This window comes from Olsenella porci (genome assembly GCF_009695875.1).
Taxonomy (GTDB): Bacteria; Actinomycetota; Coriobacteriia; order Coriobacteriales; family Atopobiaceae; genus Olsenella_H; species Olsenella_H porci.
The window spans coordinates 1-57,671 of record NZ_VUNC01000006.1 but is presented as its reverse complement, the minus strand read 5'-3'; the positions used below and the strand labels follow the sequence as shown (position 1 = coordinate 57,671).

47 protein-coding genes are annotated in these 57,671 nt (G+C 66.0%); 26 read left to right on the top strand and 21 right to left on the bottom strand.

What is annotated here, in order from left to right:
• Window positions 1–256 precede the first annotated feature (256 nt).
• The 6 genes from sufC to FYJ68_RS07870 all read left to right on the top strand — a co-directional run bounded on the left by sufC (window position 257) and on the right by FYJ68_RS07870 (window position 5,964).
• The gene (sufC, locus tag FYJ68_RS07895) at window positions 257–1,036 is read left to right on the top strand and encodes a Fe-S cluster assembly ATPase SufC (RefSeq protein WP_154435673.1); all 780 of its coding nucleotides are present in this window, start codon (window positions 257–259) and stop codon (window positions 1,034–1,036) included.
• Between the two features lie 40 nt (window positions 1,037–1,076).
• Window positions 1,077–2,495, top strand: coding sequence for a Fe-S cluster assembly protein SufB (sufB, locus tag FYJ68_RS07890; protein ID WP_326832287.1), 1,419 nt, complete (start codon window positions 1,077–1,079; stop codon window positions 2,493–2,495).
• Window positions 2,495–3,661, top strand: a complete 1,167-nt coding sequence (locus FYJ68_RS07885) for a SufD family Fe-S cluster assembly protein (protein ID WP_154435672.1) — start codon at window positions 2,495–2,497, stop codon at window positions 3,659–3,661. Before sufB ends, FYJ68_RS07885 begins: the two co-directional genes overlap by 1 nt.
• On the top strand, window positions 3,661–4,923 hold the full coding sequence (locus FYJ68_RS07880; protein ID WP_154435671.1) for an aminotransferase class V-fold PLP-dependent enzyme: 1,263 nt from the start codon (window positions 3,661–3,663) through the stop codon (window positions 4,921–4,923). Before FYJ68_RS07885 ends, FYJ68_RS07880 begins: the two co-directional genes overlap by 1 nt.
• Window positions 4,913–5,410, top strand: coding sequence for a Fe-S cluster assembly sulfur transfer protein SufU (sufU, locus tag FYJ68_RS07875; protein ID WP_154435670.1), 498 nt, complete (start codon window positions 4,913–4,915; stop codon window positions 5,408–5,410). The genes FYJ68_RS07880 and sufU overlap by 11 nt, the downstream gene beginning before the upstream one ends.
• Window positions 5,411–5,478: 68 nt before the next feature.
• The gene (locus FYJ68_RS07870) at window positions 5,479–5,964 is read left to right on the top strand and encodes an RrF2 family transcriptional regulator (RefSeq protein WP_154435669.1); all 486 of its coding nucleotides are present in this window, start codon (window positions 5,479–5,481) and stop codon (window positions 5,962–5,964) included.
• Between the two features lie 89 nt (window positions 5,965–6,053).
• Here FYJ68_RS07870 and FYJ68_RS07865 read toward each other — a convergent pair whose 3' ends face one another.
• Both FYJ68_RS07865 and fba read right to left on the bottom strand, forming a co-directional pair.
• The gene (locus FYJ68_RS07865) at window positions 6,054–7,298 is read right to left on the bottom strand and encodes a C40 family peptidase (RefSeq protein WP_154435668.1); all 1,245 of its coding nucleotides are present in this window, start codon (window positions 7,296–7,298) and stop codon (window positions 6,054–6,056) included.
• Between the two features lie 173 nt (window positions 7,299–7,471).
• Window positions 7,472–8,344, bottom strand: a complete 873-nt coding sequence (gene fba, locus FYJ68_RS07860) for a class II fructose-1,6-bisphosphate aldolase (protein WP_154435667.1) — start codon at window positions 8,342–8,344, stop codon at window positions 7,472–7,474.
• A gap of 314 nt (window positions 8,345–8,658) precedes the next feature.
• Here fba and FYJ68_RS07855 point away from each other — a divergent pair, with 314 nt between their 5' ends.
• The 3 genes from FYJ68_RS07855 to FYJ68_RS07845 all read left to right on the top strand — a co-directional run bounded on the left by FYJ68_RS07855 (window position 8,659) and on the right by FYJ68_RS07845 (window position 13,528).
• Window positions 8,659–9,792, top strand: a complete 1,134-nt coding sequence (locus FYJ68_RS07855; protein WP_154435666.1) for a hypothetical protein — start codon at window positions 8,659–8,661, stop codon at window positions 9,790–9,792.
• An 815-nt stretch (window positions 9,793–10,607) separates the two neighbouring features.
• Window positions 10,608–11,966 carry a glycosyltransferase gene (locus tag FYJ68_RS07850; protein ID WP_195837766.1) on the top strand — a complete coding sequence of 453 codons (1,359 nt, stop codon included), beginning with the start codon at window positions 10,608–10,610 and terminating at the stop codon, window positions 11,964–11,966.
• Between the two features lie 140 nt (window positions 11,967–12,106).
• Complete coding sequence (locus tag FYJ68_RS07845; protein ID WP_195837765.1) at window positions 12,107–13,528, top strand: L,D-transpeptidase family protein; 1,422 nt, start codon at window positions 12,107–12,109, stop codon at window positions 13,526–13,528.
• Here the strand turns inward: FYJ68_RS07845 and FYJ68_RS07840 are convergent.
• Together FYJ68_RS07840 and FYJ68_RS07835 are read right to left on the bottom strand one after the other, a co-directional pair.
• Window positions 13,525–13,947 (bottom strand): hypothetical protein, encoded by a 423-nt coding sequence (locus FYJ68_RS07840; RefSeq protein WP_154435663.1) that lies wholly within the window; start codon window positions 13,945–13,947, stop codon window positions 13,525–13,527. The two genes, FYJ68_RS07845 and FYJ68_RS07840, sit on opposite strands and share 4 nt — an antisense overlap.
• A gap of 96 nt (window positions 13,948–14,043) precedes the next feature.
• The gene (locus tag FYJ68_RS07835; RefSeq protein ID WP_154435662.1) at window positions 14,044–14,820 is read right to left on the bottom strand and encodes a radical SAM protein; all 777 of its coding nucleotides are present in this window, start codon (window positions 14,818–14,820) and stop codon (window positions 14,044–14,046) included.
• A gap of 233 nt (window positions 14,821–15,053) precedes the next feature.
• Between FYJ68_RS07835 and FYJ68_RS07830 the strand changes: the two genes are divergently transcribed.
• The gene (locus tag FYJ68_RS07830; RefSeq protein ID WP_154435661.1) at window positions 15,054–16,088 is read left to right on the top strand and encodes a glycosyltransferase family 2 protein; all 1,035 of its coding nucleotides are present in this window, start codon (window positions 15,054–15,056) and stop codon (window positions 16,086–16,088) included.
• A 99-nt stretch (window positions 16,089–16,187) separates the two neighbouring features.
• On the opposite strand, the gene FYJ68_RS07825 is transcribed toward FYJ68_RS07830, so the two are convergent.
• From FYJ68_RS07825 to cysK, 3 genes are all read right to left on the bottom strand, one after another.
• Window positions 16,188–17,222, bottom strand: coding sequence for a CPBP family intramembrane glutamic endopeptidase (locus FYJ68_RS07825; RefSeq protein WP_154435660.1), 1,035 nt, complete (start codon window positions 17,220–17,222; stop codon window positions 16,188–16,190).
• 477 nt (window positions 17,223–17,699) lie between these two features.
• Window positions 17,700–18,368 (bottom strand): serine O-acetyltransferase, encoded by a 669-nt coding sequence (gene cysE / locus FYJ68_RS07820; protein ID WP_229772134.1) that lies wholly within the window; start codon window positions 18,366–18,368, stop codon window positions 17,700–17,702.
• Between the two features lie 9 nt (window positions 18,369–18,377).
• The gene (cysK, locus tag FYJ68_RS07815; protein WP_154435659.1) at window positions 18,378–19,289 is read right to left on the bottom strand and encodes a cysteine synthase A; all 912 of its coding nucleotides are present in this window, start codon (window positions 19,287–19,289) and stop codon (window positions 18,378–18,380) included.
• Window positions 19,290–19,541: 252 nt separating this feature from the next.
• On the opposite strand from cysK, the gene FYJ68_RS07810 reads away from it, so the two are divergent.
• The 3 genes from FYJ68_RS07810 (at window position 19,542) to FYJ68_RS07800 (ending at window position 24,229) form a co-directional block, all read left to right on the top strand.
• Window positions 19,542–21,050 (top strand): alpha-amylase, encoded by a 1,509-nt coding sequence (locus FYJ68_RS07810; RefSeq protein ID WP_154435658.1) that lies wholly within the window; start codon window positions 19,542–19,544, stop codon window positions 21,048–21,050.
• A gap of 1,007 nt (window positions 21,051–22,057) precedes the next feature.
• A complete protein-coding gene (locus FYJ68_RS07805) occupies window positions 22,058–23,137 on the top strand; it encodes a 6-phosphofructokinase (RefSeq protein WP_154435657.1) in 1,080 nt (359 codons plus the stop codon).
• 276 nt (window positions 23,138–23,413) lie between these two features.
• Window positions 23,414–24,229 (top strand): class II glutamine amidotransferase, encoded by an 816-nt coding sequence (locus FYJ68_RS07800; RefSeq protein ID WP_154435656.1) that lies wholly within the window; start codon window positions 23,414–23,416, stop codon window positions 24,227–24,229.
• Between the two features lie 127 nt (window positions 24,230–24,356).
• On the opposite strand, the gene FYJ68_RS07795 is transcribed toward FYJ68_RS07800, so the two are convergent.
• Window positions 24,357–25,688 carry a M18 family aminopeptidase gene (locus FYJ68_RS07795; protein WP_229772133.1) on the bottom strand — a complete coding sequence of 444 codons (1,332 nt, stop codon included), beginning with the start codon at window positions 25,686–25,688 and terminating at the stop codon, window positions 24,357–24,359.
• Window positions 25,689–26,732: 1,044 nt separating this feature from the next.
• Complete coding sequence (feoB, locus tag FYJ68_RS07790; RefSeq protein WP_154435655.1) at window positions 26,733–29,135, bottom strand: ferrous iron transport protein B; 2,403 nt, start codon at window positions 29,133–29,135, stop codon at window positions 26,733–26,735.
• A gap of 298 nt (window positions 29,136–29,433) precedes the next feature.
• Here feoB and FYJ68_RS07785 point away from each other — a divergent pair, with 298 nt between their 5' ends.
• From FYJ68_RS07785 to FYJ68_RS07775, 3 genes are all read left to right on the top strand, one after another.
• Complete coding sequence (locus FYJ68_RS07785; protein WP_154435654.1) at window positions 29,434–30,408, top strand: 3'-5' exonuclease; 975 nt, start codon at window positions 29,434–29,436, stop codon at window positions 30,406–30,408.
• Window positions 30,409–30,510: 102 nt separating this feature from the next.
• On the top strand, window positions 30,511–31,143 hold the full coding sequence (locus tag FYJ68_RS07780) for an RNA polymerase sigma factor (protein WP_154435653.1): 633 nt from the start codon (window positions 30,511–30,513) through the stop codon (window positions 31,141–31,143).
• Window positions 31,028–32,107, top strand: coding sequence for a DUF4179 domain-containing protein (locus tag FYJ68_RS07775; protein WP_154435652.1), 1,080 nt, complete (start codon window positions 31,028–31,030; stop codon window positions 32,105–32,107). The genes FYJ68_RS07780 and FYJ68_RS07775 overlap by 116 nt, the downstream gene beginning before the upstream one ends.
• Before the next feature lie 83 nt (window positions 32,108–32,190).
• On the opposite strand, the gene FYJ68_RS07770 is transcribed toward FYJ68_RS07775, so the two are convergent.
• Window positions 32,191–33,114, bottom strand: coding sequence for a DMT family transporter (locus FYJ68_RS07770; RefSeq protein WP_326832276.1), 924 nt, complete (start codon window positions 33,112–33,114; stop codon window positions 32,191–32,193).
• A gap of 117 nt (window positions 33,115–33,231) precedes the next feature.
• On the opposite strand from FYJ68_RS07770, the gene FYJ68_RS07765 reads away from it, so the two are divergent.
• The gene (locus tag FYJ68_RS07765; RefSeq protein ID WP_326832275.1) at window positions 33,232–34,128 is read left to right on the top strand and encodes a LysR family transcriptional regulator; all 897 of its coding nucleotides are present in this window, start codon (window positions 33,232–33,234) and stop codon (window positions 34,126–34,128) included.
• Window positions 34,125–35,207 carry a YdcF family protein gene (locus tag FYJ68_RS07760; protein WP_154435651.1) on the top strand — a complete coding sequence of 361 codons (1,083 nt, stop codon included), beginning with the start codon at window positions 34,125–34,127 and terminating at the stop codon, window positions 35,205–35,207. Before FYJ68_RS07765 ends, FYJ68_RS07760 begins: the two co-directional genes overlap by 4 nt.
• 89 nt (window positions 35,208–35,296) lie before the next feature.
• On the opposite strand, the gene htpG is transcribed toward FYJ68_RS07760, so the two are convergent.
• The 3 genes from htpG to FYJ68_RS07745 all read right to left on the bottom strand — a co-directional run bounded on the left by htpG (window position 35,297) and on the right by FYJ68_RS07745 (window position 38,849).
• The gene (gene htpG, locus FYJ68_RS07755) at window positions 35,297–37,267 is read right to left on the bottom strand and encodes a molecular chaperone HtpG (RefSeq protein ID WP_154435650.1); all 1,971 of its coding nucleotides are present in this window, start codon (window positions 37,265–37,267) and stop codon (window positions 35,297–35,299) included.
• Window positions 37,268–37,358: 91 nt separating this feature from the next.
• Complete coding sequence (locus FYJ68_RS07750) at window positions 37,359–38,183, bottom strand: TMEM164 family acyltransferase (RefSeq protein ID WP_154435649.1); 825 nt, start codon at window positions 38,181–38,183, stop codon at window positions 37,359–37,361.
• A complete protein-coding gene (locus FYJ68_RS07745) occupies window positions 38,184–38,849 on the bottom strand; it encodes a class I SAM-dependent methyltransferase (protein WP_154435648.1) in 666 nt (221 codons plus the stop codon). It lies immediately after the preceding gene.
• A 197-nt stretch (window positions 38,850–39,046) separates the two neighbouring features.
• On the opposite strand from FYJ68_RS07745, the gene FYJ68_RS07740 reads away from it, so the two are divergent.
• Window positions 39,047–39,961 (top strand): SHOCT domain-containing protein, encoded by a 915-nt coding sequence (locus FYJ68_RS07740; protein WP_195837764.1) that lies wholly within the window; start codon window positions 39,047–39,049, stop codon window positions 39,959–39,961.
• 8 nt (window positions 39,962–39,969) lie between these two features.
• A complete protein-coding gene (locus FYJ68_RS07735) occupies window positions 39,970–40,593 on the top strand; it encodes a tRNA (cytidine(34)-2'-O)-methyltransferase (protein WP_154435646.1) in 624 nt (207 codons plus the stop codon).
• Between the two features lie 1,380 nt (window positions 40,594–41,973).
• On the opposite strand, the gene FYJ68_RS07730 is transcribed toward FYJ68_RS07735, so the two are convergent.
• The 3 genes from FYJ68_RS07730 to FYJ68_RS07720 all read right to left on the bottom strand — a co-directional run bounded on the left by FYJ68_RS07730 (window position 41,974) and on the right by FYJ68_RS07720 (window position 44,567).
• Entirely contained in the window at window positions 41,974–43,137 is a 1,164-nt protein-coding gene (locus FYJ68_RS07730; protein WP_154435645.1) for a pyridoxal phosphate-dependent aminotransferase, read from the bottom strand.
• A 274-nt stretch (window positions 43,138–43,411) separates the two neighbouring features.
• Window positions 43,412–43,726 (bottom strand): AzlD domain-containing protein, encoded by a 315-nt coding sequence (locus FYJ68_RS07725; protein WP_154435644.1) that lies wholly within the window; start codon window positions 43,724–43,726, stop codon window positions 43,412–43,414.
• 1 nt (window position 43,727) lies between these two features.
• Window positions 43,728–44,567 carry an AzlC family ABC transporter permease gene (locus tag FYJ68_RS07720; RefSeq protein WP_154435754.1) on the bottom strand — a complete coding sequence of 280 codons (840 nt, stop codon included), beginning with the start codon at window positions 44,565–44,567 and terminating at the stop codon, window positions 43,728–43,730.
• A gap of 152 nt (window positions 44,568–44,719) precedes the next feature.
• On the opposite strand from FYJ68_RS07720, the gene FYJ68_RS07715 reads away from it, so the two are divergent.
• Window positions 44,720–45,598 (top strand): LysR family transcriptional regulator, encoded by an 879-nt coding sequence (locus FYJ68_RS07715; RefSeq protein WP_154435643.1) that lies wholly within the window; start codon window positions 44,720–44,722, stop codon window positions 45,596–45,598.
• On the opposite strand, the gene sdaAA is transcribed toward FYJ68_RS07715, so the two are convergent.
• From sdaAA to FYJ68_RS10500, 3 genes are all read right to left on the bottom strand, one after another.
• Complete coding sequence (gene sdaAA / locus FYJ68_RS07710; protein WP_154435642.1) at window positions 45,595–47,217, bottom strand: L-serine ammonia-lyase, iron-sulfur-dependent, subunit alpha; 1,623 nt, start codon at window positions 47,215–47,217, stop codon at window positions 45,595–45,597. The two genes, FYJ68_RS07715 and sdaAA, sit on opposite strands and share 4 nt — an antisense overlap.
• 105 nt (window positions 47,218–47,322) lie before the next feature.
• The gene (locus FYJ68_RS07705; RefSeq protein WP_154435641.1) at window positions 47,323–48,288 is read right to left on the bottom strand and encodes a patatin-like phospholipase family protein; all 966 of its coding nucleotides are present in this window, start codon (window positions 48,286–48,288) and stop codon (window positions 47,323–47,325) included.
• Between the two features lie 1,229 nt (window positions 48,289–49,517).
• A complete protein-coding gene (locus FYJ68_RS10500) occupies window positions 49,518–50,819 on the bottom strand; it encodes a chloride channel protein (protein ID WP_154435640.1) in 1,302 nt (433 codons plus the stop codon).
• Window positions 50,820–51,030: 211 nt separating this feature from the next.
• Between FYJ68_RS10500 and FYJ68_RS07695 the strand changes: the two genes are divergently transcribed.
• From FYJ68_RS07695 to FYJ68_RS07685, 3 genes are all read left to right on the top strand, one after another.
• Complete coding sequence (locus FYJ68_RS07695; protein ID WP_229772132.1) at window positions 51,031–52,089, top strand: ABC transporter substrate-binding protein; 1,059 nt, start codon at window positions 51,031–51,033, stop codon at window positions 52,087–52,089.
• Between the two features lie 114 nt (window positions 52,090–52,203).
• A complete protein-coding gene (locus FYJ68_RS07690) occupies window positions 52,204–53,121 on the top strand; it encodes an ABC transporter permease (protein ID WP_154435638.1) in 918 nt (305 codons plus the stop codon).
• Window positions 53,121–53,915, top strand: a complete 795-nt coding sequence (locus FYJ68_RS07685; protein WP_154435637.1) for an ABC transporter ATP-binding protein — start codon at window positions 53,121–53,123, stop codon at window positions 53,913–53,915. Before FYJ68_RS07690 ends, FYJ68_RS07685 begins: the two co-directional genes overlap by 1 nt.
• A 76-nt stretch (window positions 53,916–53,991) precedes the next feature.
• On the opposite strand, the gene FYJ68_RS07680 is transcribed toward FYJ68_RS07685, so the two are convergent.
• Window positions 53,992–54,858 (bottom strand): HAD family hydrolase, encoded by an 867-nt coding sequence (locus FYJ68_RS07680; RefSeq protein ID WP_154435636.1) that lies wholly within the window; start codon window positions 54,856–54,858, stop codon window positions 53,992–53,994.
• Window positions 54,859–55,123: 265 nt separating this feature from the next.
• Between FYJ68_RS07680 and FYJ68_RS07675 the strand changes: the two genes are divergently transcribed.
• Both FYJ68_RS07675 and FYJ68_RS07670 read left to right on the top strand, forming a co-directional pair.
• Window positions 55,124–55,663 (top strand): helix-turn-helix domain-containing protein, encoded by a 540-nt coding sequence (locus FYJ68_RS07675; protein ID WP_154435635.1) that lies wholly within the window; start codon window positions 55,124–55,126, stop codon window positions 55,661–55,663.
• 314 nt (window positions 55,664–55,977) lie between these two features.
• Window positions 55,978–56,598 (top strand): histidine phosphatase family protein, encoded by a 621-nt coding sequence (locus tag FYJ68_RS07670; RefSeq protein WP_195837763.1) that lies wholly within the window; start codon window positions 55,978–55,980, stop codon window positions 56,596–56,598.
• 409 nt (window positions 56,599–57,007) lie between these two features.
• Here FYJ68_RS07670 and FYJ68_RS10495 read toward each other — a convergent pair whose 3' ends face one another.
• Entirely contained in the window at window positions 57,008–57,610 is a 603-nt protein-coding gene (locus FYJ68_RS10495; protein ID WP_154435633.1) for a sugar O-acetyltransferase, read from the bottom strand.
• Window positions 57,611–57,671: the final 61 nt, after the last annotated feature.

Sequence of the window (57,671 nt, the reverse complement as noted above, 5' to 3'; positions counted from 1 at the left end):
GAAGCCGGCATGGGCAGGCGAGGCTCAGTCGATCCAAACCCGCAGCCTCCCGAAAACGCGCGCGACCCGGACGACGCGCTTCGACGCCGCTCGCACGGCCCTCTCACCTGGCTTCCACATGACTTCACAAATCTGCCAAGTGCATTGATTGGCATGGCGGCTGTGGGTAAAATACCCCCCAGTCGGTAGGATATGTTGCGGGAGCCTGGCCCCCGCCGCTAAGCAAGCGCATCCGCGCAGACAAGAAAGAGGCACCATGGCAAGCGAGCTTCTCACCATTTCGGGGCTCTCGGCGGGAACCGAGGACAAGCCCATCCTCCACGACATCGACCTCTCCGTGGGCGCGGGCGAGACCCACGTCCTCATGGGCCCCAACGGCGCGGGCAAATCCACGCTCGGCCACGTCATCATGGGCGACCCGGTCTACAAGGTCAGCTCGGGCACCGTCACCTTCGATGGCCAGGACGTGACCGACCTCGCGCCCGACAGGCGCTCACTGGCGGGCATCTTCCTCTCCTACCAGGCGCCAGTCGAGGTCCCCGGCGTGCCTCTGTACAGCTTCCTTCGCACCATCTGCCAGATGAGGCCCGAGCTCAAGACCACCGCACGCAAGTTCCGCCAGCGCGTGGGGCAGATCATGGCAGAGCTCGACATGGACGAGTCGTTCCTCACCCGCGAGCTCAACGTTGGCTTCTCCGGCGGCGAGAAGAAGAAGGTGGAGATGCTCCAGCTCCTCCTGCTCCGCCCCAAGCTGGCGATCCTGGACGAGACGGACTCCGGCCTGGACGTCGACGCCCTCTCCATCGTGAGCAAGGGCATCGAGGCCTATCGCCGCGACTGCGACGGCGCGCTCCTCATGATCACGCACAACACGCGCATCCTGGAGCGCCTCAACGTCGACCGCACACACGTGATGGTGAGGGGTCACCTCGTGGCAGAGGGCCCCGCGTCCATGATCGACGACATCGACCGCAACGGCTTCGGCGCCTACGAGGACGGCCTCGCCGCCAGCCAGGGCGAGAAGGTCGAGGCATAAGGTGGCAGACGAAAAGGACAGGACGAACGCGCGCCCGGAGGTGGACGAGAGAGGCAGGTCGAAGGTCCAGGACGTCGACCGCTCGCTGTACGACTTCGTGAAGAGCGAGGAGGGCTACGAGCGCTACGCCGACGGGCTCACACCCGACATCGTGCGCTCCATCTCGGCCAAGAAGGACGAGCCCGACTGGATGCTCAAGATGCGCCTCGAGGCGCTCGAGCGCTTCCACGACATCGACATGGCGCCAAACTGGGGCCCGGACACATCCGGCCTCAACATGGACGACATCTCGACCTACGTCTCGCCCAAGACCAAGCAGGCGCGCGACTGGAACGACGTCCCGGCGGACATCAAGGACACCTTCGAGCGCCTGGGCATCCCGCAGGCGGAGCGCGACTCGCTCGCGGGCGTGGGCGCCCAGTACGACTCCGAGATCGTCTACCACAACATGCGCGAGGAGGTCGCCAAGCAGGGGGTGGTCTACACCACCATCGAGGACGCCATCCACGACCCCCAGTGGGAGCCTGTGGTGCGCAAGTACTTTGGCACCCTCATTCCCATGACCGACCACAAGTTTGCCGCGCTCCACTACGCTGTGTGGTCCGGCGGCTCCTTTGTGTACGTTCCCGAGGGCGTCTCGCTCGACTACCCGCTCCAGAGCTACTTCCGCCTCAACGCGAGCGGCGCGGGACAGTTTGAGCACACGCTCATCGTGGTCGAGCCCGGCGCAAACCTCCACTTCATCGAGGGCTGCTCCGCGCCCAAGTACTACGAGGCCAACCTCCACGCCGGCGCGGTGGAGCTCTTTGTGGGCGACGGCGCGAGGCTGCGCTACTCCACGATCGAGAACTGGTCCAAGAACATGTACAACCTCAACACCAAGCGCGCGAGGGTCGGGGCGGATGCGACGATGGAGTGGGTTTCCGGCTCGTTCGGCAGTCACGTGTCGTACCTCTACCCCACCACGATCCTGCAGGGCGACCGCTCGGTGTGCGAGTACACCGGCATCACCTTCTCCGGCGCAAACCAGGACCTTGACACCGGGTGCAAGGTCATCCTCAACGGGCGAGACACCCGTGCGTCCATGAGCGCCAAGTCCATCTCAAAGGACGGCGGGGTCAACACCTTCCGCAGCTCCGTGGTCGTGGGGCGCCATGCGGACAACGCCCGCTGCACCGTCTCGTGCCAGTCCCTCATGCTCGACGACATCAGCCGCTCGGACACCATCCCCGCGATGGACGTGCGCAACCGCACCGCCTCCGTTGGCCACGAGGCAACGATCGGGCGCATCTCGGACGACACGATCCTGTACCTCATGAGCCGCGGGTGCTCCGAGGAGGAGGCCCGCACCATGGTGGTCAACGGCTTCGCCAACCCGGTCTCGAAGGAGCTGCCGCTCGAGTACGCCGTCGAGATGAACAACCTCATCAAGCTCGAGATGGAAGGGGCGATCGGCTAATGGCCTCAACCTCAACTTGCCTGGAGGGAACCACCAAGGCGATGACCCTCGCCCACGTCAACGTTCCCCCCGCGCAGACCTGGAACTACCTCAAGATCGACCAGATAGCCCTCTCGGTGCCCGTCCCCACGAGCGCCGGCACCGTCCCAACGAGGCTCCCACGGCTCTTCTCCCGCATCGGCGCGGGCGTGGGCACCGAGGCCGTGTCATGGGTCGAGGCCACCACGGGCGACTCCCGCTACGTGGAGGTGCCGCGCGGCACCGTTCGGGAGGAGCCCATCGTCCTCTCCTGCGACGCCGACGCCGGCGAGGTGCGCGACAGCGGCGTCATGGTCCGGGGCGGCGCCACGGCGACCATCGTCCTCGTGAGCCACGGTTCGGGCGACGCCGAGGGTGACGCGCCCCTCTCCCCCACCCCCGCCGCGACCTCAGCAAACCTCGTGCGCGTGTATGCCGAGAAGGGCGCGACCGTGCACCTGGTGGAGGTCGTCGCCATGGGAGACGAGCGCCAGCACCTGGAGGGCATCGGCCTCGTCGCCGAGGATGGCGCCAGGGTCGACGCCCGCCAGTACCTCCTGGGCGGCGGTCGCGTGGCCGTGGGCTTCGAGGCCGACCTCGCGGGCGACGCCGCGACGCTGGACCTGGACTCCCGCTACATCGTGCGGCACCACGAGGTTCTCGACGTCAACCACGCCGTGCTCCAGCGTGGCGAGCGCACGCGCTGTGACATCCAGACGTCCGGCATCCTCGCAGACGCCGGGCAGAAGACAATGCGCGAGACGATCGACCTACGCCACGGCGGGCACGGCTCAAAGGGCAACGAGCGCGAGACCGTGCTCGTGACCGGCGACGACATCGTCAACAGGACCCTTCCGGTCATCCTGTGCGACGAGGACGACGTCGCGGGCAACCACGGCGCCTCCATCGGCTCCGTGAGCTCCGAGCAGATGACCTACCTCGCCGACAGGGGCCTCTCGGACGCCGAGGCGGAGGCGCTGTTCGCCCGCGCCCTGTTCGACGACGCCGTGATCCACGCTCCCGAGCAGCAGTCCCTCTCCGCCGCACTCGACCGCGCGGCGAACGTCGTGGGGGACGACATGGCACACGACCTCGCGTCCGGCCTGGGCATCGAGCCCGCCAGCGCGGATGATCCCAAGGAGGAGTAATGCTCGATTCGTCCCAGCTGGCAGCCATCACGGCAAGCCCCTACAAGAAGGACTTCCCGCTACTCGCCAACAACCCCGACCTCACGTTCCTCGACAGCGCCGCAACCTCGCAGCGCCCTAGGGCAGTCCTCGACGCCCAGCGGCGCTTCTACGAGACCATGAACGCCAACCCGCTCCGTGGCCTCTACAGCCTCTCCGTCGAGGCGACGCAGGCAATCGAGGACGCCCGCAACCACATCGCGAGCTTCATCGGCGCGGTCGACGAGGCGGGCAACCCCCAGGGCAACGAGGTCGTGTTCACGCGCAACACCTCCGAGTCGCTCAACCTGGTTGCCCGCACCCTCGGCGCGAGCATCCTCAAGCCCGGGGACGAGGTGGTCATCTCAATCATGGAGCACCACAGCAACCTCATCCCCTGGCAGCAGGTCTGCCGCCAGACGGGCGCACACCTCGTCTACCTGCGCGCGAATGACGACTTCCGCATCACGCAAGACGAGATCGAAGAGAAGATCGGCCCTCGCGCAAAGATCGTCTCGGTGACCCAGGTGTCCAACGTGCTGGGAGTGGAGAACCCCATTCGCCAGATCGCCGACCGGGCCCACCAAATGGGCGCATACATGGTCGTGGACGGTGCGCAGAGCGTGCCACACCTCAAGGTGGACGTCCACGACCTGGGCGCCGACCTCCTCGCGTTCAGCGCCCACAAGCTGGGCGGCCCCATGGGCATCGGCGTGCTGTGGGGCAAGGCGGACATCCTGAACGCCATGCCTCCGTTCCTCACGGGCGGCGAGATGATCGACTCCGTCACCGAGACCGACGCGGTGTGGGCGCCGGTGCCGCAGAAGTTCGAGGCGGGCACCCAGGACGCGGCAGGCAGCTACGCCTTCGACGCCGACCTCACCTACCTCGAGAGCATCGGCCTCGACACCGTGGAGCGGCGCGAGCGGCTGCTTGCCTCCTACCTCACCCAGAGCCTGGCGGCGCTCGACTTTGTCGACGTGATCGGTCCCCTGGAGGGCGAGCGCCACGTAGGTGCCGTCGCGTTCAATGTGCGAGGCGTGCACCCGCACGACGTCGCGAGCATCCTCGACGGCTCCAAGGTGTGCATCCGCGCCGGCCACCACTGTGCGCAGCCCCTGCTCGCCTGGCTCGGCCAGAGCAGCACCTGCCGCGCGAGCGTGGCGTTCTACAACGACAAGGAGGACATCGACCGCCTGGTCGAGGGCCTCAAGACGGTTTGGCAGGTGTTCAATGGCAACTAGCACAGGTGTCGCGAGCCTCTACAACGCGCAGTTCATGGACCACGTCTCGCACCCCGACTACAAGTACGTTATGGACGACCCCACGATGACCCACGAGGGCGTGAACCCCTCGTGCGGCGACGAGCTCACCTTCTCGGTCAGGATTGGTGAGGACGGCAGGATCGAGGAGGCCTCCTACCAGGGGCACGGCTGTGCCATTAGCCAGGCGTCCGCCGACATGATGAGCGACCTCATGGTGGACAAGACCCCCCAGGAGGCCATCGAGCTCTGCAAGCTGTTCGGCCGCATGGTGCGCGGCGAGGAGACCGACCCCGAGAAGATCGAGCAGCTGGACGAGGCCGCCATGCTCAAGGACATCAGCCACATGCCGGCGCGCGTGAAGTGCGCGGAGCTCGCGTGGCGCACCCTCGAGGAGATGCTCGAGCAGGGCGAGACGAGCGGGACGGTCTCGATCCCCGCCCACGACCACTGCGACTGCGGGGACTAGCACCTCTCCCCAACCTCATTGGCGCCCGCGGAAGCGGGCTGGAGTGAACGCCGGAAGGAGGCCCAAGCATGGCTGGCATGTTCTCCACGAAGGGAAAATATGCGCTTCGAGCGATGGCAGACCTGGCGACGCACGACGGATGGGTGTCCCTCGGCGACGTCTCGAAGCGTCAGAACATCTCGCGCAAGTACCTTGAGCAGGTCATCTCGCTCATGCACAAGGCGGGGTACGTCGAAAGCTGCCGTGGCAAGGGGGGTGGCTACCGTCTGACCCGCAAGCCCGAGGAATACACCCTGGGCCAGATCCTCCGCGCGGCGGAGGGTTCTCTCGCTCCCGTTGCCTGCCTGGACTGCACCAATGGAGAGATCTGCCCCATCATTGACTCGTGCCCCACGGTGACGGTGTGGCGCGACCTGGGCAAGGTCACCGCGCAGTACCTGGACAGCAAGACGCTCGCGGACATCGTGAGCGACAAGACGCGGACCTCGGGGGTCACAGACTGGCATCCCAAGGACAGCCGAGTGAGAAGGCCGAGCGGAAACACCGCCTGCTGAAGTCTTTTTCCGTCGGCAGATAACGCCTAACAAGAGGGGGCCATCCGAACTCCGGACGGTCCCCTTCTCGTCTTACCGTTGTGGACGGGCTATGCGTTGGGCGTGCCGCCCGTGGTGTAGCTGCTGCTGAGCGTGGAGACGGTCACGAGCGTACCGTTGGCATGGATAATCTTGTTGTTGCCAAGGTAGATCGCAACGTGGTTGCCAGACCCGCTGGCGACGCCGCCAATCCAGAAAACGAGGTCACCCGGCAGCCACTCGGACTTGCTCTTGTGCGACGACATGCCGTACTGGCCCGCAGCGCTGTGGGGGATCGAGATCCCGGCGCAGGCGTAGGCGTACTGTGTGAGGCCGGAGCAGTCGAGCCCGACCCCCGGGGTCGACCCCGCCCACACGTAGGGGACGCCGAGCTGGGAGTAGGCCGCGCTGATGATCGTGGAGCGCTGGCTGGCGGTGAGCCCCCCACCCCCGCTCACGTTGGTGTTGGAGCCCGAGCTGGAGCCGGAGTTAGAGCTGGAGCCGGAGTTCGACTTGGAACCGGAGTTTGACTTTGAGCTGGAGCTGGAGTTCGAGCTTGAGTTAGACGATGAGCTGGAACTGGAAGAGCTGGACGTCGCCTTGGCGGCCGCCTCTGCCTGTGCCTTTGCGGCTGCCTGCTGCGCGGCCGCCTCCGCCTTCTGCTTGGCGATCTCCTCCTCCTGCTGCTTCTTGATGGCCGCCTGCAGCTCGGAACTCAGCGAGTTGACGTAGTCCTGCTGCTCGGACTGCTTTGCCTTGAGGTCGCTGACCTGCTGCTCCTGCTGCGACTGGAGCTGCTCCTGCTCCTGCTGGTCCTTCTCGAGCGAGGCCTTCTTCTCCTCGAGCGAGCTCTGGAGGTCGTTGACCTCCTTGATCGCGGCGGCATCCGACTCGCTGACCTTGTCGGCATAGTAGACCCTGCTGAGAAAGTCGTCCCAGTTGGAGGCGTTGAGGATGATGCTGAGGAACGATGTCTTCCCCGCCTTGTAGTCGGCGCTCACACGCTTCGAGAGCGTCTCACGCGCCTCGGAGAGCTTCTGCTCGTTCTCCTGGATCTGCGACTTGGTGTCCTCGATCTGCTGCTCCGTCTGCTGGAGCTGGTACTTGGTGTCGTTCAGGCTCTCGCCGGCACTCGCAACCTGGGTGCTCAGCTCGTCGAGCTTCTCGTTCGCCGCGTCAAGCTGGCTCTGGAGGCTGCTCGTCGAGCTGGACGAGGTCGTCGTGTCCTCCGCGAGGGCCGGAACGGCCGGAGCGACGAAAACGCCCGACCCCCCTACCGCCAGAGCGAGGGCAATGGCGACTGTTCTGCGTCTCATGTGCATCTCCATTGTCTGGGCGCTTGGCCCTTCGCTGACTTCAGACCTCACAAGGATAGTCCAAGTTGGCAGCGTTCCCGCAATCTACGCTACCACTGCACGACTCGGCGCTAACAAGAAAGGGAGCCGACCATCGGTCGGCTCCCTGAAAAGTGCCACGTACTGTGACTGATCTAGTTCCAGCCCTTGCCCTCGGAGCCAAACTCCTTGATGAGCTCCTCGGTACGGGTGACGATGGCCTCGCGGCCCGGCTTCAGGAGCTTGCGCGGGTCATAGCCCTTGCCCTCCTTGTCGGCGCCGGACTCGATGTACTTGCGAGTTGCCTCGGCGAAGACCAGCTGGAGGTCGGTGTTAACGTTGATCTTGCAGATGCCAAGCGAGATGGCCTTCTGGATCTGGTCAACGGGGATGCCGGTGCCGCCGTGGAGGACGAGGGGCAGGTCGCCCGTCTTGGCCTTGATCTGCTGCAGGCGCTCGAAGGAGAGGCCCTGCCAGTCGGCGGGATAGATGCCGTGGATGTTGCCGATGCCGCAAGCGAGGAAGTCGACGCCCAGGTCCGCGATGGCGGCGCACTGCTCGGGGTCGGCGAGCTCGCCGGCGGAGGTCACGCCGTCCTCGGTGCCACCGATGCCGCCGACCTCGGCCTCGACGGAGATGCCCTTGTTGTGGGCTGCCTTGACGACCTCGGCGGTGCGCTTGAGGTTGGTCTCGAAGTCGGGCTCGTGCGAGCCGTCGTACATGACGGAGGTGAAGCCGGCCTCGATGCACTCGAAGGCGGCCTCGTAGGAGCCGTGGTCGAGGTGCAGGGCAACGGGGACGGTGATGTTCTTGGCCTCGACGAGGTCATGCACGATGTCGGAGACGACCTTGAACGAGATCTGCCACTTGGCGGCGCCGCTCGTGCACTGGATGATGACGGGGGACTGGAGCGCCTCGGCGGCGTCGAGGATGGAGGAGGCCCACTCGAGGTTGTTGGTGTTGAACGCACCGATTCCGTAGTGGCCCTTCTCGGCACTCTGAAGCATTGCAGTGGCGTTGACTAGCATCTGGTACCTCCATCTTGTTGGTGGAAACGCAAACGCACGTACAAGGTGATGATACCGCGTCCAGCTCCGATTATGTCCCGTCCAGCCATAATTAACTGGTATTTGGGCCCGGATATGCAAGACTTCGAAAGTTTGCACCCCGATTGCTGGACATTGTCCGCGAATCCCCGCCCGCTTCGGACAGGATGCCCCTCGTGTCAGCCAAACGAGGGTCTTGTCCAGTCTTCGTGAAATGCCGCCCTCGCAGCATCTCGTCGCTATAGTCACGGGGTACCTCATCTGAAAACGACTGAACTGACGGGAGATGATCGCGAGTGCAGAACGAGCGACAGACCGGGGATGACACCTCGAGGGACAATCCCTACGGCGCCTATCGCACCCAAGCCTTCCCAAGCTACCAAAACAACGCCACGCCGGTCTCGCCCACAGGCACCCCCTCAAATCAAGCCGAGGACGAGGATGACGAGAAGGGCGGGATCCTGAGCGACTTCTCCATGTCCGCCGTGATCGCCAGCGCCCTTGCCGCCGCAACGTCGTTCGCCCTCTCGTCGAAGATCGGCATGGCAGGCTCCGTCATCGGCGTCGGGGTCGCGGCAGCAGCCTCCGCAATAGCCACCCAGGTGTACAAGGGCATGCTGTCCGCATCCGCCAAGAAGATCAAGAACCTTGCCAACAGCTCGGACGACGACCTCACGCAGCCCATGTCCGGCCAGGTGGACCGTTCTGATGCCGGCACCACCACCGTACGCCCCGCCGCCACCGAGCTCACCCGCGACCTCACGCAGCCCCTCTCCCAGGCAGGCGTAGCCGAGACGGGCACCCCCATCGCCCCCGAGTCTCTAAGGGAGCGCGCGAGCAAGCGGCACAGCAAGAAGGTCGCAAGGGGCACGGTCGCCGTACTCGCCGCGGTCTCAATCGTGGCCGTTCTCGTCTATGCCGCGATCGTCTCGGTCGCAACGCAGGGCAAGGGCATCGGCACCACGACCACCCAGACCGCCACGGTCACCGACGAGGATGCCACCGACCAGGCGACAGGGGACCAGGGCAACGACGCTCCCTCGAAGCCCGATGACACCAAGGCTAAGCAGGACGAGAAGGGCTCGGGGTCCTCGACCACCAACAACGGCAGCTCGAGCGGCAACTCCGGGTCGTCCTCGACCGACAACTCGGGCTCGTCCTCGACCACGACCGACAACTCAGGCTCCGGAAACTCCAGCTCAACGACCACGACCGACAACAGTGGTTCGAGCGGCAACTCCGGGTCGTCCTCGACCGACAACTCGGGCTCGTCCTCGACCACGACCGACAACTCAGGCTCCGGAAACTCCAGCTCAACGACCACGGACAACGGCAACGGTAGCTCAACGAACAGCTCCGGCTCGTCTTCCGGCACGTCCGGGAGCACCGGTTCCACTTCCACCACCACAAGCACTACGAGCGGTAACTAGGACTCGTCCCCTCATGGAGTCAAGAGCGCCCGCCACGACATCGCCGCCGTGACGGGTTCTCCTGGTTTTGGACCCACAATGTGCCCATTCGGCAGGTGTGCCTTCGCGAGTAGTCACCCTCCCCCGGATGGAGAAGCCCATCAAGGGGAGGTGTCCTCCGAAGGCCAGCCCCGTGATGGGTCGGGCACTTTTATGCTTAGCACTCCTAGCCCCACGTGAATTTGGTGGGCACGTGCTTAACGCCCCTAGGCCACGTGCGGATTTCAGCACTCCCGACCACATGGGGAGCTAGCGGGACTAAGCATTTGGCAGAGAAATCGACACGAGCGCTAGCGGGGCTAGGCATCCAGTGGCAATACCTGCACGGGGCCTAGTGGGATTAAGCAGACGAGCAGCCCATTCGTGCGGGGCTGGGGAAAGTTAAGCGGTGGCACTTCACCGCGCGTGGGAGAGAACGTGCCTTCTCGGGTTGCGTCGCTCCTCAACCCCTTCTTTACCGCCCTTTCCCCGCCGCATCTGGCGTGGGCCGACACCTCGCCGACGGGGCGCGCCACCAGCCGAGACGCGGGAGAAGGCTGCGCCGGGACCCAGCGCACCTTGCTCGTTGACCCCTTCTTTGACCTTCTCTCCCAACTCGCAAGTGACGACCAGGCGGACGGAGTCTTGGGTCAAGACGGGATTGATGCCGGCGGGAGGGTCCGTCGAGCCGGTGTCGGACGCTCCTCTCCCCCGCCCTTGAATCGTCCCGACCCCCGGGCGCGCGTTACACTGGTTTGGTCATCCCGGGGATGGCCCCGGACGTCGTGGGAGGCGGCATGCCAAAGGTCAGCATCATCGTCCCGGTCTATAACGCGGAGGGCACCCTCAGGCGCTGCGTCGACAGCATCCTCAGGCAGGACTTCACGGACTTTGAGCTGCTATTGGTGGACGACGGTAGCTCCGACTCGTCTCCTGCCATCCTCGACTCGTACGCCGAGGAGGACCACCGCGTCAGGGCGATACACCGCGATAACAGCGGCGTCTCGGAGACCAGGAACGCCGCGATGGACCTCGCGCGGGGAACCTACCTGCAGTTTCTCGACGCCGACGACTGGATCGCCCCCGATGCCACGAGGCTCCTGGTGCGCGCCATGGAGGACAACGACGCAGACATGGTGATCTGCGACTTCTATCGCGTGGTTGGGTCCCGCACCGCCCGCAAGGGCGACATCGACGTGGACCGCCCCGTCACGCGCGAGGAGTACGCCGACCTCATGATGGAGGCCCCGAGCGACTTCTACTACGGGGTGGTGTGGAACAAGCTATTCAAGAGGCAGATCGTGGAGGAGTTCCACATCAGGATGGACCCCAGCATCAGCTGGTGCGAGGACTTCATCTTCAACATGGAGTACGTGCTGCACACCAAGCGCATCTACCCCCTGCAGGTCCCCCTTTATTACTACGTGAAGACCGAGGGTTCGCTTGTCGCAACGAGCGCGAGCATCCCCGGCACCGTGCGCATGAAGCTCGCGGTGATCGAGTACTACAAGAAGTTCTACCAGGCGATCTACGACGAGCGGGACTACCAGCGTCGCAGGCTCGACATCTACCGCTTCTTCCTCACCTCCGCCGGCGACGGGGCGGTGCTCCCGGGGCCGGGTTCGACCAAGCTGGGGAGGGAGCGCACGAGGGCCTACGTGGACCCGCAGATGCGACCCAACCCTCTGGGGAGGCTGTATCTGGAGCAGAAGCTCCTGGACCGCTACCTGGACAACGTCGCGTCGCAGTACGACCTAGACGTGAAGGACGTGCGCCTGCTGGTGTACCTCATGTACTGCGAGACGGCCGGCTCCACCAGGGAGATGGCCGACTACGTGGGGTCGAGCCCGATGTCGGTGTCGGCATCCCTGGCAAAGCTGCGTTCGCGCGGCTATGTGAGCACAAACGCCCCCACGCCCGACGACGAGGAGGACGACGCCACCGCGGACGACGGATACCTTCCAACGGGAAAGCCCCGCAAGGTCACCGGCGCCACGCTCGCCCCGGACTCGGGCGGCATCCTCAAGGCTATCTCCGACGCACTCGATGACTTTGACGCCGCACGCACGCGCGACATGGACCAGGACGAGACGGACTCCCTCGAGGGGCTTGAGGCAAAGGTCTTCGATGCCACGTCCTCGGCGCTCCTCAGGTAGGCCACAGGCCGGAGGGCCACACATTGTGTCCGGCCCATGCGCTACACTCTGCAGCTGTGCGCACCCGGGCCCTCTCACCTTTGCTATGCCGATGGGCAACGGGGCGCGTAATGTCCCATCCCACCCCTGTGAGGTGCACCTTGCCAAAGCACGCTGACCCGGACCCCAGCAAGCAGCCCGAGAAGGAACCGAAGAGGGGCAGGCGGCGCGGCATCGCCGCGCTCTGCGCCGTTGTCGGAGCCGTCGTTGTAGCCTACGCAGTTGGCTTCGCGTTCTTCTCCACCCACTTTGTCCCCGGAACAACCGTGAACGGCACGGACGTCTCCGGAATGGACCAGGCTGCACTCGAGCGGCTGGTCAACCAGGGCATCTCCGGCTGGGAGGAGAAGGCCCAGGGCCCCAACGGCTTCTCCCTCACCCTCAAGGCGTCGGACGTCTCGCTCAAGGCGGACGCGTCTGCGTACGCCCGCGGGGCGATGGACCAGAACCACCCGGAGCGCTGGCCGCTCGGCCTGTTCGAGAAGACGCAGGTCCACGTGACGGAGGCCACGAGCTACGACGAGACGGCGCTCAAGGCTGCCGTCGCATCGGCGGTCGAGACGTACAACGCCAGCGCCACGCAACCCACCAACGCGGGAATCGAGTACAACTCTGACCAGAAGGCATTCGTCGCGACCGACGAGGCCGTGGGGACGGCGCTCGATGCGGACGCGGTTGAGAAGGCCGTCGCCTCTGGGGTCGCGTCCCTTTCCACCGACGTCAGGCTGGACGACTCGGTCCTGGCACAGCCCTCGCTGGGAAAGGACGACGCCACCCTGAAGGAAACCCTCAAGCGCGCCAACCAGATTCTCGCCCTCAAGATCCCCCTCTCGCTGGACGGTAAGACGCTCGCCACGGTGGGCTCCGACCAGCTCTCGGGCTGGGTGAGCGTGAGCAACGGGACGCAGATCGACGTGAGCCGCGATGCCATTGCCAGTTGGGTGAGCGACCAGCTTTCAGACCAGGTCGCGTCGTCAGACGAGGAGCACGACTGGGCGCTGGACAGCGACTCGCTCGCGGGCAGCATCTTCGACGCCGTGTGCAACGCGAGCTCGGATGCCATCGAGATCCCCCGCACGCTCGTGGGGACGCGCCCGGCGGAGTCGGAGGGAGCCCGCGAGCAGGGACGCCACATCGACGTTAACCTGACCACCCAGTACGCGCGGTTCTACGACTCGGACGGCACGGTCATCTGGCGCTCGTACTTTGTCTCGGGTGACACCAGCGAGGGCCGCGCGACCCCCACGGGGACCTTCCACATCAACAACAAGATGACCGACCAGACCCTCGTCGGCGCGGACGAGGACAAGGACGGCGAGCCTGATTACAGGAGCAAGGTCAGCTACTGGATGCCGTTCCAGGGCAACTCCGTGGGACTGCACGACGCCCCGTGGCGCAGCTCCTTTGGCGGGACCATTTACCAGTGGAACGGCAGCCACGGCTGCATCAACCTGCCGAGCCAGAGCGCGGCGGAGCTCTACTCGCTCGTAAAGGTGGGCGACAAGGTCATCGTGCACACCTAGCGGCACTGCTCCTTCAGCGTCGCCACGATCTCCTCAACGCGCGCCTTGGCAACGTTGACCTGGTCAAGCGCGTCCTGGATGCGCGACTGGACCAGCACGTCCGCAACCGCCCCGTCAAACAGGTAGTCGGCAAGCGAGAGAAACCCGTCTATTTCGATGTCGGGCAGGTTAAGGTTGCGCACGTCCTTGAGCTCGCTGGAGAAGCGAACGAGGTCGCGGCGCGCCTGCTCAATCTGGTCACGGGCGTCGTCGATGCGGGAGTGCTTAATCGCAGTGGTGATGAAGCCACCGCCAAAGATGTCCGCCAGGCCCCAGTTGCTGGCGCTCTTGAGGGTCTTCCGCGCCTCCTCGAGGCTTGCCAGCGCATCCTCCCCGGCAGCTATGGCCTCGTCAAGCTCTCGCGCGTCGCTCTTGTTCATGGCAACCCCTCTCAGCCTGTGCATGTTGGCATTCTCCCCATCGGTGGACGGCGGCAAACAAATGCCACCCAACGACACAGCCAACGGATAGGGGAGCTAGTAGGAAGCGCTGCAGGGGATTCCGAGGGCGCGCACCCTCTGGCATATGCCATCAAGCGTGGCACGAGACGCCTTGCGAAGCCCCGGGTACGGGGTCTCGCGCGCGATGGTGTAGACGGTGACGGCCTGCGGCGCTATACGCTCGAGGGCCCGCAGCCAAGGCGCCACGTACCTCTCGCCCGTGTTGTCGATGGGCCGCCCGTCGACCTCTCCCCCAAGGAAGATGGTCTGCACAATCACGTGGCCGTCAAACGACGCGAGCGTCGAGACAACCTGGTCAACGTCGTAGGGACCCACGGGACGGTCGATGCGACGGATGGCGTCGGGGTCCACGGTGTCGAGCTTGAGGATGTTGTCGTCCACGCGCAGGAGGGCCGCATGCACGCGGGGATCGCCCGCGCGGGTGGCGTTGGAGAGCACGGCGACCTTTGCCGTGGGGCACAGCTCGTCTCGCAGCCGAAGCGCCCCGTTCACCACCTCGGGGAAGTCTGGGTTGAGGGTGGGCTCCCCGTTGCCCGCAAGCGTGACCACGTCGGGCGAGACGCCCTCTGCCGCCATCTGGCGCAGCTTCTGCCCAAGCGCGGCAACGATCCTCTCCCCCGACGGGAAGGGCGCACTTGTCCGCCTCTGGGAGTTGGTCCCGTTCTCGCAGTACACGCAGTCAAAGCTGCAGTGCTTGCCTTCCGTTGGGTTGAGGTTGACCCCCAGCGAGACCCCGAGCCTCCTGCTATGGACCGGCCCATACACCAGGCTGGAATGCAGAAACGTCGACATGCTCCCTCTCCCCCGCATCGCGTTTGGCATGTATGCCCATTCTCTCGCAGCTCGCGGCGTGTGGGCAGGGGAGAAACGCGGCGGACCCAAACCAGGCGGCGTGGCTCGCGGAAGGCTGGCGCAGACTGTCGCGCGGCGACGGACGCGATACCTGCGCAACCGCCAACACGTGCCATAATGGTTTCGCAAGCGCGGCGCAATGCGCCGGCAACACGACCAGGAGGCCGCACACAATGAAGAAGGTCATCACCTTCGCCATCCCCTGCTACAACTCGGCGGAGTACATGGACCACTGCATACAGTCGATCCTCGAGGGGACCTCGTACGCCAAGGACGTGCAGGTCGTAATCGTGGACGACGGATCCCAGAAGGACGACACCCCCGCCAAGGCAGACGAGTGGGAGCAGAGGTACCCGGACATCGTGAAGGCGGTGCACCAGGAGAACGGGGGCCACGGCATCGCGGTGCTCAAGGGCCTCTCCGTTGCCGAGGGAACCTACTTCAAGGTGGTGGACTCGGACGACTGGCTTGACGACGAGGCCCTGCCCAAGCTGATGGACAAGCTCCGCGAGTTCGACCGCCTGGGCGAGCGCGTGGACCTCGTGGTCACCAACTACATCTACGACCATACCCTCGAGGGCAAGCGGCACGCGGTCAACTATCGCCACGCCCTCCCCGTGGGCAGGACCTTCCGTTGGAACGACATGGGGCACTTCATGATGTCGCAGAACCTGCTCATGCATTCGCTCTGCTACCGCACGGACGTCCTGCGCGACGGCGGCGTGCCCATGCCCGCCCACACGTTCTATGTGGACAACATCTATGCCTACGTCCCTCTCCCCCGCTGCAAGGCCATCTACTACCTGGACGTGGACCTGTACCACTACTTCATCGGCCGCGAGGACCAGAGCGTGAACGAGAAGGTCATGGCGGGGCGCATTGACCAGCAGGTTCGCATCACGCGCATCATGATGCACGCCTACCACCTGTACGATGACATCGACAGCTACGCGCTGCGCGCCTACATGGTCAACTACTTCGTGCTGATGATGGCCATCTGCTCGGTTTTCAGCGAGCTCAGCGACCACCCCGACGCCATGGACGAGCTCGGCGACCTGTGGGCCGAGCTCCACGACTACGACCGTCGCATGTGGAGACGTGCACGCCTGGGCATCTGCGGCTTGGCAACGAACCTCCCCGGCAGGGGCGGCAAGCTCGCAACGGTCGCCATCTACCGAACGGTCGCCAAGATCTTCAAGTTCAACTAGCGCCTTCGGGGGAGAGACCCGATCGCACGGCGCCCCGTCCGCCTTCGCTGGCGTGCGGGGCGCCTTCGTCTTGCGACGGCCGCTACCGCGTCACGGCGCTCACTCCTGCCAGTCGACCCAGTCGTCACTGTTTGCGGACGTCTCGGCCTGAAGGCGGGAGGCGTCTCCCGACCACGTTGCCACGGGCGCCTCGCCAGACGAGAGATGCCGCGGGACCTGCGCCCCCAGGTCCATGCCCTGGGGAGGAACGGGGGCGGCGGGGCCGTTCGCTCGGTTGCCCGCACGATAGAAGGAACCACGGCACGGAAGGCCCACGTGCGCCAGCTCGCGGGCGGCACGCCAGACGACGGGCAGGTAGAGAATCGTCACCAGCCCGTAGAAGAACAGGGTGTAGGCGGCATCCGAGCCGCTCGACACGTAGTTGGTGGTATTCGCCTCGCCCAGGAGGCCGTTCGCCACAAACATCACCAGGAAGTCGTCGAGCCCGTGGAAGAGGGCCGCCCCACTGATGGACTCGTCGCGCACGACCGCGACGGCGAGCACGAACCCATAGGTGCCGGTCTGGGCGATCTTGAGCACCGCCTGGCCGGACTGCAGCGGGTCCCCCCAGGCCACGTCGCCAAACGAGATGTGCGCGCAGCCAAACAGAAGCGAGCTCAAGACGCAGGCGACAACGAGGCCGCCGCGCCTCCCCCCAAGGCGCGCCTGCAGTCCGCCCAGCAGGAGGGCGCGGAACATACACTCCTCCTCGATGCCGATGCAGAGGCAGAGCAGCGCCAGGTTGGCGACGTTTGCCACCCAGTGCGGCGAGAGCTGCGACGAGTCCTGCAAAAACGAGTACAGGTCCATGCCTCCCAGGAACGCGCTCACCACGAGGAGCCACCACCCTAGGCGGAAGATGCCGCCCATCCCGCGGCGCGTGGGGCGCAGGAGCCGCCGCCCACCCAGCGCGCACACCAGGACAACGGAGGAGATTGCCCCTCCCAAGGTGAACGCGAGGTTCTCGTCCAGCCCCAGGTCGTAGAAGGCGTACCCAAGGATCGCCTCGCCAATAAAGGCCACGACAAGGGCGAGAAGCGCAAGGAGCATCCTCGCTGTCCCGCGCGGCTTCCTGGCCAACTCCCTCTCGTCCATGCAGGCCTCCCAAGCGAGAGGGACACGCCCCTCTCCCCCATCGACGTCGCCGGTGGCACCCACGCGTCACGCACGCCCCGGGTGCCTCTTCAAACGATGATAGGCGAGACCCGACTTGGAATGGCCCAAGGCGCAAGCCTCGTGCCAGCAAACCCGCAGCGGCCCGGGGACAGGCTCCTCCCCCGTTCAAAGGGGGCCCGTAGAAACCGCTGACGGGAACCCCCTCGCCTGCGATGACCGCAACAGGGAATACCCGCGCGGAGCAAGACGGCGCGGGAACACGAGGGTCTTTTCATATGGACGAGGGCCCCGGACAAAACCACGGAGCCCCCACTTTTTCGGGCTACCGGACCCCGCCGAGGGAAACACCCGCGGCTCTGGGGACCTGCCCTGTGCACGTACTCTTGTATTCCCCTCGTCGGGATCCCTAATCAGGCGAGACGAACCACGTCATTTCTCCATCCCGTCATCCGACGGCTACAGGGCGCAGGACCAGCGCACGTTCTCGTTGTCCAGGTCCTCCGGCTTCACGAGCGTGAGGCGGGCCGCCTCCCAGCAGCGATGCTCCTTCACGATCGTTGCGGGGACGCCGGCGACCGTTACGTTTGCGGGGACGTCCTTCACCACGACGGCGCCGGCACCAACCTTAACGTTGTCGCCCAGGTGGATGTCGCCCAGGATGGTGGCGTTGGCACCCACCATAACGTTGTTGCCGAGCGTGGGATGGCGCTTGCCACCGTGATGCCCGGTCATCCCCAGCGTGACGCCCTGGTACAGCATGCAGTCATCGCCGATGATCGCCGTCCCGCCAATCACGATTCCCATGCCGTGGTCGATGGAGAAGCGGCGCCCGATGGTGGCGGCAGGATGGATCTCGATCCCATAGCGACGGCGGGACCTGCGAGAGAGAAACTGTGCAAGCCCCTTTGCGCCGTGCTCCCACAGCCAATGCTGGCGACGGTACGCCCAAATCGCATGGAGCCCGGTGGAGAAGAGGACCACGTTGGCGTCCGAGGTGGCGCTGGGGTCCCTCCTCCTCATAGCTGCCACGTCCTCGCGCATATGCGAGAGCCAGGAGCCGCGCCTCTCGCGCGACCCCTGGTCTGTCATATGCTCGGAGCGGCTCAAAGAATCCGCCTGAGACATTCCCGCTCCCTACAGGTCCATGGAGAGGTAACGCTCGCCGGTGTCGGGGAGAACGGCGACGATGACCTTCCCCGCGTACTCGTCGCGCTGGGCGAGCTCGACGGCTGCGGCGACGGCAGCGCCGGAGGAAATGCCCACGAGAAGGCCGAACTCGGATGCGAGGCGCTTCTTGGTCTCGATGGCGTCATCGGAGGTAACGGGCACAATCTCGTCGACCACGGAGCGGTCGAAGGTCTTGGGGACGAAGCCCGCGCCAATGCCCTGGATGCGGTGCGCGCCAGCGGGCTTGCCCTCGAGGACGGCGGACTCAGCCGGCTCGACCGCGATGCCCTTGACGGAGGGCTTCTTCTCCTTGAGGTACTTGGCGGTGCCGGAGATGGTTCCGCCGGTGCCTACACCCGCGACGATGGCGTCGACGGCGCCCTCGGTGTCCTTCCAGACCTCGGGGCCGGTGGTCTCATAGTGGGCCTTGGGGTTGGCGGGGTTCACGAACTGGCCGGCGACGATGGAGCCGGGCGTCTGGGCCTTGAGCTCGTCGGCCTTGGCGACCGCACCCTTCATGCCCTCCTTTCCGGGGGTGAGGACGATCTTGGCGCCATAGGACGCGGCGAGCTTGCGACGCTCGACCGACATGGTCTCGGGCATGACCAGGATCATGTGATACCCGCGCGCGGCGGCGAGCATGGCAAGGCCGACGCCCGTGTTACCGCTGGTGGGCTCGATGATGGTGCCGCCCGCCTGGAGGGAGCCATCGGCCTCGGCGGCGTCGATCATCGCCTTGGCGATGCGGTCCTTGATGGACCCGCCGGGGTTGGTGGCCTCGTACTTTCCGTAGATGGTGGCCTTCCCGCCCACGAGGGCGGAGAGGTTCACGAGTGGCGTTGTACCAATCAAGGACTCGACGCGGTTTGCAACCTGCATGGTGGTGCCTCCTAGACTGTGACGCTCTTCACTGGATGCGAGTTGGTCGTGCGGCACGCATGCCGTCGCTCGGCTCGCCACTAGTAGGGTGCCACTAGTATTCCTACCTTGCAAGTAGGTTTTTGGAAAATGCGGCACCCTCCGGAATGTGGCGACCCGGAGGGGGGGTGAAGGGCACCTCTCGCCCTTGGGTATCATCCCCTCTGGGCTTTTTGCCAACGCACGCACGAGGGGACGGACGAGGAGGTCGCCATGGCCATCAACACGAAGAACGGTCTCATGCTCCAGGCATTCTCCTGGTACCTCCCGTCAGACGGTCAGCACTGGCGCCGCCTGGCACAGATGGCACCCCGCCTTCGCGAGGAGGGATTCACCTCGGTGTGGATGCCGCCGGCATACAAGGGCCAGGCTGGCACGGAGGACGTTGGATACGGGGTCTACGACCTGTGGGACCTGGGCGAGTTTGACCAGAAGGGCACCGTCCGCACCAAGTACGGGCTGAGGAGGGAGTACCTCTCCGCCATCAAGGCGATCCAGGCCGAGGGCATCGACGTCCTGGCCGACATCGTGCTCAACCACCGCATGGGGGCGGACGGCGCACAGAAGGTCATGGCCCAGCAGGTGAGCCAGGACGACCGCAACCAGCCGGTGGGCGAGCCCAGGCAGATAGAGGCCTATACGCGCTTCGTCTTCCCCGGTCGCGCCGGCAGGCTCGACGACTTCAAGTGGGACAGCACCTGCTTCACGGGCGTCGACTACGACGAGGCGACGCAGGAGACGGGCGTGTTCCGCCTGCTGGGCAAGGACTGGGCTGGCGACGTGAGCCACGAGATGGGCAACTTCGACTACCTGATGGGGGCCGACGTCGACCTGGGGGACGAGCGGGTGAGGCACCAGCTCGACAAGTGGGGCAAGTGGTACCTCTCGCTCACCGGGGTCGACGGGGTACGCCTGGACGCGGTAAAGCACATGAGCCGCTCCTTCTACCTTGACTGGCTGGGCAGCATGCGCCGGGCGACGGGACGGGAGCTGTTCTGCGTGGGCGAGTACTGGTCCGCCGACCTGGGCGAGCTGTTGGCCTACCTGGGCGACGAGCGCGCGATGAGCCTGTTCGACGTCCCCCTGCACTTCAACTTCTACCGCGCCTCCACCGCAGGCGACGACATCGACCTGGCGCACATCCTGGACGGCAGCCTGGTTGGAGCCGACCCCGTCCACGCGGTGACGTTCGTGGACAACCACGACACGCAACCCGACCAGGCGCTGGAGTCGACCGTGCAGCCGTGGTTCAAGCCCCTCGCCTACGCTCTGATCCTGCTGCGCGAGGAGGGCTACCCCTGCGTGTTCATGAGCGACCTCTTCGGCCTCCCCAACGATGGCATCCCCGCCGTCCCCGAGCTGGAGCTCCTCATGGAGGTGCGCAGGCGCTTCGCCTATGGCGCGCAGCGCGACTGGTTCGACGAGCGCGACCTTGTTGGCTGGACCCGCGAGGGCACGGCACGCCACGGTTCCTCGGGTGCCGCCGTGCTGCTCTCCACCCGCAGGGGCGATGCGGCAAAGCGCATGTGCGTGGGAGAGGGACACGCGGGCGAGACGTGGCGTTGCGTCCTTGGCTGTGACGGTACCGTCACGATCGGCGACGACGGGTGTGCCGACTTTCCTACCGGCGGAGCCCTCCTGACGCTGTACCTCCCCCAGGCGGCTGCCGACAAGCTGGACAACATCCCCATCCTCGTGAGGCCACAGGGAAGCGAGGGCTGACGGCGTCGCGTCGACGGTCGCCTGACGGTTCCCTTGCGGACATGGGAGGAGAGATTCGCGCCGCCATGGCTTGCGCTCGCTCCGATGGCAGCGCGACTCTCCTGGAGTAATGCATGCGAGGAGGCAGCGACTCTCCAGCCGCGAAACCACAGATCGTTGCGTCCAACGAACCCGTTGCCCATGCAAAAGAGGTCAGAGAATGGGCGGGGATGCGGGTCTCGGGCGCTGGCGTGACGCACTGGTACGGTAGAGGCGAGGTAGCTGAGAGTGGTCGCGAACCCACCGCGGTTTGCGGGGAAAGACGTTATCCAGACGGATTCCGCCCTTGATGGCAGAGTGCTTAGAATTCCCGGTGCCCGCGCGGATTTCGGGCGATTGGACCCATGCAAGCCCTGGGAAAGTTAAGCATGTTGCTCCGAAATCCATGCAGCCCCCGGCCAGGTTAAGCACCAAGGACGCACAACCCGTTCGAGTACCGGCAGGGCTAAGCATCACACCGGAGTACCCACCCGATGACGCCCGGCTCTCCCCGACCTCATGGTGGGATAGCCGTTTCACGCCCAAAGCTTCCCGAGCCCACACGGATGCCGCCCCTCCGAGCCCGGCGCACCCGCACGCATGGGGAGAGCCCAGCCATCATGGTCCAACCGAGCTGCTCAGCACGGTCCTCCAGGTACGGAGGGCAGGCATCGCATTCTTTGACTTCTTTTCCAAACCCGTGCGTCCCGCATCCCACCCGGGGCGCCGTCCGCCCCTCGGACGACGACACCCCCATGCGCGACGCCAGTGCGGAAACGCCCGCTGGCCGATCATTTCGTGGGCCCAATTGGTCCAATCCCCCCGCAATGCCGACGGATGGGGTTGCGAGCGGTGTGTATCGCTTCTATCCCCAGTGCTCCCGTAAGCCGCGCGTCATCCGACGGTCAGGGCAGCCAAGTGCAAGCTTGCGGCAAGCCAACTGTGAGAGAATCATCACGTCAGGTGGTTACCTGCGGAGAGGAAGAACCATGCTCAGGATCGGGCTGCTCACGAGCGGCGGGGACTGCCAGGCCCTCAACGCCACGATGCGCGCAATCGTCAAGACCATCATGAACAAGTCCAAGGAGCCGGTGAAGGTGTACGGCTTTGAGGACGGCTACCAGGGGCTCATCTACGGGAGGTACCGCACCATGGCGTGGGCGGACTTCTCGGGCATCCTGACCCAGGGCGGGACCATCCTGGGGACCAGCCGCACCCCCTTCAAGCGCCTGGACATCCCCGAGGCCGATGGCGTCGACAAGGTCGCCGCCATGAAGAAGAACTACGCAAAGCTGCAGCTGGACTGCCTGTTCATGCTGGGTGGCAACGGCTCCACCAAGACCGCGAACCGCCTTGCCCAGGAGGGCCTCAACGTGATCGCCCTCCCCAAGACCATCGACAACGACACCTATGGCACCGACCTCACCTTTGGCTTCACGAGCGCCATCGACGTCGCGACCAGGTACCTGGACGAGATAAAGACCACGGCGAGCTCGCACGGCCGCGTCTTCGTAGTCGAGATCATGGGGCACAAGGTGGGCTGGATCCCGCTCTACGCAGGCGTCGCCGGTGGCGCCGACGTCATCCTGATCCCCGAGATCCCGTACGAGATGGGCAACGTGGTGAAGGCCATCGAGAAGCGCGAGAAGGACGGCGGCCGCTTTGCCATCGTCGCGGTGGCCGAGGGTGCCATCAGCAAGGAGGAGGCGGCCCTCCCCAAGAAGGAGTACAAGGCGCGCGTGGCCGCACGCACCAGCCCGTCGGTCGCCTATGACATCGCCGACCAGATCGCCGCGGCGACCGGGCGCGAGGTCCGCGTGGGCATTCCGGGCCACACGCAGCGCGGCGGCATCCCCGACGCCCAGGACCGCATCTTCGCCACGCAGTGCGGGGTCGAGGCCGCGATGGCCTGCCTCAAGGGCACATTTGGCGTGATGGTCGCGCAGGTTGGCGGCGCCATGACCCTGGTACCCCTCCAGGAGGTCGCCGGCAAGCTCAAGTACGTCGACACCAACAGCGACCTGGTGCGCGAGGCGCGCCAGCTAGGGATCAGCTTCGGCGACAAGTAGCGCGTGACGTCACAACAGGGAGAGACCCTCGCCCCGCCGGGATTGCCACCAGTCCCGGCGGGGCGCTTCTCTCCCCTGCCGATGCCCGCCAACGCGCGGAAATGTTACCAGTTGGTGATGAGAGGGTATTCCTACCTTGCCGGTGGGTGTTTTGCCCTATGATGCCACCAACCACTACGGAAGAGGGAGGTTCGCATGGCACGTCTGGCGATGTGTTGTCGCTGTACGCACGCGTTTGTGTACTAGCCAGACACCATTGAATCGAGGCATGCCATCATGTGCGAACTCTTTGCCGTCAACTCAAAGTCACCCATCAACGTCAACCGCTACTTGGCGGAGTTCTACGACCACAGCCACGGGAACCCCCACGGCTGGGGGCTGACGTACCGCGAGGGAGGCTCCGACGACACCGTGAGGCTCTGGCGCGAACCCGTCGCCGCGTACGAGTCCAAGCTTCTGCCGACCCTGTTGGAGCGCCCGATCGAGGCCAGCCACCTGCAGGCACACATTCGCAACGCGACCTGCGGCACGCTGAGCCCGGAGAACTGCCACCCCTTCCGCGGAAGCGACATCACCGGTCGCGACTGGACCATGATCCACAACGGCATCCTCTTCAACGAGGGCATGCTCTGGGGCTACGACCAGCGCGAGGAGGGGCAGACCGACAGCGAGCGCGCCATGCTCTTCTTCCTCGACGTGGTGGACGAGGCGGCGCTGCGCTCAAACGGGCGCCTGGGCTTTGACCAGACCTTCGACGCACTTGCCGGCGCTGTGTCGCAGCTGGGCAACCAGAACAAGCTCAACGTGATCCTGGACGACGGAACGTACACCTACGTGCACACCAACACGTCCGAGGTGACCCTGTACTTCAGGCACGTGGGCGACGGCCTGGTGTTCAGCACCTATCCCCTGGGCGGGCCTAACGAGGCAGACGCATGGTCCCCCGTCCCCCGCAACCGCCTGATCGCGTATCGCGACGGAAAGCTGGTCAAGACCTCCGCGCCCCACGGCTACGTGTTCTGCGAGGCGATTCTGGACATCCGCCGTGCCCTGGGCGAGACCTACGTGCCGCCAAAGCAGCAGGTCGCCTAGCTGGCTGGGAGGCCCTCACGGGTCCGGGGCAAGCAAGAATGGCGCCGCCGCATCCCCGGGCTGGGGGTACGGCGGCGCTTGCATGCCAGCGGGATGGGCCGCGGGCGGGAGTCATGGCCTCTCTCCCCTACCCCAGGGTCGCGGACTCCGCGCCCTCGATGGCGACGTTGGTGGAGAGGAACGCTCGCAGCGCCCTGATGCCCAGCGCGGTGTCGTGCGAGCCGGTGGTCTCGTAGCTGGAGTGCATGGCAAGCTGCGGGAGCCCCACGTCAACTGCATGCACGCTGACCTGCGTGTTAGAGAGGTTGCCCAGGGTGGAGCCGCCCTGCATGTCGCTGCGGTTTGCAAAGTGCTGCAGCGGCACCCCCGCGTCGTCGCAGACCGCTCGGAACACGGAGCGGCTGAAGGCGTCGGTGGTGTAGAGCTGGTTGGCCGCCTCCTTCACCACCAGGCCGCCGTTGAGCCTGCAGCGGTTGGCGTCGTCCGCGCGCTCCGGGTGGTTGGGGTGCACGGCGTGAGCGTTGTCGCAGCTCACGAGGAACGAGCGCGAGAGCGCCCTGAGGTAGCCCTCCTCGGTCATGCCCAGGGCGAGGGACGAGCGGAGGAGCACGTCGTGCAGGAAGGTCGAGAGGGCCCCCTGCTTGGTGTTGGAGCCCACCTCCTCGTTGTCAAAGCAGCAGTACACGGTGATCGCGGACTCGTTACGAGACGTGAGGAACGCCACGAGCGACGCATACGCACACTGCAGGTCGTCGAGCTTGGGGGACGACACGAACTCGCTCGCGGCGCCCCACACGCAACCCGGCTGGCGGTTGACCAGGAAGAGGTCGCGCCCCAGCACGTCGTGCGGCTCCACGCCCAGCTCGCCCGCGATCAGGCGGTCGACGTCGGCCGCCTTCAGCTCCCCGGCGGAGAAGAGCGGGCACAGGTCGACCTGGCGGTTGGGCGCAAAGCCCTTGTTGACGTCGTGGTCCATGTGGATGGCGAGGCTGGGGATAAGCACCAGGTCGCGGTCGGGCGCGAGGAGGCGGCTGCGCACCGTGCTGCCGTCGCGCACCATCACGCGACCGGCAACGGAGAGCGGGCGGTCAAACCAGGTGTGGTCGATCATGCCGCCATAGGCCTCCACGTTCAGCCGCAGCGTTCCCTCGGGACCCTCCAGCGCGGGGGCGTCCTTGAGCTTGAACGTGGGAGAGTCACCGTGGGCCGCCGTCATCTGAAAGTGGGGCACGTCGATTGCGTCACCCACACGCAGAGCGATCACGCTGGACCCGTTGCGCGTTGCGTAGTAGGTGCCACCGGGCTCCAGGTGCCACTCCTCACCCTCGGGGAGCTGCTCAAAGCCCGCCGCCTCAAGCCTCCCCGCAATCGTCCTGGTGGTGTGGAACATGCTGGGGCAGCTCGCGATGAAGTCGATCAGGTCGCGCGAGACCTCCAGGTCGTCCTCCATGCCGTCCATGTGTCCTCCTTCTCTCGGCACCCGCATCGACCCGTTGGTCGACTCGCAGCGCCATGGAATTGTCGTCTCTCACCCAGCTTAGCGCGAGGACGGGCGAGAGGGGCGTTGCCACACCGCCCGCGCCCCTCCCACCGGCTTCCCGCGCCATGGGGTCTACCCGCAGTCTTTGTCCAAGAAGAGGAGCAGGGAGGTCATCCGGCTGGAAGCCGTTCGCCACTAGGTAGTCCCCGTGGATTGGTATTGGGTCCAATCTCCCCTGGATCGGCAGGGGGGGCTCGCCTAGCTGGGAAGCATTCCTCCCTACGGGTAATTCCTCCAGTGATTTTCGCATTATGGCAACAGGATCCCGATGTGAGCGCTTTTGAGCAGGAGTCCTAGGAGGGGCTCAAACGGATGGTAGCGCTTGCGCAGGCAAGCCAATCATGCGGCTTTCTGCGTCCCGACGGTTGGCAGCAACATCCCTTTATGAGTGCTCACATCGGGAGCTAGCCGCCATCTGAAAGCTCAAGCTGCCGTAATTGGCAACGCGCGCCCGACATGAGCACTCACATCGGGCCCCCTCTGCCATCCGCTGCTAACAGGGATAATCACCGACCCCTCTACCAGCAGGAATGAAGAGGGCACGCAGCCGCCTTGCTCTGACCCACCTGCAGAAACGCTCACATCGGGACTTCCCTGCCATGGTTCGAATCATGATGTCAGCTGATACCAGCAAGCCGGCGGGCTGCCACGCTCCCAGCATCGTTCGTCCAACCGGCGGACCAAATATTGCAGCCCGCCACGTTGTTGCGCGGGCTCCCCCTTCTTTCCGCTCTTTTGAAAGACCAGCCTCGCGTTGGGAAAAGCGACTCCAGAGCTCCACGGAACAGCCGAGGGGCACGTCAGCGAACGTATGGGCACCCACGCGGGCGACATGCCGCTATGATTCGAATCCTGATGCCTTGAGCTCTGGCGATTCTCGGCTGCTGACTCTCCCCGTCAACGCAAAGCTGCCCCACGCGGGAATCCGCGGGGGCAGCTGACGGATCAGAGACCTGCCGAGCCCTACGCAAAGCCGAGCGCGAGCCCGACCAGGCGCACGACGAGGGCGATGACCCAGGCGACCACGCACTGGAACACCACGACCCCGAGCGCGAAGCGACCGCCCTGCTCGCGCCTGATGGCGGCGATTGCGGCGACGCAAGGCGTGTACAGCAGGCAGAACACCAGCAGCGAGAGCGCGGAGAGGGGCGAGATCAGCGAGGTGAGGGTGCTGACGCTCCCAAAGAGCACGCTGAGGGTGGCAACCACGACCTCCTTGGCCATGAAGCCTGCGATGAGGGCGGTGGTGACCCTCCAGTCGGCGAAGCCGAGCGGTGCAAAGATAGGAGAGATCCAGCTCGCGATGACGGCGAGGATCGACTGGCTGGGGTCGGAGACCATCTGGAAGGCGGGGCTGAAGGTCTGAAGCACCCAGATGACCACGGCGGCGGCGAAGACCACGGTGAACGCCCTCTGGAGGAAGTCCTTGGACTTCTCCCACATGAGCTGGAGGACGCTGCGGGCGGACGGCATGCGGTAGTTGGGAAGCTCCATCACGAAGGGAACCGCCTCGCCCTTGGCGAACGTGCGGTGCGAGATGGCGGCGACGGTCACCCCCACCAGGATGCCCAGCAGGTACAGGAAGAGAATCACGACGGCGCCGGTGCCCGGGAAGAACGCCGCGGTGAAGTAGGCGTAGATCGTAAGCTTGGTAGAGCAGCTCATGAACGGCGTGAGAGCAACCGTGATCTTGCGGTCGCGCTCGGAGGGCAGGGTCCGGGTGGACATGACCGCGGGGACCGTGCAGCCAAAGCCCACGAGCATCGGCACGATGGAGCGGCCGGAGAGCCCGATCTTCCTCAGTGGCTTGTCCATCACGAACGCGATGCGCGCCATGTAGCCGGTGTCCTCCAGCAGCGAGAGGAAGAAGAACATGGTGACGACGATGGGCAGGATGGGCAGCACCGTCCCCACCGCGTTGAAGATGCCGTCGATCACGAGCGAGTGCAGGACTGGGTTGGTGCCCGCCGCCGTGAGCCCGGCGTCAGCCGCGTTGGTGAGCCACGTGACCCCATCGGCGACGAGGTTCTGGAGGAACGCCCCCACAACGTTGAAGGTGAGCCAGAACACCAGCGCCATGATGCCCACGAACGCTGGGATCGCGGTGTAGCGTCCCGTGAGGATGCGGTCCACGCGCTCGCTGCGCTCGTGCTCCCTCGACTCGTGGGGCTTGACCACGCAGCGCGCCACGACCTTCTCGATGAAGGAGAACCGCATGTCCGCGATGGCCGCCGCGCGGTCAAGGCCGCGCTCGTCCTCCATCTGGACGATGATGTGCTCGATGGTCTCGCGCTCGTTCTGGTCGAGCCGCAGCGCCTCCTCCACGGCGGGGTCGCCCTCCACGAGCTTGGTCGCCGCAAAGCGCAGCGGGATGCCCGCGCGCTCGGCGTGGTCCTCGATGAGGTGCATGATCGCGTGGAGGCAGCGATGAACGGCGCCCCCGTGGTCCTCCGGGCTGCAGAAGTCCTGCCGACCGGGACGCTCCTGGTACTTGGCAACATGAAGCGCGTGCTCGATGAGCTCGTCCACACCCTCGTCCTTCGCCGCCGAGATGGGAACCACCGGGATTCCCAGCATGTCCTCCATGCGGTTGACGTGGATCGACCCGCCGTTGCCCTGGAGCTCGTCCATCATGTTGAGCGCGAGGACCATCGGCCGGTCAAGCTCCATGAGCTGCATCGTGAGGTACAGGTTGCGCTCGATGTTGGTGGCGTCCACGATGTCTATGATGCCCGTGGGACGCTGGTCCAGGATGAAGTTCCTGCTGACCATCTCCTCCTGGCTGTAGGGGCTCATGGAGTAGATGCCGGGCAGGTCGGTCACGTCCGTGTTGGCATGGCCGCGGATGGCGCCGTCCTTGCGGTCCACGGTGACGCCTGGGAAGTTGCCCACATGCTGGTTGGAGCCTGTTAGCTGGTTGAACAGCGTGGTCTTGCCGCAGTTCTGGTTGCCCGCAAGGGCAAAGGTGAGCGTGGTCCCCTCGGGCAGGGGGTGCTCGGTGGCCTTCACATGGTACTTGCCGCCCTCACCCAGGCCGGGGTGCTCCATGCCGGAGGGCTTGCCCCTCTCCCCTGCGGGAACTGTCGCGTTGTCTGATGGGGAGACGCCAGACCCTGAGTCAGGCGAGACGAGCGTGGCGCCTATGCGGTGGGCATCTGCCACGCGCAGGGTGAGCTCGTAGCCGTGAAGCCTGAACTCCATGGGGTCACCCATGGGGGCGAACTTCACCAGGGTCGCCCGGGCTCCGGGGATGACGCCCATGTCCAGGAAGTGCTGCCGCAGCGCCCCCTCGCCGCCCACGTTGGTGATAACCGCCGTCTGCCCTATCTCCAGGCTCCCCAGCGTCGTGCCGCGCGCATCTGCCATCGAGGTCCCCTCGTCCCGTCCAAAAGTTAGCCAAACGTTCCTTTTGGTCACATGGTAGCCCTTTCGGACGGCTCATGGGGCGAGAGGGACAACAACGCACGGTCGATGCGGCGTCCGTCCGGGTGCACCCTTCCCAGGGCCCCGGCGCAGGGACCCCACCCTGGCCGCCAGCGGGACGCCGACTCCCATGCGCCACGGTCGCTTCCCTGCCGTCTTCGTGTTTCACCTCCCCCAGCCGCCGCTCCTCCTCGCCCACTGCTAGGCTAAGGGGATATGCCTACGCGAGAGGGACCCTGACATGAACCTGAGCCAAGCCATCGAGCACGCCAACGCCTTCGTCTTCCCCGGCTTCATGGCGGACGACGCCACGCTCACCGTGGAGCGCCAGCGCAACGAGGAGGCCATCTGCCTCTTGATGGACGCCTGGAAGTCGACGCCCGCCGGTCAGGAGCCCTTCCCCTTCGACCTGGTGCTGGGGCTGGCGGACAGGAACCGCGTGAGCTGTGACAGCTACGGCACCGACCGCCTGCGCAACGTGTCGCCCAGCTGCCTCTCGCGCAGCCTCTCGAACGACGACCTGATCCGCGCCGTGGCCCGCATGCAGCACCGCAACGAGGCGGATGTCAGGCGCACCGCCGGCCCCGACTGCCGCGACCTGGGCATCGCCTACGTGGAGGCGCCCGTCTCGGGCACCGTGGTGGGCATCGACATCGAGACCACCGACCGCGACCCCAGCCGAGGCTACATAGTCAACGTGGGCCTGGAGTTCATGGAGCTTGCCCCCAAGGCAAAGCCCAACCACCCCTTCAGCAGCTGCTGTGGACTCCCCGAGATGTACCGCGAGAAGGGCGTGCCCCTCTCCTTTGTGCACCACATCACCTGGAAGGACGTTGAGGGCAAGAAGCCCTTCCGCTCCAACAAGAAGATGCAGGAGGCAATCCTGGCAGCGCTGACCATGTACCCCTTCATGGCGCACAACGCCGCCTTCGAGGACTCCTGGTTCATGCTCAACATCGACGGCTACGCCGAGGCCCGCAAGGCGGGCAAGGTCGTCCCCATCGACACCCGCGACATCTGTCGCAAGGTCGACCCCGAGTACAAGACCCTCCCCCACGACTCCCGTCCCGCCGCGCTGGAGAGCTGGGCCCGCAGGCGCGGCACCCTCAAGGCAAACGAGAAGGAGCGCCACCTTGGCCTGGAGGACGTGGACCTCATGTTCCGCACCGTCCAGGCGGAGTTTGCCGAGAGGAACATGTTCGCAACCTCCAAGTAGCCCATCGCACCGCCAGGCATCCCCTCGGCGAAATGTCAGGTTCCACCCCCTCGAACGTATTGTTGTCGAAGGCTCGAGCCAGCCAAGTGACAAGGGGTTGACATGCTGAGAAGAAGACGGGACAGCTCGGAGGAGGTGCAGAGGGAGGCACGCCGCCTGGTCGACGAGTACGGCGACCTGACGTTGAGGCTCGCATACACCTACCTGGGGTCGCGCCAGGACAGCGAGGACGTGAGCCAGGACGTGCTATGCAAGCTCCTGTGCAGGAAGGAGCCTTTCAACGGCCCCGAGCACGAGCGTGCGTGGGTCATCCGCTGCACCTCCAACGCCTGCAAGGACCTCCTGAGGAGCGCGTCGAGGCGAAGGAACGTCTCGCTCGACCAGGTCGCCGAGGTGCCGGATGCCACCGCAGAGACGGACGCGGACGACGTCCCGGGAGAGGTGACCAGGGCCGTGATGGGCCTGCCTCCCACATACCGCGAGGTCATCTACCTGCACTACTACGAGAACATGAGCCTTCGGCAGATCGCCGAGGCAGTCGGGGCAAGCGAGGGCGCCGTGGCCAAGAGGCTGAGCCGCGCCCGCGCGGAGCTCCGCGAGAGGCTGGAGGGGAAGAGCGATGAGCGACATGGCAGCGAGGTATCGGGACGAGATGGGTCAGGTCGCGCTCACCAAGGAGCAGAGGGACAGGATGGCGCAGGCAGTTGCCTCTGCAGCCCTGGGTACGCAAGCTAGCGGCGAGGCCCCCGTCGCCGCGTTCCGCCCCCGCAGGCGTCGCGGGCTCGCCGTCGCGGCGGTCGCCGCGGGCATCGCCGTTGCGGTGGGACTGGGCGGCTACGCCTACGCGAGCGGGCAGCTCGTGAGCGTCGCGAGCGCGTTCGACGACGTGTTTGGCGGAGGGACCGCCCCCACCAACGTCACCGACAAGGTCGGCCGCCCGGTCAACGCGGTCGCGACGTGCAATGGCATCACCATCTCCGCAGACGCGATCATGGGAGACGAGCGCAACTACGTGGTGGTCTACAGCATCGCCCGCGCCGACGGCAAGCCGCTCGGCACCGTGGGCACCGACGAGAACGGCACGCTCACGCTGGACGGGCACCCGCTGTCCGCGGACTTCGACCAGAGCGTGGACGGGGCGACCGGTCAGGGCGGCAGCGCGTACTTCTACGACGCCGACCCCTCCGACAACGCGATCCAGCTGGTGACGCAGCTCACTGCCGACACCAACGTGATTGGGGCCACAGTGAACATGCACCTCTCCGCCATCAACGGGCTGGATGACTCCACGCAGTCCGAGACGCCCGTGGCAACGGGGAGCTGGGACCTCAAGTTCAAGCTCAACTACGAGGCGGACTCCGTGAGCCTCAAGCCCACCGGAAGCCTTACCGTGGCGGGAACGGACGCAAGCGTGCAGTCCGTGAGCGTCTCGCCCGTTGCCGTGAGCGTGGACTACACCGTGGACGGCACGGAGGAAGCCCCCAAGACGTCTGGCAGGTGGTCGCCCAAGTACCTCGACCTGGGAGACATCACCGTCACCATGCGCGACGGGACGACCATCACGGTCCCCAGCGGGGCGTGCAGCTCCCACGAGGAGGATGGCAAGACGGTGGTCGAGATGGGCGCGTTCCTGAACCGCACCATCGACCCGTCGCAGGTGGCATCCGTGAGCTTTGGCGGCGTTACCGTGACGGAATAGCCGAAAGACGGGGCGAGACAAGACGGGGCGGCGGGCACCAGATGCCCGCCGCCCCGCGCGTCACGAGGTGAGAGCCACCAATCCTATGCGGCAATCCCGCTCGCGCTGGCACCGTCTGGTACCACGCCGCCACGGGACCCGCGCCCGTCGGCCGTCTGGCGCCTGCCCACCAGCTCGCAGGCCATGGCCCCTCCCAGCACCAGCACGGCACCCAGGATGCGGCCGGGACCCAGGGGCTCCGCGAGCAGGATGGCGGAGAGCAGCACCGCCGAGACGGGCTCGAGGTAGCCAAGGACCGAGACGGACTGCACGCTCAGGCGCCCCATGGCGGAGAAGTACAGGTAGCAGCCCAGGCCGGTGTTCACGAGGCCGAGCATGGCGACCATGGGGAGAGAGGACGGAGCCACGGGCTGCAGCGCCCCGGCGAAGGGCGTGTACAGCGCGACGACCGCGAAGCTCGCGACCAGCTGTATCGTGGCGGCCTCGAGCCCGCCCACGTCGTGGGACCCCTTGCCGGCGATGACCATGACGGCGTAGAAGGCCGCCGCACCCAGGCCGCAGAGGATTCCCCGTGCGGAGCCCAGGCCGCCGGAGCCCTGCGACACAACGAGGTAGGCACCCAGCAGGACCGCGGCGAAGCAGGCGAGCTTGGGGGCACCGAGCCGCTCGTGGAGCAGGAGCGGGGCGAGCGCCATCACGATGACCGGCCCTAGGTAGTACAGCAGGGTGGAGGTCCCCACCCCCACCAGCCGGTAGGCCTGGAAGAGGAACACCCAGCTCACACCCAGGGCTCCACCCGAGACGGCAAGCGCCGCCACCTGGCGGGGATGCTCGCGCCCAACGAGCGGCTGCCGAGAGACGAGCAGGACGACCACGAGCAGTACCGCCCCCAGGAGGGTGCGCAGGAGCACGATCTGCGTGCTGGGGAGCGAGATGCCACTCGCGACTATCCCGTTTGACCCAAACAGCAAGAGCGATGCGAGGTACTTCCCATACGACCGAGACACGAGCCATCCCCTCCACGACGTTTCCCGGGCATAGTCTGACCTTCCCTCTCGTCTGAGAAAAGCGCGAATATCTCATGTGTGTCATGATGCCTCTGCATACCTAACAAGGGAGGGTCAGTGGACGCCAGCATCCTCAAGTACCAGGCCTTCGTGGAGACGGCACGCCTGGGGAGCCTCACGCGCGCCGCGGAGCAGATGGGCTACTCCCAATCGGGAGTAAGCCGCATGATTGCCGACCTCGAGCGCGACTGGGAGGTGACACTGTTCAACCGCGGGCGGCGCGGGATCACCCTGACCCCCGACGGAGAGCGAATCCTACCCGTTGCCCAGCGCCTCTGCTCCGAGTACCACCTCCTCGAGGAGCGCGTGGGAGAGATACGCGGCCTCGAGACCGGGGCCGTCCGCATCGGCACCGTGTCGAGCGTGGCAACCTACATCCTCCCCCGCGTGCTAGGTGACCTGCAGCGCCGCCATCCGCACGTTGACTACGAGCTGTTGCTGGGAGACTACGACCAGATCGAGCGGTGGGTCGACTCCGGGCGCGTGGACGTGGGGTTTCTCCCCTACGAGCCGGGTGCGGGCATCGAGCGCGCCGCCATCGACCGGGACGAGCTGGTCGCCGTGGTCCCGCGGGGGCACGAGCTGGCAGCGCACGATTCGGTGACCCTGCGCGAGCTCGCCCGCGGCCCCTTTCTGATGCTGGAGCAGGAGTCCGCCGGCATGGTGCCGCGCCTGTTCAAGAGGGCACGCCTCTCCCCCAACGTATGGCTCAGGACCTGGGACGACTACGCGATAATGGCGCTGGTCGAGGCGGGGCTGGGGGTCTCGATCCTGCCCTCACTCATCCTGTCACGCTGCCCCTTTGACGTGGCAATCCTGCCACTCGAGCCCAGGGCGTACCGTGACATCTACGTGACGTACCGCCCCCAGGCCGAGCTGTCAAGGGCAACGAGGGACTTCTTAAGGCACCTGGGTCAGAGCCTTGGGGACGCGGGCGAGAGGAGCGAGGGATGACGGTAGGGACCCTGGTTGCCCTGCTCGTGGCAACGGCAGTCGCGGGACAGGCGTGGTTCTGGTACCTGAGGGTGCACGAGGAGAGGAGCCTGTGGTACGGGCTGTCGTTCCTCTTTGCGATAGGGACGCTGGCCCTCGTCGTGGAGACCATGCTGGTCGCCGGCGTCCCGTTTGGCGACCACCCAGTGCTGCAGCAGGCCAACCTGGTGGTCCTGGTGCTGCTCGTGGTGCTTCTCGCCCTGTTCCCGGTTGCCCTGGTGGTGACGCTCGTCGTCTCGGGAGTAAGGCTGATTCGCCGGGAGGGGGCTCGGCCCTCCAATCTGCTGTCGCTGGGATTGGGCATCCTGATGGTCGCCTACGTCGCGGTATGGCCCCTCGTCAGAGACAAGCTGGTCTCCCTTCCGATCGTTGGCGGCGCCCTCGACCTGGCCTTCGGCCTTGCAGCCATCGTCCTGGGCGTGCTCTCGGCGGTCTTCACGCTCTACACCATCAGCGGGGCGCTCGCGCAGATCCCGCACCGCCGCCGTCGTTACGCTCACGTGGTCGTCCTGGGCGCGGGGCTCGCGGAGGGACGCACCGTGACGCCGCTCCTGGCACGCAGGGTCGACCGCGGCGTTCGGGCGTGGCGCGACAACCCCGGCTCCATCCTCGTGATGTCGGGCGGCCAGGGGCCGGACGAGCTGGTGAGCGAGGCCAGCGCCATGGCAGAGTACGCCGTCTCGCAAGGCGTACCTCGGGAGGCAATCGTCCTGGAGGACCGCTCGCGCAGCACGCGGGAGAACATCGCGAACTCGTTCGCACTCATCTCCCCCGACGGCGGGGATGTCTCCCGGCGCTCGCGCGCGGTTGTGGTAACGGACGACTACCACGTGTTCCGAGCGCTGCTTCTCACCCGCGAGTTGGGCGTTCGCTGCGACGGGCTGGGATCCCGCGTGCGCCTGTACTTCTCGCTCAACGCACTCGTGAGGGAGTGGGCGGCATACGTCTCTCTCCGCAGGAGGCTCTACACCAGGGTCATGATCGCCCTCGCCGCCGTCTACGTCGCCGCCTGGCTCTTTGGCACCATCGTGGGAAGCTAGCGGGGAGAGGCGCGCGTCTACCACACGAGAGGGGGCCGCCCCATCCGGGACGACCCCCTCGTTCTGGTGCGCTGCGTCTTGCGCGTCTCCTACATAAGCTCCGTGACGTCCTTGGCGAACTCGATCGGGTCGTCGATGGGCATGCCAGCAACCAGGAGTGCCTGGTCGTACAGGATGTGGCCATAGAGCTTCAGGCGGTCCTTGTCACCCGACTCCTGTGCCGCCACGAGCTTGCCAAACACGGGGTGCGCGGCGTTGAGCTGCAGCACGCGGTGCGCCTTGGGGGCGTTCTCGCCCTCGGGGCCATGGCTGATCACTCGCTCCATCTCGAGCGACACGGGACCCTCGGACGCGATCGCCGCGGGGGCGTCCCCCAGGCCGGCGGCCGCCTTCACGTCGTCAACCTTGCCGTCCATGGCATCCTTGAGCTCGCTGAACAGCTCCTTGTGCTCGTCCTGGGCCTTCTCGGCATCCTTCTTCTCGTCGTCGGTCGCCAGGTCCAGGCCCGCGGTCGTGACGTTGACCAGGTCGTAGTCCTTGGCCTCGGTCCCCTTGTGCTCGGAGTCGCCCGCCTTGGCGTCAACGTGGTAGGAGCGCATGACCTGGAACATGAACTCGTCCACGTCCTGGGTGCATAGAAGTACGTCGTAGCCGTGGTCGACGGCACTCCTCACGGCAGGCAGCTGCTCCAGGCGCTCGCGGCTCTCGCCCGAGGCGTAGTAGACCTTGTCCTGCCCCTCCGCCATCGACTCCACGTACTCCGCGAAGGTCACCATCTTGCCCTGCTTGGCGCTCCAGTACAGCAGGAGGTCGGCGAGCTCGTCGGCCTTGGAGCCGTAGCTGTTGTAGATGCCAAACTTGAGGCCGCGGCCAAAGTTGTCGAAGAACTTCTCGTAGTCCTCGCGGTCGTTGTCGCGCATGGCCTGCAGCTCGCTCGTGATCTTCTTCTCAACGCGACGGGCAATGGCCCTGAGCTGAGCGTTCTGCTGCAGCGTCTCGCGCGAGATGTTGAGGTGCACGTCGGGCGAGTCCACGATGCCGCGCACGAAGTTGTAGTAGTCGGGAAGCAGGTCCTCGCACTTCTCCTGGATGAGGACGTTTGACGAGTAGAGCGCGAGTCCCTTCTTGTAGTCCTTGCTGTACAGGTCGAACGGCGCCTGGCTGGGGATGAACAGCAGCGCGTCGTAGCTCAGCGCGCCCTCGGCATGAAAGCTCACGGTGCGGAGCGGGTCCTCCCAGTCGTGGAAGGTCGACTTGTAGAACTCGTCGTAGTCCTTCTGCTCCACGTCCGCCTGGCGCTTCTTCCAGATGGGCGTCATGGAGTTGATGGTCTCGAGCTCCTCGTACGTCTCGTACTCGGGCTTGTAGTCGTCGCCGGCGTCCTCGGGCTTGGGCTTCTCGCGCGACTTCTCCACCATCATGCGAATGGGGTGGCGCACGTAGTTGCTGTAGCGCGTGATGAGGTCCCTCAGGCCCCACTCGCTCAGGAAGCGATCGGTGTTCTCGTCGTCCGTGGAGGGACGCAGGTGAAGGACCACGTCGGTGCCGTGGTCGTCGGCACCGTCCCTCTCGCCCTCGGCTGCGGGCTCGATGGTGTAGCCCGTCACGCCGTCGGACTCCCAGGCATAGGCGGCGTCGGCACCCAGAGCGCGGCTCACTACGCGCACGTGGTCGGCGACCATGAACGAGCTGTAGAAGCCCACGCCAAACTGGCCGATGATGTCCACGTCCTCGCCCTGGTGCTCCTTGTTCTCGCGCTTGAACTCCTCGGAGCCCGAGTGCGCGATGGTGCCCAGGTCCTTCTCCAGGGCGTCCTTGTCCATGCCGATGCCGTTGTCGCTCACGGTCACGGTGCGGGCGTCCTTGTCAAAGCTCACGCGGATCTCGAGCGAGTCCTGGTCAACATGCAGGTCTGGGTTGTTGATCCCCTCGAACGACAGCTTGTCCAGGGAGTCGGACGCATTGGAGATGAGCTCGCGCAGGAAGATCTCCTTGTTGGTGTAGATCGAGTTGATCATGAGGTCCAGGAGCTTCTTGCTCTCTGTCTTGAACTGCTTCATGCAGGCATGTCCCCCTTCTAGCGGCGTACGTTTTTTTCACAGCTAAGTGTTTACCCCGGGGATTGACCTGTAATCTGGCATTCAGAAAATCTCATGCACTCGCACTGAGGTTTTGCTCGTCTCCCACCTCCGCGGGACAAACCAGGGTTCCCCGGAGGAGAAGCCCCATCCCATCGAAGGCACACCACAGCGCCAAGGCGATGAGCAGGTAGATCACCAGGAACCCCGGGTCGCCAAACCGCCTCACACCCCACACGAAGGGCGCGGCCACGGGCTGGGTGACGAAGAAGAAGTTGGTGCCCAGCACCGGGTTGAGGATCCGGAACAGCAGGCCGCCCGTCACCGCCGCGACCGTAGGCTCCCAAAGGTGCCGCAGCCGCGGGCGATACAGTCCACCCCCCACCATGCACAGGCAGCAGACGACCATGAGGGCGTGCTCGACGAAGCCGCCCACCGATGCGTAGCTCCAAACGGGGCAGTAGGTCCAGCCGGGGAGGAGAAGGGCGCCGATGCCGCCCACCATGCCCCACGGATAGGCGACGCGCGCGATGTGGCGGCTCTCGCTCACCGCGAGCGCGAGGTTGAGGAACTCGCATATGTTGCAGATGTGCAGCGGCCAGAAGTTGGGGGTCATGAGCCCCCGGGCAATGAGGATGGAGTCGCGCGACCCTAGGAGCGCGAGCGGGACCGCCGCCACGGTGACCAGGAACCGATGGCGCGCCGTCCCTCTCCCCCATCCCGCGGGCAGCCGGCGGAAGGCGCGCAGCAGCACGACGGAGAGTGCGGCCATGATCGCGAGCATGCAGAGGTGCTGGGGACCAAAGGTCGCGAATCCCCCCTCGGGGTGTGAGAGGAACACCGGCTCGGGGGTGAGAAACGCCAAGACCACCGACGCAAGCCCTTGCAGGGCACCCACCTACCTCACGCCCTCCACGGCGATCCAGGTCGTCCCCTCGCGCAGGTGGGCGGTCGCATGCGAGAAGCCCGCGCCCTCCAGAAGCGACACATACTCATCGGGCGTGAGCACGGTGAGGTCATAGCGCTCGATGTTCTCCCGCACCTCGTCGTCGAGGTCGGGACGGCGGTAGACGTCGGCCACCAGGAGGAAGCGCCCTCCCGGCCTCACCACGCGGGCCACCTCGCGCAGGGAGCGCGGCGGGTCGGGCCAGAAGTAGAAGCTCTCGACCGTGGTCACCACGTCAAACGAGGCATCGGGAAAGGGCAGCGATTCCACCGATGCGCACGTGACGTCCATCGACCCCGCGCGGATGGCCGCCTCGTTCTGCCGGCGGGAGGTGGCGCACGAGACCTCCGAGTGGTCGACGCCACTCACGTGGCCGCCCCCACCCACCGCCTCGATGCGGTCCGCGATGCGCCCCATCGTGGCACCCCCGCCGCAGCCGATGTCCAGGGCACGGTCCCCGGCATGGAAGTCGACCAGGTCGAGAGCCCAGTTGGTGACGTCGGCATGGCTCCGGTTCATGCGCTCGAGCATCCGCTCGCCAAAGGTCCCATGGGGGTTGCCGGGATCCCCCTCGCGCGTGACCGCGCGCTCGTCCATGACCTCGTCCGCACCTTCCATGGGTTACCTCCCCCAACCTCGGATTCTGCTAGCCGGCCCCGCGGGAAGCGCGGGCCGGGTCACACGATTCTATTCCCAATCCACGGCATCACAGCGTGCGGGACGGACGATCCCGAGCGAGGACGATGGAGGTTCTCCCGCCCCTCCACAACGCTTCGCGCTAGCCTAGAGCGATGAGACAAGCGAGAGGGGACCTCATGAAGCTCTACGCACCGGGCGCGGGATACGGGCCCGACACCACGCTCACCGACACGGAGCTCATAGTGGGGAGGGAGCACTACCCCACCGCAGAGGTCTCGGCCGTGCGCGCGTTCATCAAGCCGTCGCGCCTGCTCGCCGCCGTGTACCAGGTGACGGTGGGCGACAAGGTGGTCAACGTGTCGTTTGCGCAGAAGGACCTGGAGGCCGGCAACGCCATCATCGAGGAGCTGGACCGCATCGCGCTCAGGAACCGCGGCGGCAGGACGGGGGAGGAGGTCCGCGAGCGCAGGCGCGAGGAGGACGTCTGCGAGGCCCTTGCCGGGAGGTGCGCGGCAGACGGACTCGACGACGGGATGGACCCCCAGCTGCTCCGGCGCCACCTGGCGGTCGTGGTCAACGGGTTGGAGTCCGACGAGCACCCCTATGTCACGTTCGTCGCTCAGGTCAACTACCGCGACGGCAGACGCAACGACGGCCAGTTCGCCTTCGTGGCGACCCAGAGCGCGCTCCACTCCTCCCAGAGAAGGCTGTTTGGCCTGCGTCCCGTCACGCTCCCCTGGGAGACGGTCACGGACATCGCGCTGGAGGAGGGCACGGAGCGCTCCGTGCTCACGATCAAGGCACCCCGCGACGCCATGCGTCTGGGGCTTGGGCCCGACGAGGCGGTTGCGGCCGTCGCGGCACTGCGCGCGGCCTGGAGGGGGACGCCCCTCTCCCCCGCTCCCAGGGACGCGGTGTTGTACACAAAGGGTGCCGAGCCCAACCCAAAGGCAGCGGGCTCAGATGTCGCGGCCCCGTCTCCCCTGGGCGACCCCTACGAGGAGGTCAAGAAGGCAAAGGAGCTCCTGGACCTGGGCATCCTGACCCAGGAGGAGTTTGACCGCAAGAAGCGCCAGCTGCTGGGACTGTAGGGGGAGACATGCTCAACGTCGTGCTCGTGGAGCCGGAGATACCGGCCAACACCGGCAACATCGGGAGGACCTGCGTGCTCACGGGGTCGCGCCTTCACCTGGTGGCGCCCGGGTTCGACCTCTCCGAGCGTGCGCTCAGGCGCGCGGGGCTCGCCTACTGGCAGAGCCTGGACGTCAGGGTCTACGAGGATTGGCAGGCGCTCCTCCTTGCCAACCACGACGCCTGGGCGGCGCTCGGCGGGCCCCTCTCCCCCGGCGGGGAGGGCGGAGAACCGGCGCCCGCCATGCACCTTCTCACCAAGCGGGGTGCCAGGCGGCACTCGGACAGCCGCTACCATGACGGCGACTACCTCGTATTCGGACGAGAGAGCACGGGCCTGGACCAGGGGCTCATCGCGTCGCACCCCAACCTGTGCGAGCGCATCCCCATGGTGGGCGATGCTGCACTCGCCAACGCAGGAGAGTGGCACGCCTCGCACTTGGGGCTGCACCCCGAGCTCAAGCGTGACGTTTGCGGTAACTTCGTAGACGAGAGGAGCATGCAGGTGACCTCACTCAACCTCTCCAACGCCGTCGCCATTGTGCTGTTTGAGGCGCTGCGCCAGCAGGGGTACCCGGGGCTCGACGGCTGACACCGGTCCCGTGCCGCTAGCGCCCCTTGCGGGATGGCCACCACGCGGCGGCCATCGCCAGGGCGAGCCCGACCGCAACCCAGGGCGCGGCCCCGCCCCAGAACTCTCCGAACGGCCCTCCGACCACTGCGCCCAGAATGCACAGAGCAACGTAAACCGCCACGATCACCACGGGGACGGCAATGCCTCCGCCCCCTCCCTGCGCCGACGTTCCCATATGGCACCTCCGCTCGGTCGTCCGCCCGTAGGCGGCCCTTTGCGCGAGTGTAACGGGCCCTTGGCAAGCCGATGGTAAGCGGACGGTAAGCCCCTGCCGACTCGCCGCGACGGTCGGGCCCATGTCGGAAATCCCATGGCGCGTGTACACGCGGGACGCGCTTTCTGGCGTAGTGCGACCGTCGGCGGGTGGCGCGGGCCGAGCAGACGGGCCCCGGGGCAAGCCCACCCCGATTTCGGGCCCGCTCAACCTGGCCCCGACTCCTCACTTCTCTGACTTCCGATGGCCTTCCTGCCCGTGATAGGCACGGCCTCTTCGGCACGCCTTCGCGATCAGCGGCGCGCTCGGACATCAAACTTCCAACATTGTCAGCAAACTCCCGATGTGAGCACTCATATCCGTCTCCCGCCGCCAATCATGTCCGGAATGATGGCCAAATGGCAGCAAGCGCCCGACGTGAGTGCCTATATCGGGAAGACGCTGCCACGCTCCAGGGCGGGCGATGTCCCCTCGACCCCTCTACCTGCTGAAACACTGGAGCTAACCACACACCCCGATGAGAACTCACCAGCCGACCCGCTCATATCAGGCTTCCACTGCCATGGTTTAACCCTTGATGCCAGACATGCAGGGCTCGAGAGAAATCAGGAGCAGGCAAGGCACGATTAACGGGAGATCCGCTGGCAGAGGCCCCCCTTTGACCATTGAGGGCGCACTCCCATGGTCAACGTCGAAGGCCCACGGTCTGACTGGCTGGTGAGGCCCCAGAACAGAACCCATGGGGGGAGACGGCAGCGCGGGAGGCGGGGCACGTGCTGCAGCTCGCCTCCGCAACCGAGAGGTGCCCCGGCCTTTCGTTGCAGGCCGGGCAACCACATCCAGGCTATCCGCCACAGGGAGCGGAACTGGACAAGACGAAGCCGGGGCCACGGACATCTTGCCCATGGCCCCGGCTTCCTTGATGTTCTTGCTTGGGCGCCTCATGGTGGGACGCCAGCTTGAGCGAGGAGAAGAGAGTGGGATCACCCCCGACATCCACCTCAAGCGGGACGCGACCCAAAGTGGCCCTTCCGATGCCTCATGAAACCGCTGGTGGCGTACCAGCGCGCGTCTCCAAGGGATTGTTAGGCGACATCGACGCAGCCACGAGTGGCGACCGACCCCTAGAAACCAGCCTCGTGAATCTTGGAGACCGCAAGGCGCAGCCGCTCGGGCGGCATCACCAGGGCCATACGCACAAAGCCCTCGCCGGCGGGACCAAAGCTGGCGCCGGGGGTGACGATGACGCCGGACTTCTCCATGAGCTCGAGCGTGAAGTCGACCGAGTCCATACGCCCGCCCGGGATGCGCGCCCACACGAACATGGAGCCGTGCGCGTTGGGACGCTCCCAGCCAATGCCCTCGAGCGCGTCGCACAGCGCGTCGCGGCGCTCCTGGTAGAGCATGCGCTGGCGCTCGACTCCGTCGAGAGGACCGGTGAGCGCGGCGATCGCAACGTCCTGCTCGGGGAAGAACATGCCGTAGTCAAGCTGCCCATGCAGCTTCTTCGCGGCGGCGACGATGTCGGGGCGGCCAACCAGGAAGCTCAGCCTGACGCCGGTGACGTCGAAGGACTTGGAGAGCGAGAGGAACTCAACGCCAACCTCGCGGGCGCCCTCGTACGCGAGGAACGAGCCACCCGGCTCCTCGGTGTCAAACACGATGTCAGAGTAGGCGTTGTCGTGGATGATCACGATGTCGTGCGCCTTGGCGAAGTCGATGATCTGGCGATAGACCTCCGGGGTCCCCACGGAGCCCACGGGGTTGGCGGGGAGCGAGACCACCATGTAGCGCGCGGCGTCCGCGACGTCGTCGGGGATGCCCTCGACGTAGGGCAGAAAGTCGTGCTCGGCACTGAGCGGGTAGAACGCCAGCTTGGCGCCCGCGAGCAGGCTCGCCGTGCGGAACAGCGGATAGCACGGGTCGGGGACCAGCACCGTGTCGCCCGGGTCCACGAGCGCCTGACACACAAAGCCCATGCCTTCCTGGGTGCCGTGGCAGCTCATGACCATGTCGGGCGTGATGCCCTCGACGCCGTAGCGACGGCGATAGTAGTCGCAGACCGCCTTGTCAAGCTCATCGCGATCGTGAAGCGAGTACTTCCAGTTCTCGGGGTCGCTCGCGCTCTTGACCATCGCGTCAATCAGGCGCTGGTCTGGGGCGAAGTCCGGCGTGCCCACCGAAAGGTCGTATACCTCGCGCCCCTTGGCCTCGAGCTCGCGGCGCCTGACGTTGAGGGCGGCGAACACCTCGTCTCCAAACAGGTCGAGCCTCTTCGAGAACCTCATGGCACATCCCCTCTCCCCCGCCCTTCGCGGGGCCCCTTCCACCGTGGCATCACGTAGGCGATGGCACGGAGACCGCCGTCAGGCGAGGGCGAGGCCCATCCGTCGGACGCCGGAGAATCATAGTGGGTTTTATTGTATATCTAGGTTCCTTGGGGAGAGGTGCGACGGACCGCCCCCCATGCCAATCCCCATGGCATTCCGGGCGTCCCGCCAGGGGGAGCACACTCCCAAGACGTCAGACGGCTGGGGTGGCAGCATTACGGCGACGCCAGGCCTAGAGCGCCTGTACCAGCAGCGTGACCGCGAGGACCGAGGCGCAGCAGGCGCCCGACACGGCAAACAGGCCGGCGCCCATCCACGAGAGGGCAATACCCACGACGAGTGTGACCGCACCGGCAACAGGAACGCCCGTGGCACCGAGGATCGCCGGGAACGTCATGACCGCAAGGGTGACGTAGGGCACGTAATAGAGAAAAGAGCGCAGGAACGGGCTCGTGATCCTCCGCCTGATGAGCGTGGCAGGAAGCGCCCTGGTCGCAAACGTCACGCCTGCCATGATGGCGACGTAGGCCCAGCCGGTCGCGCCCATGCTACGCCTCCACCGCGGTCGTGGCGGAGGACAGGGCGACGGGCTCGAACGCGGGCTGCCGCCCATCGACGGAATCGGCGGGGACGTCCTCGCGCGTCTCGCCCTCCTCGTCCGGAACGGGGTACAGTGCGGCGGCAGCGGCCGCAATCCCCACCGTCAGGAGGATGGTGCGGACGCCCTCAGAGAGGCCCGAGACCAACGGTGTCACGGAGGCGGCAAGGCTGGCCGCAAAGCTCACGGCAACGACCCCGGCGACCACGTGGTTCTCACGCGCGGGCGGGATGATGACCGCGAGGAACATGCCAAAGAGCGAGACGCTCAGCGCCTGCACCACCAGGCTGGGGAGGACGCTGCCGACGATCATGCCGAGGGCCGCGCCACCGGCCCATCCAATAAGGGGCAGGACCATGGTCCCCAGGGCACGGGCGGGCCGCACGTCTCCCCTCTGGGCGATGTTTACGGCGAAGATCTCGTCGGTGTTGTCGAAGGCGATGAGCGCGCGCATCCAGAGCGGCGTGTTGCTCGAGAACCGCTGCGACAGGACGCACCCCATAAGCAGGTAGCGGGCATTTGCCACGAGCATCATCGCGGCGAGCTCGAGGTATCCCGCATGCGCCGCCACCAGCGTGAACCCTGCGTACTCGCCTGCCGACGCGTTGCAGAGGAAGCTGACCAGCACGCCCTGCCCAAGGCTCAGACCGGCCATCTTCGCCGCGATGCCGAGCGAGAACGACACGGCGAGGTACCCCAGCGCTATGGGGAGGCCGGCGGCGAGCCCCTCGCGGAACGGGGCAGTCCACTCCCCCACACCCCCGCGGGAAGCACCCTCGGCACCTGTCATGGTTGTTGCAATACTCGCCTGTCCCACGTCTGCTCCCCACGCCGTAAACACCCTGTGACTTCTTTGATAGCATCGCGGGAGCGATTAGTTAAACGAATGTATTTTATGATTCGATTAGTAACCCTAATGAATGCACGTGAGGGAGGTCCGCCATGAGGATGTCGCGCTGCCAGGTCTTCTGCGCGGTGGTGGAGACGGGCAGCTTCACCCAGGCGGCAAGGGAGCTTGGGTACACGCAGAGCGCCGTGAGCCAGACCGTGCACTCGCTGGAGTCGGAGCTGGGGGTGACCCTGCTCGACCGCAGGCGGGGCTCCCTCTCGCTCACCAGGGACGGCGAGACGTTCATGCCCAACATCCGCGCGGTGGCGCAGGCGGAGGAGGAGCTCGACCGTCGCAGGCAGGAGGTCGCCGGCCTAATGGGTGCCACCATCCGCGTGGGTACCTTCTCGAGCGTGAGCCGAAAGATCCTGCCGCCGCTCATGCACCGGTTTGAGGGGCTGCACCCCGACGTGCGCTTCGTGCTCCGTCAGGGCGAGTACACGAGCATCGCCGAGTGGGTCGCCGAGGGAAAGGTGGACATCGGCTTCCTGAACGGCGACTACTCGGAGGGCCTGCCCTGCCGCACCGTGGCGACCGACACCATGATGGCGGTCCTGCCCCAGGGCCACCCCCTCGCCGCCCGGGACGAGGTGACCCTGGCCCAGCTGGCAAGGGAGCCGATCATCCTGCTGGACGAGGGCCAGGTGAGCGTGGCACTCTCGTCGTTCCACAAGCTCTCGCTGGTCCCGCGCATCCGCTACGAGGTTACCGACGACTACTCCATCCTCGCCATGGTTCGCGAGGGCCTGGGAGTCTCGATCCTCTACACCACCATGCTCGAGGGTTATGCGACGGGGGTGGAGGTTCGCCCCATCGCGGAGCGTCCCAGCAGGAACATCGCCCTGGCGTGGTCGGCGTGGGACACGCTCCCCGTGGCGTCGCGCGGCTTCGCCGAGTTCATCTTTGGGGAGAGGGGCGACGCCACGGCCTAGCCCAGGGCGCACCCACGGCAGCTGGGGCAGGCGGCGATCCCGCCCAGGGCAGTCTCGCGCAGCTCCATGGGAAGGGATGCCCCCACGCGCTTGGCAGCCTGGACCACCTCGTCAAAGGGCGCGATCGACCTCACGCCCGCGACTGCCATGCGGGCGCAGGCGAGGGCGTTCGCCGCCGCGGCGGCGTTGCGCTTCTGGCACGGCTCCTCCACGAGGCCCCGCACCGGGTCGCAAGCAAGGCCCAGAAGGTTGCCCAGGGCAATCGCCGCCGCATCCAGGCACGCTCGCGGGCCGGCACCCATCAGGCGGGCAGCCGCTGCCGCCGCCATGGCGCTCGCGGTGCCCACCTCCGCCTGGCAGCCGCCCTCTGCTCCCGCGACCGTGGCGTTTCGACTGACCACGAACCCCACCGCCGCGGCGCAGGCAAGGGCGTCGCGCATCTCCTCTCGCCCCGGATGAACCGCCTCGTCGATGGCGAGAAGGACGCCGGGCACCACGCCCGACGACCCTGCCGTCGGGGCGGCGACGATGCGCCCCATGGAGGCGTTGGTCTCGAGCACCGCCATCGCGAGCGTCGCCGCGCGGGCGTCCACCCCGCCGGCAAGCGCGTCTCCCCCGCTTGCAAGCCCCGACAGGGCACGCGACTCGCCGCCGATGAGGCCACCCATGGTGCGAACCTCGCCATCCAACGGCCCGTACGCGGACTCGCGCATCACGTTCAGCACCCGGTCCAGGTAGCGCTCGGCGGCAGCGACGGGACGACCGTGCATGGCCTCGCACACCTCCTCGCGCGCCATGAACGACTGCCCAAGGGTGCGCCCATGCGCCTCCGCATGCAAGAGGAGCTGCGACGCGTCCTCAAAGTCCACCGTTGGGAGCAGGGCCTCCGCCTCGTCCGGACCCATCGCGGGCTCGCCCAGCCCCTCTGCGTCGGGGGCGCGACCCAGCCCGTCCGCGGGGACGAACCGCATGCGGCTGATGTCCGGGCTCGCGAGGATCGCCTCGCGCACCTCCCGCGACACGGGGCCGTCGACCTCCAGCACGTTGAATGCCTCGCCCCCACGGCGCGAGCGGTACATCCACACCGAGCCAATGTTGACCCCGCCCTCTCCCAGCGTGCCGGCGATGTGGCCGAGCACGCCCGGCACGTCCCGCTCGTAGAGTATGAGGGCGTTGTACTCTCCCGTAATCTGCACCGACAGCCCGTCGATCATCGTCAGCCGCGCGGCACCGCCGCCAATGGACTCGCCCCGGGCCGTCAGCTCGTCGCCGTTGGCATCGCGCACCCACACGTCCACGGTGTTGGGGTGGGAGACCCTCGACTTGGGATCCGCCCGAAACGATACGGTGACCCCCTGGTCGCGCGCCATCTGCAGGGAGTCGCGAATGCGCAGGTCGTCCGTGTGGAGCCCCAGCATGCCGGCAACCAGCGCGCGGTCGGTGCCGTGGCCTTGGTACGTGCGGGCAAACGACCCGTACAGCGTGAACCGGACCTCGGCGGGCGGGGCGTCCAGGAGCTCCCTCACCATCTGCGCGATGCGGAGCGCACCCGCCGTGTGCGACGACGACGGCCCCACCATGATGGGTCCCAGGACATCCCTCAGGCCAAAGCTCCTCATGGCACCTCCCCGGTCTTCCACCAGCGTAGGAGGGGATTGTTTCGGGACGGTGAGGCATCGGAGACGGACGCGGGTCCTCTCCCCCGGCACGTGGTGGCGCCGGCGCTACGAACGGGACGCCTGTCCCTCCTGCCACTCGGACCCCTGGGGACGCATGACCTTTGCCAGGGCATCGAGCGCCGCCCTCCTGAGGGCAGTGAGCCCGGACGGCCTCGCCGCCGACCAGTCGACGGGATGCGACGCAAGCATGGCGCGTGCCTCGTCTATCACCTGGCGCCCCGTGCCCGCCTGAAAGGCGTCGTCACCCGAGACGGGGAGGTTCACATAGACGTCCGCGGCCTGGGAGTACAGGCGGTCGAGCTGGTTGGCCCCGCACGCCATGGTCCGCCGGGCGATGTCGATGGGGGCGGGCGACTCGAGCGGGTGCATGGAGCGGATGAGGCCCACGCCCACCACGGCATCCACCGAGCCTCGGTCGAAGAGCGGGGTGGGCAGGTTCATGCGGCAGCCCCCGTCCATGAAGGTGCGGCCAAGGTACTGGGTGGGCGTGACGGCAAGGGGGTACGAGGCGGAGCAGGTGACGCACTTGGCAAGGTCGAGGTTTCCCGTGAGGCACGCCCACGAGCCGTTGGGGTCACCAAACAGCTCGGGGTCGTTGGTGAACACGCACAGCTGGCCCGAGGTGATGTCCACGGCGGGGATGGCAACGGGCATCTTGAGGTCGTCCATGTGAAGCACGCCCGCCTCACCCAGGATGTCGCGGGCGTAGCCCTCCATCACGCCCGAATCCAAAAAGCCGTTGCTCATGACCATGTTGAGGACCTTGAACTGCATGTTCTTGAGGAAGCCGTCCTCGACCACGCGACGGTCCATCTTCACCAGGAGCTCCTCGATCCGGGTGGAGGGGAGCCCCGCGGCAGTGAGGACCGCGACCATCGAGCCCATGGAGGTCCCCGCCGCGGCAGCTATGCGCACGTCGTTGCGCTCCATGTCCTCAATGGCGGCAACCTCGGCAAACGAGCGGAACCCACCACCGCAGAACGCGGCGCCCACACCATCGAGCCTTGCCATAGCTTCCTCCCCCGACGCCGTCCAAGACGGAGGCGAGAACGCCCCCCTCCTCACAACCGCAGGATATCAAAGGGCGGGAGGACGAGGGGGCGTTCGAGGCGCAAGGGGATGCCGCGGGGGAGAATTCGCACGCACGTGGCGTGCGCTGTCGGTCCCGAGCGGCGTGGCGGTTAAGCGCTCCATCCCACTAAAACCCGACCCGAATGTACACGCTCGGACGCGTTCTGGCGCGGCCTCCCCTGCACATCCGGCAGCGAACCAGAAGGGGCATGGCCGGAAATCGATAGACTCAGAATGCAACGGGCTTCCTACCATCCGAACAAGTTGCAACTCCGCGCACGCTTGGACTCGCTCTTCCTTCATCGAGCTCCCTCCCGCCGGGGATGGGGTCGCGTTGCGGACCGGGTCTCCTCCGCAGCAGACATGCTGGCAGTATGTTCCCAAAGTGAGTGCTCACTTCAGGCTCCCTCTGCCATTTGAACCCCGAGAGGGGATCTCCCGGCAGCGAACTCCGGATGTGAGTGCTCGCGGCGGGAGCTTGCCACCAAGAGTTGGAAGGCGGACAAGTCCCAAGGGTCCCCCACCTGGGGAACACTGGGCGAACCCGGTCAGCGTCGGGCATCCTCCCGTGCGGAAGTGCTCACTTCGGACCTAAGCTGCCATCGGTGGCTTCCCACCCGCAGACGTACGGCCCCCTAACCCATCGAACCTCGAACCTGGCGGCAAAACGTCCGCGCGGGGTGCGCTCCGTAAAGGTTGGCGCGTTTAGGGAGGCGTTAAACGCGTCAATCTTTATGGAACTCCGAGTCTCGTAAGATCACGCGCGTTTACGGGGGTCCTAAACGCGCCAATCCTTACGGAGCCCGGATCCCACGGGACTTGCCGCGCTTCGAGGTCGGTCGCGTGTGGGCCCTCTCGGACGGAGGCGGGCCAACCCCCCTCGGCGCCGTCGGCCCACTTCCGTTCTTTGACTCTTAAGGGCCTTCCCAGCGCGAGCAACACGCAAGGCGTTTGTCACCAGGGCTGAGGTTGTCCTTTTCCGCAAGCCCTTTACCTGCACGGATGCTGCGGAGGCCCAGGACTCCGCCGGCAGTCCGACCTTCCAGGACCACCGGCCTCTCTGCACGCGCCAGCCCCCGGCGTTCCCTTATTAGAGCCCTTTCCGTTCCTGAGGACGGCCCGCACGGCGGCTCGGACTCGAGAGCCTGCGACCCACTGGCCCCCCTCCCTTACTCCCCCTGGTCCTCCGAAGCCTCCCCAGACGGGACACCCAGTGGAAGCTTCGCCGCCACAAACGCGGCAACCGCGACGGCAGGCAGGCTCTGGATTGGGAAGCAGAGCGCGAGGACGCACACCGTGAGCAGCGGCTTCTTTGTACTGGCGCTCACGACCGCGCCAGCCGCGACGGCGACGGGCAGGAGCGGGTCGACCCCGAGGAGAGCCGCGGCCACGTAGCCCATGCTCACGCCACAGAAGATGAGCGGGAAGAACTCGCCGCCCACCCAGTCGCACGCCACGCACAGCTTGGTGAGGCAGACCTTGGCGAGGGCGGACGCAAACAGCACCGCGACGCCCACCCCCTGCCAGCCGCCCACCAGGTCGCCCGTGGCGGACTCGCCCGAGAAGAGGACGTTGGGGAGAAGCACGGCGACCGCGCCCAGCACCACGCCGCAGACGACCGCACGCGGCACGCCCGCCCGGGACATCCGGTCGGCAGCGCTCTTCGCAGCCCTCCCGGCGACAGCACCGACGACGCTCAGGCCCCACCCCAGGACCAGGGCGAGAAGCGCAGCCAGCATCGAGGAGTGCAGGTAGTCGATCGCCGGGAAGCGGGGCAGTGCCCCGGCGGGCCCAGCGAGCCTTGCCAGCACGACGGCACCCAGGGCGAAGCCGATTCCGGCGACCGCCCACACGACTGCCCTGTGGCGCTTGTGCATGAGACGCACCTCTCGCCCAACCCACTCGGGGCTGAGCGCGGAAATGCCGCTCCTAACAGGCTTGGACGGGTCGTCTGCAATTGCACCGCCGGAACGACGCAGGGCACTCATCGCGGCGGTGAAACCCGCCGCAGCGAAGCCCGAGATGCCCGCCTCGGGACCCACCGCCCCGCCGAAGGCGATAGGCAGCAGGAAGAGGACCAGCGAGCGGCCCCAGCTCCTCACAAAGTAGCCGCCGCTCTCACGGCAGTGGGCGACGACCACCGAGAGGGTGTCGAGCGTGTAGCCGCACCTGCGGGTCCATGCCTCCACCAGAATGCCGCCAATCGTGCAGACGACGAGGGGGTACGCGGCGCGCACGCCCTCGGGAAGGGCGCCCCTCAGCCCCTCCCACACCGTGGACTGCGCCAGGTCGCCCAGCCTTAGCACGGCAAAGGTCAGGAAGCCGACCACGACGCCCAGGACGAGCGCCACGAGGAGGATGAAGGCGGACGCCCGGACGCGGTCGGAGCCCCTGAGCTCCGAGAGGGCTCCCTGGCTCCCGCCGTCGCTTACCTCGCGACCCTTCACAGTGTGGTCTCTCCCCTGTTCCACGCAACTCTCCCCTCGCACCGTCTCGCCCGCCGGCGAGACAATATCCCAACATTGATAGAGGATACGCGACGCGGGACGGGATTCCATGCACCTCGAATGGCTTGCCGCCAGCGCGTGCGGTTACGAACTTGTAATCGTTCGTCTCCCCAAACCATACGTCCCCAACATCAAACTTAGGATGTGCTGATAAGCGCAACCGCCATGCACGGGCATGGCACTGCACAAGGAGGAGGCTGTCAGCATGACCAAGAACGTCACACGTCGCGATGCCATTGCACTGTTTGGGGGTCTGGCGGCCTTTACGCTGGCCGGATGCAGCGGCGGCGGGAGCGGCTCGGACAGCTCCGCCGGCTCCAAGACCTACAAGATCGGCGTGTTGCAGCTGACCGAGCACGACGCGCTCGACGCCGCCAACAAGGGCTTTGTGAGCGCCCTCGACGACTCGGGCATCAAGTACAGCATCGACCAGCAGAACGCCCAGAACGACCAGTCCGCCTGCCAGACCATCGCGACCAAGCTCGTGAACGACGGAGACGACCTGATCCTGGCAATCGCGACGCCCGCCGCACAGGCGGTCGCGGGCGCCACGACCGACATCCCCATCGTGGGGACGGCAATCACCGACTTTGCCGCGTCCGGCCTGGTTGACAGCAACGACAAGCCCGGCAACAACGTCACCGGCACCTCGGACCTGACGCCGGTCGACGACCAGTTCAGCCTGCTCGTGAAGCTGCTCCCCGATGCCAAGACCGTCGGCATCCTGTACTGCACCGCCGAGAGCAACTCCGACGTCCAGGTGAAGATGGCCGAGGAGGCCGCCAAGAAGCGCAACCTCACGGCGACCCGCTACTCGGTCTCGAGCTCCAACGAGATCCAGCAGGTCGTGGAGTCCATGGTGGGCAAGGTCGACGCCTGCTACGCCCCCACCGATAACACCATCGCGGCGGGCATGTCCACGGTCTCGATGGTCGCCAACGAGAACAAGCTCCCCGTGATCTGCGGCGAGAAGGGAATGGTCGACAACGGCGGCCTGGCAACCTACGGCATCGACTACGAGAAGCTCGGTTACAAGGCCGGCCAGATGGCGGTCAAGATCCTGAAGGGCGAGTCCAAGCCCGCGGACATGCCGATCGAGCACCTGAGCGCCAAGGAGTGCACCCTGTCGACCAACCAGAAGACGGCAGAGGCCGTCGGCGTTGACCTCACCGTGCTGGGCGACTCCGCCACGTCGAGCGACGGCGCAGACTCCGCGGACAGCGCCTCGGCATAGGAGACGCGCGGCCATCGGGTCGAACGGAAGCAAGGGTAGGGCCGCCACGTGCGGCGACATGAGATGTGCCCGGGGCAACGCGTCCCGGGCACATCATCGGGTTTGGGGGAACGTATGGCATTGGCACTCGCTGGAGCGGTGTCGCAAGGCATCCTCTGGGGCATCATGGTGCTCGGCGTGTTCATCACCTTCCGGATGCTGGACATAGCCGACCTGACGGTGGACGGGAGCTTTGCCCTGGGTGGCTGCGTCGCCGCGGTGGCATCGGTCAACATGGGGCTCGACCCGCTGGTCGCGATTCTCCTGGGAACCCTCGCAGGAATCGTCGCCGGCGCCGTGACCGGGCTGCTCCACACGCTCTTCGACATCCCCGCCATCCTTGCGGGAATCCTCACGCAGATCTCGCTCTGGTCCATTAACCTGCGCGTGATGGGCAAGTCCAACACGCCGCTATTGGGCGTCGACACCGTGTTCACGCGCGTCTCCAAGGCGCTCGGCATCTCGCAGAGCATGGCATCCCTGCTCATCGGGCTGGTCATCGCCGTGCTGTGCATCGTCCTGCTCTACTGGTTCTTTGGTACCGAGATCGGCTCCGCGCTGCGCGCCACCGGCCAGAACGAGGACATGTGCCGCGCACTGGGCATCGACGTGCGCGTGACCAAGCTCATCGCGCTCAGCCTCTCCAACGGTCTGGTGGGCCTCTCCGGCGCCCTGGTGTGCCAGAGCCAGAAGTACGCCGACATCAACATGGGCACCGGCGCCATCGTGATTGGCCTCGCCGCCATCGTCATAGGAGAGGTGCTCGGCCGCCTGACCCCGGGCAAGCTCCAAGCGTTCGGCAGCCGCCTGACCTCGGCCGTCGTGGGCTCCGTGATCTACTTCATCATCCGTGCCGTCGTCCTCCAGATGGGCATGGACGCCAACGACATGAAGCTCCTCTCCGCCATCATCGTCGCGCTCGCCCTGGTCATCCCCGTCATCGTGGAGCGCAGCCAGGCGCGCCGGGCGTACTCGAAGGGAGGCGAGCGCTGATGCTGTCGCTCAAGGGAGTCACCAAGACCTTCAACCGGGGCACGGTCAACGAGAAGCCCGCCCTCACGGGAGTTAACCTCAACCTGGACGCCGGAGACTTCGTCACCATCATCGGCGGCAACGGCGCCGGCAAGTCCACGTTGCTCAACAGCATCGCCGGCGTGTTCCCCCTGGACGGAGGAACCATCGTGCTAGACGGCAAGGACGTCTCGCGCCTTCCCGAGCACAAGCGCGCCGCCGACCTTGGCCGCGTGTTCCAGGACCCCATGCGCGGCACCGCCGCCGACATGCAGATTGACGAGAACCTCGCCCTCGCCGCACGCCGCGGGCAGCACCGCGGGCTCTCGTGGGGCATCAGCAAGGAGGAGCGCGACGGCTACCACGAGCGCCTGAAGGAGCTTGACCTGGGGCTCGAGGACCGCATGACCTCCAAGGTGGGGCTTCTCTCGGGTGGCCAGCGCCAGGCGCTCACCCTGCTCATGGCGGTGCTGAAGAAGCCCAAGCTGCTCCTGCTCGACGAACACACGGCGGCACTCGACCCCAAGACCGCAAGCAAGGTCCTCTCGCTCACCCAGAAGCTCGTTGCCGAGAACCACCTCACCACGCTGATGGTCACACACAACATGCACGACGCCATCCGCCTGGGCAACCGCCTGATCATGATGCACGAGGGCAACGTGATCTACGACGTTCGCGGGGACGAGAAGGCAGGACTCACGGTCGCCGACCTGCTCAAGAAGTTCGAGGAGGTCTCGGGCGGAGAACTTGCCAACGACCGCATGCTCCTCTCGTAGCAAGGCGAGAAGTTCCGCATTCCAGGGCGCCCGCATCCACCGCGACGGATGCGGGCGCCCAACTTGTTGCGTGGCGCTACTCCCCCTCCCGCATGAAGGCAGGCAGCACCTCTCTCCCGACCTCACGCGAGAGGCGGGCGGCCTCCGCAATCTGCTCGAGTGCACGCGCCACCCCAAAGTCCGCAGATGCACCCACGTGCCAGCGAGCCGCACGCGAGGCGGCCGGGTTGGCGTTGGCCACGGCGCACGAGTTGGGGACCGCCCGGAGCATGTCCAGGTCGTTGTCCGCGTCGCCAAAGACGCAGACCTCGCTGAGGCTCAGCCCTAGCACGTTAGAGAGGATGCCCACGCCGTTGGCCTTGCCCCATCCCCGGGGACTCACGTCGAGCCACTGCTCCACGGTGTGCAGGAAGGTTAGATCCGGGCATGCCTCGGTCAGCCGCGCGGACAGGTCGAGAACCCGCTCCTCGGGACCCCGGACGATGATGCCCGCCTTGATCACGGGGTAGTCGGGCATCCCGCCGTGCTCGTGCCGCCTGCCCCCGCACATGAACGCGCGGTCGTACATGCTTCCCAGCTCCTCGCGCGTGGCACCGACCCAGTCGCCAAAGTTGTTGTCGCGATACGTGATGAATGCGCATCCGGGAAGCGGGGCCACGAGCGACTCCACCTTGCGGAGCAACGCGGTCGGCAAGGTCTTCTCATACACCACCTCGCCCAGAAAGTACACCTTCTGCCCGTTGACCATGACCCCGGTGTTGTAGCAGCTCGCATCGTCACCGAAGAAGCTCGCCACCTCACCGCGGTCGCGACCGCTGGCAGGGCCAAAGTCGATGCCCTCCTCCTGGCAGGCGCGGATCGCATCGATCGCGCGCTGCGAGACCCTCTCGTCGCCAAAGGGCACGAGGGTGTTGTCCATGTCCGTGAGGACGAGTCTGATCATGCGACCACTCCTGAAACGGGCGAGCAACGGGGACGGAAGCCTAGGTTTCTGCCACCAACCTTACAGCCTCGGGAGGTCTCACCACGCCCTGAGCACGCATGTCTCCCAGTATTGGCGCAAATTGCCTCTCCCCCGCGTTTTGCGAGGTGATAGCCTTGTGCAAGCGCCCCTTGCGCGGTTTGGCACGACCCAGACCACCCCCGCAAGGGACCCTTTCTTGTCCCCCGGCCCCATCCGAGGGATGGTGTGGGCAAAGGAGGAGCACATGGAGTTTGGCGATCAGATGCGGCAGCTGCGCAAGCGCGAGGGAATGACCCAGGAGCAACTGGCACAGAGCCTCACGGTCACGCGGCAGGCCGTCTCAAACTGGGAGAGGGGAACCAACCTCCCAGACATAGAGACGCTCATCCGCATCGCAACGACCTTCCATGTGTCCCTCGACCTACTCATCCTCGGCAAGGGGGAATCGAACATGGACAATACGAACATTGCGGAGACCGGCAAGACGACAGGCGAGGGCGAGACGCTCGAGAGCCGCATGGCGCAAAAGCTCATCCGCGACGGAAGCGAGGGAAGGCAAGCCCACAGCAACATGGTCACGGTGATCGTTGGCTGCGCGCTCATGCTGATGGGGGCGCTCTGCGTCTTCGTGAAGGCAAACTCAGTGGAGTACGTGGACGCGGCGGGGGTGCTGCACGAGAACTTCTTCCTGCTCCCCATGGCCGCCGCCTTCTTCCTGGCGGGTCTGGTGACCGTCGTGGCGGCGGGGGTGGCGCGCATCGTCCGCAACAGCCGGCACGACTGAGCGCCGTAGCCCAAGGAACTTGGCCAGCTTTCGAGGGGCGGGATTCCTGCGGATGGCATCCGCAGGCGTCCCGTCCCTCGAACATGTAGCTCGTAGGCGCGTGACCTCACATCCCGACTTGACCACGTCGCAAGGCGGATGACCGGCCCCTCTCGCCTACCTTGATGCCTGGGGTATGCGGGACCCCGGACAACAATTGTTCCTCGGGCAATCGTTCCCTCCACATCCCCTCCACATTTATTGGGGGTCCAGGATTTCTGCAGGTGGGAGCTACAATTGTCCGTGATCCATTACACATCGCGCTGGGAGGCAGGATGCCCTGTACCGTCGTGCTCGCCCGTCATGGGTTCACCTACTGGAATGCCCGCAAGAAGATGCAAGGGCAGGTCAACATTCCCCTGAACGACGAGGGCAGGAGGCAGGCGCACCAGCTGCACGACCAGCTTGCGGGCATCGACTTCGACGTGTGCTACTCCAGCCCGCTCGTCCGTGCGGTCGAGACGGCGAGGATCGCGCTCGATGACCCCAGCGTCCCCATCGTGAAGGACGAGCGCCTGCTGGAGCACTCGTACGGACTGCTCGAGGGACGTTCCTACCGGCACACACCGTGGTTCTACCTCACTAACCCCGCCAACGACTACGAGCACCATCCCGAGAGGTACCAAGCCCCCATCGGTGGCGAGACTTTTGACCAGGTGTACGCACGGGCAAGGTCGTTCATCGACGACGTGATCGTAAGCGCCTCGCGCAACTACGACGCCATGCTCGTGACGGCACACGGCGGCATCAACTGCGCGATCATCGGCCTGATCAAGGGAATCCCCCTCAAGGACTTCTGGAGCGTGAAGCAGGCAAACTGCGGTTATACCGTGATGGAGGTCGACGACGGGACAATTACCATCACATACTCCACCCCGCCGACCAAGGTGCATTAAGGAAGCCTTCGAGGCGAGCTGCTCGGGAACGAGGACACACCCTTCTCTCACGCTAAAGGGAGTTCGCCCTTACGACAGGACGGAATCCCCGGATCAACCCCACGTGCATGCCTCTCGGAAAGAGCTCGCAGAAGAGAAGAGTTACGGAACTGGTGACAGAAGCCGCAACTGGATCCAGCATGGCGCGGAGCGCCGCTGGGCATCCACCCAGTCAGATGGCATCCAGATGGCTGCGCCCATTCCTTTTCCTCGCTAGCTCACGACGGAAGGGCACACATCAAACATCACACTTTGGCAGAAAGTCCCTCGCGTGAGCAGCTGTGGGAGTCCCCCCTTGGCATCAGCCCTACGTTTCCGCAGTTGGCAATCCATCAAAGTTCGTACCTTGGCAGAAAGTAGGGATGTCGCGCTACCGGCGGTCCTCGGGGGTGATCTGCCGCATCGGTTTGCACGGGACACCGACCGCCACCACGTGCGAGGGGATATCGTGCGTGACCACGCTCCCGGCACCGATCACGACGTCGCTCCCAATCGTGACTCCCGGGCACACGGTGACCCCGGCGCCAAACCACACGTCGCTCCCCACGGTGATGGGGAGGGCGTACTCGAGGTTCTGCCGGCGGGTGGAAGCGTCGATGGGATGCCCTGACGTGGTGAAGCAGCAGTTGGGGCCCACCAGGACGTTGTCGCCGAACACGATGGGCGCGGCATCGAGCATGACAGTGTTGTAGTTGGCGAAGAACCGATGCCCCAGGTGGATGTTTGAGCCATAGTCGCACTGCAGCGGGCCCATGACCACGGCCGTCTCATCCATCTCGCCCACGATCTGCCTAAGCAGCCGGCGCTTCTCGTCCATCTCAGACGGAAGGGTGTTGTTGTAGCGCCAACAGAGGTCTCTGCACTCGTTGAGCCGAGCAAACGACTCCTGGTCCGCGAACGGATCATATGTTGAAGTCAAGATAGATTTCACCAGACTAGACAGCGAACCGCCCCCATCCGCACCAACGTACATTCGCCAGTCCCGTCACCGCGGGGCGCCGGAATCGGCGACCACTGCCGGCGAGGCCCTGTCC

Coding starts and splice junctions, on each gene's coding strand:
- FYJ68_RS07870 (WP_154435669.1), top strand. CDS start 5,479: ATGGCTGGCATGTTCTCCACGAAGGGAAAATATGCGCTTCGAGCGATG.
- sufU (WP_154435670.1), top strand. CDS start 4,913: ATGGCAACTAGCACAGGTGTCGCGAGCCTCTACAACGCGCAGTTCATG.
- FYJ68_RS07735 (WP_154435646.1), top strand. CDS start 39,970: ATGCTCAACGTCGTGCTCGTGGAGCCGGAGATACCGGCCAACACCGGC.
- FYJ68_RS07760 (WP_154435651.1), top strand. CDS start 34,125: ATGACGGTAGGGACCCTGGTTGCCCTGCTCGTGGCAACGGCAGTCGCG.
- FYJ68_RS07865 (WP_154435668.1), bottom strand. CDS start 7,298: ATGAGACGCAGAACAGTCGCCATTGCCCTCGCTCTGGCGGTAGGGGGG.
- FYJ68_RS07695 (WP_229772132.1), top strand. CDS start 51,031: ATGGCACTGCACAAGGAGGAGGCTGTCAGCATGACCAAGAACGTCACA.
- FYJ68_RS07805 (WP_154435657.1), top strand. CDS start 22,058: ATGCTCAGGATCGGGCTGCTCACGAGCGGCGGGGACTGCCAGGCCCTC.
- cysE (WP_229772134.1), bottom strand. CDS start 18,368: ATGTCTCAGGCGGATTCTTTGAGCCGCTCCGAGCATATGACAGACCAG.
- FYJ68_RS07675 (WP_154435635.1), top strand. CDS start 55,124: ATGGAGTTTGGCGATCAGATGCGGCAGCTGCGCAAGCGCGAGGGAATG.
- htpG (WP_154435650.1), bottom strand. CDS start 37,267: ATGAAGCAGTTCAAGACAGAGAGCAAGAAGCTCCTGGACCTCATGATC.
- FYJ68_RS07835 (WP_154435662.1), bottom strand. CDS start 14,820: ATGTCGACGTTTCTGCATTCCAGCCTGGTGTATGGGCCGGTCCATAGC.
- FYJ68_RS07785 (WP_154435654.1), top strand. CDS start 29,434: ATGAACCTGAGCCAAGCCATCGAGCACGCCAACGCCTTCGTCTTCCCC.
- sdaAA (WP_154435642.1), bottom strand. CDS start 47,217: ATGAGGAGCTTTGGCCTGAGGGATGTCCTGGGACCCATCATGGTGGGG.
- FYJ68_RS07800 (WP_154435656.1), top strand. CDS start 23,414: ATGTGCGAACTCTTTGCCGTCAACTCAAAGTCACCCATCAACGTCAAC.
- FYJ68_RS07830 (WP_154435661.1), top strand. CDS start 15,054: ATGAAGAAGGTCATCACCTTCGCCATCCCCTGCTACAACTCGGCGGAG.
- FYJ68_RS07705 (WP_154435641.1), bottom strand. CDS start 48,288: ATGGCAAGGCTCGATGGTGTGGGCGCCGCGTTCTGCGGTGGTGGGTTC.
- FYJ68_RS10495 (WP_154435633.1), bottom strand. CDS start 57,610: ATGTACGTTGGTGCGGATGGGGGCGGTTCGCTGTCTAGTCTGGTGAAA.
- FYJ68_RS07685 (WP_154435637.1), top strand. CDS start 53,121: ATGCTGTCGCTCAAGGGAGTCACCAAGACCTTCAACCGGGGCACGGTC.
- sufC (WP_154435673.1), top strand. CDS start 257: ATGGCAAGCGAGCTTCTCACCATTTCGGGGCTCTCGGCGGGAACCGAG.
- FYJ68_RS07670 (WP_195837763.1), top strand. CDS start 55,978: ATGCCCTGTACCGTCGTGCTCGCCCGTCATGGGTTCACCTACTGGAAT.
- FYJ68_RS07825 (WP_154435660.1), bottom strand. CDS start 17,222: ATGGACGAGAGGGAGTTGGCCAGGAAGCCGCGCGGGACAGCGAGGATG.
- feoB (WP_154435655.1), bottom strand. CDS start 29,135: ATGGCAGATGCGCGCGGCACGACGCTGGGGAGCCTGGAGATAGGGCAG.
- FYJ68_RS07885 (WP_154435672.1), top strand. CDS start 2,495: ATGGCCTCAACCTCAACTTGCCTGGAGGGAACCACCAAGGCGATGACC.
- FYJ68_RS07725 (WP_154435644.1), bottom strand. CDS start 43,726: ATGGGCGCGACCGGCTGGGCCTACGTCGCCATCATGGCAGGCGTGACG.
- FYJ68_RS07730 (WP_154435645.1), bottom strand. CDS start 43,137: ATGAGGTTCTCGAAGAGGCTCGACCTGTTTGGAGACGAGGTGTTCGCC.
- FYJ68_RS07840 (WP_154435663.1), bottom strand. CDS start 13,947: ATGAACAAGAGCGACGCGCGAGAGCTTGACGAGGCCATAGCTGCCGGG.
- FYJ68_RS07720 (WP_154435754.1), bottom strand. CDS start 44,567: ATGACAGGTGCCGAGGGTGCTTCCCGCGGGGGTGTGGGGGAGTGGACT.
- FYJ68_RS07690 (WP_154435638.1), top strand. CDS start 52,204: ATGGCATTGGCACTCGCTGGAGCGGTGTCGCAAGGCATCCTCTGGGGC.
- FYJ68_RS07775 (WP_154435652.1), top strand. CDS start 31,028: ATGAGCGACATGGCAGCGAGGTATCGGGACGAGATGGGTCAGGTCGCG.
- FYJ68_RS07850 (WP_195837766.1), top strand. CDS start 10,608: ATGCCAAAGGTCAGCATCATCGTCCCGGTCTATAACGCGGAGGGCACC.
- FYJ68_RS07795 (WP_229772133.1), bottom strand. CDS start 25,688: ATGGACGGCATGGAGGACGACCTGGAGGTCTCGCGCGACCTGATCGAC.
- FYJ68_RS07740 (WP_195837764.1), top strand. CDS start 39,047: ATGAAGCTCTACGCACCGGGCGCGGGATACGGGCCCGACACCACGCTC.
- fba (WP_154435667.1), bottom strand. CDS start 8,344: ATGCTAGTCAACGCCACTGCAATGCTTCAGAGTGCCGAGAAGGGCCAC.
- FYJ68_RS07680 (WP_154435636.1), bottom strand. CDS start 54,858: ATGATCAGACTCGTCCTCACGGACATGGACAACACCCTCGTGCCCTTT.
- cysK (WP_154435659.1), bottom strand. CDS start 19,289: ATGCAGGTTGCAAACCGCGTCGAGTCCTTGATTGGTACAACGCCACTC.
- FYJ68_RS07780 (WP_154435653.1), top strand. CDS start 30,511: ATGCTGAGAAGAAGACGGGACAGCTCGGAGGAGGTGCAGAGGGAGGCA.
- FYJ68_RS07715 (WP_154435643.1), top strand. CDS start 44,720: ATGAGGATGTCGCGCTGCCAGGTCTTCTGCGCGGTGGTGGAGACGGGC.
- FYJ68_RS07810 (WP_154435658.1), top strand. CDS start 19,542: ATGGCCATCAACACGAAGAACGGTCTCATGCTCCAGGCATTCTCCTGG.
- FYJ68_RS07880 (WP_154435671.1), top strand. CDS start 3,661: ATGCTCGATTCGTCCCAGCTGGCAGCCATCACGGCAAGCCCCTACAAG.
- FYJ68_RS07745 (WP_154435648.1), bottom strand. CDS start 38,849: ATGGAAGGTGCGGACGAGGTCATGGACGAGCGCGCGGTCACGCGCGAG.